Source organism: Micromonospora sp. NPDC023814 (genome assembly GCF_040639595.1).
Taxonomy (GTDB): Bacteria; Actinomycetota; Actinomycetes; order Mycobacteriales; family Micromonosporaceae; genus Micromonospora.
This window is the reverse complement of record NZ_JBFAAF010000059.1, coordinates 1-48,542: the sequence shown is the minus strand read 5'-3', so window position 1 is coordinate 48,542 and position 48,542 is coordinate 1. Positions and strand designations below refer to the sequence as shown.

The following is a 48,542-nucleotide window of genomic DNA, read 5'->3' as shown; positions in this document are numbered from 1 at the left end:
CCGCGCACGGCCGCAACATCATGCACGCCCTCACCGAACTCGCCACCGGCCGTCCCTGGCTACCCGCAACCGGAACGACCACCTGATCAGTCACCCGGACCGTATTGCCGCCGCTGCCGGCCGCACCGGCGCCGTCCAAGCCGCCTGCGCGGGCGTTCAACTCTCCCAGCATCGCGAAGAGGACCACCACCGCACCGGCGAGTATGAGCAGTCCGAACCCGAACAGGTAAGTCATCCAACGATCTCCTTTCTCAGCTAGCTTGGCTGGACGGACGTGCCGGGGGACGAATCAGGTCGACTATCATGCCGCGCCACAGAAGCAAGGCCATGCCCAACACGACGCTTGCGGTCATGACGGCCATCTGGTCGGACCGGCCTGCCACCGAGGAGACGAAGACGAGGGCACCGGAGCCACCGATCGCAACGCCGATGAGCACGTTCCTGGCGCCGAGCGGTCGGCGTTCCGCCCGACCGAAACATCCGCAGGGCAACGTGGTCCGCCGGTGCCAACCGACAACGCCGGCTACGGCGAAGGAGGCACCCAGGGCAACCGCTGCGACCCCGGCCGCGTCTCGACCGGCGGGCAGGAGGAGACCTACCCCGACAGACACCTCGGCCACAGCCACCGCCCGAACCGTCGCGAAAGCGGTGCTGCGGCGCACCCGAAGGAGTTCGGTGAAAAATTGCCGGGCGTGCCTAGGCGAAACGATTTTGCCGAGGCCGGAACAGATGAATACTGCAGAGAGAACGCAGGTAGACGCTGCAACAAGAAACTCCAAGTCCCTCATGCCGGTAGGCTCGCCTGATCGGAGCAGGCATGCAGACGTATCAAAGTACCCCCCCGCGATCGTCGCAATGACGCACACGCACACCTACACGCTTAGAGCTAAGATGCGCGTCGATATCTTGCGGTCGATTCCGCTCGGATTGGCCGCATGAGTCAAGGCCCCGTTACTGTTTGCGCTACTCTCAACTTGACCAGGGCTGTTCCTCGATGAGTTGAAGGACGAGGATTGCGGTGAGTAACGACGTGGCGCGGCAGGGCGGTGTTTGGCTGCGGCGTGTGGACGAGCAGGGGCTCCGCTCGGGTGCGGGGCGACTCCAGAAGGCTCGCTGTCGGGTCTTCGCAGGGTTGGCGTGGTCGGACCTGCGCACGACCGGCCTGCGGCTATATTGCGGGCGTAGTCGACGCAGCCAATCGCTGAACGGCTCGGGGTCGATCACCAGCAATTGCAGCAGTTCATGACCTCGTCCACCTGGAACGGGCCGATTCCCGTCGGCCGGGCGGCTCTCCTCGGCGGGCGGTCGTTGACGGGCGGCGACGGCGACGGCACGAGCCAGGTCAAACTCGGGTCAGTATCGGCCGGCAGGGACACCGTCCCCTAAAACTCCCGGTTGGACAACTACGCCACCCGCAGGACGCCTGGGTGCGGCGGGGTGCCGGCGGCGACGTCCTCCTCGACAGCCCCGCCACCTACTGTCGGCGAATCAACGGCTCGACACACAAAATCCGCATCGACGCGAGCGCCCCCGCCAGGTCCGCGCGCAGGTCCTCCGGGTCCTCCAGGCCGACGGAGACGCGCAGCAGCCCGCCGACCGGCTTGGCCCCCTCCTCGACGGGCCGGTGGGTCAGCGAGGCCGGGTGCTGGATGAGCGTGTCGACCCCACCGAGCGACACGGCGTGGGTGATCAGTCGGCAGCCGTCGGCGACGGCGGCCGCGGCGGGCGCGCCGCCGCGTACCTCGAAGGCGAGGAGGCTGCCGGGGCCGGTCATCTGCCGGCCGACGAGCCCGGCCGGGTCGTGCAGCGACGGGTGGTGCACCCGCGTGACGGCGGGGTGGGCGGCGAGCCAGGCGGCGAGTTTCTCCGCGCCGGCCTGCTGGGCCCGGACCCGCACCGGCAGGGTCTGCAGGCCGCGGTGCAGCAGGTACGCGCCGAGGGGGTGCAGGATCGCACCGGTGAGCGCGCGGACCTGGCGCAGCCGGGCAGCCCAGTCGGCGTCGCAGGCGACGACTCCGGCGAGCACGTCGCCGTGTCCGCCGATGCTCTTGGTGGCGCTGTGCAGTACGAGGGCGGCGCCGTGCCGGGTGGGCTGCTGGAGCACGGGGGTGGCGACGGTGTTGTCCACGAGCAGCGGGACGTCGCCGGCGGCTCGCGCGAGGGCGGCGATGTCGACCAGGTCGAGGGTGGGGTTCGCCGGGGTCTCGGCGATCACCAGGGCGGTGTCGGGGCGGACGGCGGCGGCGACCTCGTCCGCGTGGGCCCAGGTGACGGTGGTGCCGAGCAGGCCGGTGGCGAGCACGTGGTCGGTGCCGCCGTAGAGCGGGCGGACGGCGACGAGGTGGCGCTTCCCGTCCCGGGTGGCGGCGAGCAGCGTGGCGGTGAGGGCGGCCATGCCGCTGGCGAAGGCGACGGCGTCGCCGGTGCCTTCGAGGGCGGCGAGGGCGGTCTCGAAGCGGGCGACGGTGGGGTTCCACAGGCGCTGGTAGACGGCGCTGCCGCCGGCGGGGAGCGTGCCCCCGGTGGCGAGGGTCTCGTACGCGTCGCCGCCGGCGTCGACGGACGGCAGGGGGTTGGTGGTGGAGAGGTCGATGGGCGGCACGTGGACGCCGAGGGCGGCGAGGTCGTCGCGGCCGGCGTGCACGGCTCGGGTGTCCACGGTCGTCATGCCAGAAGGATCGAACATAGAGCCAGTAGTGGACAATAGTTCCGAAGATGATTCGGCTAGATTCCTTTGATTGGCGCGGTGATTCGACGGAGGATGTCTCCATGCCCCTTGCGACGAACGATGTGCGGCGGTTCGCGACCCTGGACGACACCGATCGCGCGATCCTGTCCGAGCTGGCCGCGGACGGCCGGCTGCCGAACAACGCCCTCGCCGAGCGGGTCGGGGTGGCCCCCTCGACGTGCCTGACCCGCACCCGCGCGCTGCGGGAGTGTGGGGCGATCCGCGGGTTCCACGCGGAGGTGGACCCGGCGGCGGTGGGGCTGCCGTTGCAGGCGCTGGTGTCGGTGCGGTTGACCGCGCACGAGCGGGCGGTGGTGGACGCCTTCCGAGCGCGGTCGGTGCGGCTGCCGGGGGTGGTGTCGGTGTTCCACGTGGCGGGCGCGGAGGACTACGTGCTGCACGTGCGGGCCGCCTCGGCGGACGCGCTGCGCGACTTCGTGCTGGACCACCTGGCGGTGGACCCGGCGGTGCTGCACACCCAGACGAGCCTGATCTTCGAACAGGCCCGCGGCCTGGGCTGAGCACCCGGCGCGAGGCACCGCGTGAGCTTGGTTGCCCCGGGGAACAATTCGGGGGCCGGGCGGGTTGGCCAGCCGTGTGATCAACGTACCGCTGTCTGTTCTTGACCTTGCCCCGGTCGCGGCCGGTGCCACGGCCGGCGAGGCCCTGCGGCACACCACCGAGCTGGCCCGCCGCACCGAGGAGCTGGGATACCACCGGTTCTGGGTGGCCGAGCACCACAACATGCCGGGGATCGCGAGTTCCGCCCCGGCCGTGCTGCTCGCGCACCTGGCGGCGCACACGTCGACGATCCGGCTGGGCTCGGGCGGGGTGATGCTGCCCAACCACGCGCCGCTGGTGGTGGCCGAGCAGTTCGGCACCCTCGACGCGCTGCACCCGGGCCGGATCGACCTGGGCATCGGCCGCGCCCCTGGCACCGACCAGGTGACCGCGCTGGCGCTGCGCCGGACGATGGAGGGGCTGTCGGCGGAGGGCTTCCCCCGGGAGCTGGCGGACCTGATGAACCACTTCACCGGCGAGCGGCCGGGGCCGATCACGGCCACCCCCGGTCGCGGGCAGCAGCCGGCGATCTGGCTGCTCGGCTCCAGCGGGTTCAGCGCCCAGCTGGCGGGGATGCTGGGGCTGCCGTTCTCGTTCGCGCACCACTTCAGCTCGCAGCACACGCTGCCCGCCCTGGCGCTGTACCGGCAGAGCTTCCGGCCGTCGACGTGGCTGTCCGAGCCGTACGCGATGGTGGCGGTCAACGCGGTCTGCGCGGACACGGACGAGCGGGCGGAGTGGCTGGCGGGGCCGAGCGCGCTGTCGCTGCTGCGGCTGCGCTCGGGTCGTCCGGGGCCCCTGGCGACGCCGGACGAGGCGGCGGCGTACCCGTACACCGAGGTCGAGCGGGAGTTCGTGCGGCAGCGCCGGGAGGGCCAGGCGATGGGCTCGCCGGAGACCGTGCGGCGGCAGCTCGGCGAGCTGCTGGCGCGTACCGGCGCGGACGAGCTGATGCTGACCACGCTGGTGTACGACGTGGCCGACCGGGTGCGCTCGTACGAGCTGATCGCAACGAAGGTGGCCGGTGGCCTGCGCCGGGACGGCTGAAACACGATCTTCACGTCGCCGTCACCGGGGAGACGCGCGGGCCGCCTAGGTTTGTCCCCGGTGGTGGTACGGCATCCCCGGTCGGGACGGGTCGGGGATGCCGCGGTGTGGGGCACCGGGCCGCGGCTGTGCGGATTCCGCGGCTGCGGCCCGGTGCCTGCCCCACGCCCGGCCTGTCCTGCCGCCACGCCCCCGGCCTGTTCCGCTCCCGCCCCGACGCCGGGCGGGCAAGCGCCGGTAGCGCCGCGTCTCGATACGATCCGCCGTTTCCTTGCCGCCGGCCCGGATTATTGATCAACTCAGGGCGTGGCTGAGCACATGACCCCGGACGAGTTCCGACGCGCCGGGCACGCGGTGGTGGACTGGATCGCCGACTACTGGGCGACGGTGGGGCAGCGCCCGGTGACGTCGCAGGAACCGCCCGGCGCGGTGGCCGCCGGGCTGCCGGCCGGCCCGCCCGAGCACGGCGAGCCCGTGGCGGCCGTCCTCGCCGACCTGGACACGCTGATCGCCCCGCGCCTGACCCACTGGCAGCACCCCGGCTTCTTCGGCTACTTCCCGGCCAACACCTCCGGGCCCAGCGTGCTGGGCGACCTGGTCAGCTCGGGGCTGGGCGTGCAGGGCATGCTCTGGGCCACCGGGCCCGCGTGCACCGAACTGGAGACGGTGATGCTGGACTGGCTCGCCGACCTGCTGGAGCTGCCGAAGCGGTTCCGCGCCGGCTCCGGCGGCGGTGGGGTGATCCAGGACTCCGCGTCCTCGGCGACGCTGGTGGCGACCCTCGTCGCGCTGCACCGGGCCGGCGGCGGCCGGTGGCGCGAGGTCGGCGTCGACCACCGATACCGCGCCTACACGTCCACCCAGGGCCACTCCTCGATCGAGAAGGCCGCGCGGATCGCCGGGCTGGGCGCCGACGGCGTACGGCCGATCGAGGTGGACCCCGAGACGCAGGCGATGTCCCCGGCGGCGCTGCGCGCGGCGATCGAGGCGGACCGGGCCGCCGGCGTGGTGCCCGCCATCGTGGTGGCCACCGTCGGGACCACGTCCACGACCGCGATCGACCCGCTGCCGGAGATCGGCGCGATCTGCGCCGAGTACGGCGTCTTCCTGCACGTCGACGCCGCGTACGCGGGGGCGGCGGCGGTCTGCCCGGAGCTGCGGTTCGGGCACGTCGGCCTGGAGTACGCCGATTCGTACTGTTTCGACCCGCACAAGTGGCTGCTCACCGGCTTCGACTGCGACGCGTTCTGGGTCGCCGACACCGCGGAACTGATCGAGGCGCTGACCGTGCTGCCGGAGTACCTGCGCAACGCCGCCACCGAGTCCGGCGCGGTGATCGACTACCGGGACTGGCAGGTGCCGCTGGGCCGCCGGTTCCGGGCGTTGAAGCTCTGGTTCGTGCTGCGCTGGTACGGCGCCGAGGGGCTGCGGGCGCACATCCGGTCCGGGGTGGCGCTCGCCGCCCGGTTCGCCGAGCGGGTCCGCGCCGACGACCGGTTCGCGCTGGTGGGGGCGCAACCGTACGCGCTGGTCTGCTTCCGGCTGCGCGCCGACGACGAGGTCAACGCGGAACTGCTGGCCCGGGTCAACGCCACGGGTCGGGTGCACCTGACGCACACCCGGGTGAACGGCCGGTACACGCTGCGCCTGGCCGTCGGCTCGCCGCAGACCACCGAGGCCCACGTCGACGAGGCGTGGTCGCTGCTCCGCGACGCCGCGACCGCCCTCCTGCCCCACTGACCCACCACTTCCCCGCTAGCGCGGGTCGGCCGTGCCGGCGGTCGGCACCGGGACCCGGGTGCTCGTGGCGGAGAAGGACGCCGGGGCCGGAACCGGGGTCGCGGCGAGGGCCGCCGCGGCGACGGCCCGCTCCCGGCGGGTCCGCAGCAGCGCCCGGACGGCCAGCGCCAGGGCGGCGACCCAGGCGGCGGCGAGCAGCGCGTAGACCGCCGGCCGGGCGGGGCCGCCGAGGTCGGCCGAGCGCATCAGCGTGCGGGCGTTGGTCAACACGATCACGCCGCCGATCGCCGCGCCGAGCAGTTGGGCGGGGACGATCCGGACCAGCCAGGCGGCGACCGGCGCGGCGATCAAACCACCGACGAGCAGCGCGGCCACCATGGGCAGCAGGAAGCCCTCCGCGCCGAGGCCGATGAGGAAGCCGATGCTGGCGGCGCCGGCGACCACGAACTCGGCCGTGTCCACCGAGCCGATCACCCGGCGGGGCTCCAGCCGGCCGCTGACCAGCAGGGCCGGCGTGGCGACCGGCCCCCACCCGCCGCCGCCCGTGGCGTCGACGAAGCCGGCGACCAGGCCGAGCGGGCCGAGGAAGCGCCCCCGCAGCCGACCGGCCCGCCGGTCGGTGCGCAGCGGCCGGGAGAAGCGCACCAGCAGGCACGCGCCGAGCGTGAACAGGATGCCGGCCATCCACGGGGCCGCCGACTTGGTGGAGATCGTGCTGAGGAAGGTCGCGCCGGCGAACGCGCCGACCGCGCCGGGGACGGCGATCCGGGCCACCACCCGCCAGTCGACGTTGCCGAACCGCCAGTGCGCCACCCCGGCGGCGAGCGTGGTGCCGATCTCGGCCAGGTGCACCGACGCCGACGCGGCGGCCGGGGCGACGCCCACGAGCAGCAGCAGCGTGGAGGAGGTCAGCCCGTACGCCATGCCGAGTGCGCCGTCGACGAGTTGCGCGGCGAGCCCGACCAGTGCGAGGACCAGCAGCTTGCGCACGAGCGCCCCCTGACTTTTCGGCATCTCCTATCGACTTGGTCGACAATGCGGCACGCGGGGTGCCGGGGTCAAGACTCCGACCGGTCAGTGAGACGACAGTGACGCGGGACCGGCGACCGGGATGACAGTGACGCCGGACCGGCGACCGGGACGACGGCGACGCCGGTCCGGGCGGCGGGGCGACGCGTCGACCGCCGGCGCGCGAGCCTCTGCGCCGGCCGGTTCGGCCCGGGTCAGGTCCAGGCGGCGGGATCGGCGGCCAGCTCCGTGACCCGCTCGGGCAGGGTGCCGGCGGCCACGTCGGCGACGGTGACCAGCTCCAGGATCTGGCGTTCGCTGGCCCGCAGGGCGATCCAGACCTCCTGGAGGGACCGGGCGGCGCCGTGGTAGCCGAGTTCTTCGGGCCGCTGCCCGCGTACGTGCGCGAGCGGGCCGTCGATCACCCGGATCACCTCGGCCAGCGAGATCTCCCCGCCCGGCCGCGCCAGCCAGTAGCCGCCCTCGGGGCCGCGCTGGGCGTGCACGATGCCGCCGCGGCGCAGTTGCAGGAGGATGCTCTCCAGGAACTTCGGCGGGATCTCCTGGGCGCGGGCGATCTGCTCGGCGGTCACCGGCCGACCTCGCCCGGCCCCGGCGCCGCCGGTCACCGAGGCGAGCTCGGCGACCGCGCGGAGGGCGTAGTCGACCCGGGCGGAGAGGCGCATGCCGGCAAGATTAACCCGCTGGTCACCCCGGCCGACCGATCACCCCTCGGCCGATCGGCCGACGGCGATGTGCCGCCCGGCTCGGCGTCACTGGCCGACGCGGCGCAGCAGCCCCTCCTGCACGGCACTGGCGATGTGTCGGCCGTCCGTGGTGAACAGGCGACCCGTGGCGAGCCCCCGCGCGCCCGAGGCGGACGGGCTCCAGCAGTCGTAGAGGAACCACTCGTCGGCGCGGAACGGCCGGTGGAACCACAGCGCGTGGTCGAGGCTGGCCCCCACCACCCCGCCGGGGCCCCAGACCTCGCCGTGCACCGACAGCACCGAGTCGAGCAGGGTCAGGTCGGAGGCGTACGTCAGCGCGCAGGCGTGCAGCAGCGGATCGTCGGGCAGCTTGCCGTCGATGCGCATCCAGACCCGCTGGTGCGGGTCGGCCGGCCGGTCGCCGGGGCGCACCCAACCGGGCTCGCCCACGTAGCGCACGTCGATCGGGCGCGGGATCTGTGCCCAGATGCCGAGCCGCTCGGGGTAGCGGGAGAGCCGGTCGGTCATCGTCGGGACCTCGTCCGGCCCCGGCACGTCGGGCGGCGTGGGCGCGTGGTGGTCCAGGCCCTCCTCGGGACGGTGGAACGACGCCGACATGAAGAAGATCGGCTTGCCGTGCTGGAGCGCCACGGAGCGGCGTACCGAGAAGGAGCGACCGTCGCGGATGTTCTCCACCTCGTACGCGATCGGCTCGCTCGGGTCGCCGGCGCGCACGAAGTAGCCGTGCAGGGAGTGCACGAAGCGCGCCGGGTCGACCGTCCGGCCGGCGGCCACCAGGGCCTGGCCGGCGACCTGGCCGCCGTACACCCGCTGGGGGCCGACCGGCGGGCTCATCCCCCGGAAGGTCATCTCGCCGGTGTGCTCCAGGTCGAGCACCTCGAGGAGCTGGTCGACCGCGGCCTGGCCGACCGCGACCTCCCCAGCACTCACTGAAGCGCCCGCGCGGACGCGGCGTCGACCAACGACCCGAGCTGGTGTACGCGCAGCGTGTTGGTCGAGCCGGGGGTGCCGGGCGGGCTGCCGGCGACGATCACCACGTGGTCGCCGGGGTTGGCCCGGTTGAGCCCGAGCAGAGCCTGGTCGACCTGGCGGAACATGTCGTCGGTGTGCTCGACGAACGGCATCAGGAAGGTCTCCACGCCCCAGGAGAGGGCGAGCTGGTTGCGCACCTCGGGCACCGGGGTGAACGCGAGCAGCGGCAGGTCGCAGTGCAGCCGGGACAGCCGCCGCACGGTGTCGCCGGTCTGCGAGAACGCCACCAGGGCCTTCGCGCCGATGGCCCGGGCGATCGAGGACGCGCCGACGGTGAGCGCGCCGCCGTGCGTACGCGGGTCGTGCTGGAGGCGCGGCACCCCGATCGAGCCGGACTCGGTGGTGGTGACGATCTTCGCCATGGTGCTGACGGTGAGCACCGGGTACTTGCCGACGCTGGTCTCGCCGGAGAGCATCACGGCGTCCGCCCCGTCGAGCACGGCGTTGGCCACGTCGGAGGCCTCGGCGCGGGTCGGGCGCGAATTCTCGATCATCGAGTCGAGCATCTGGGTGGCCACGATGACCGGCTTGGCGTTCTCCCGGCAGAGCTGCACGGCGCGCTTCTGCACCAGCGGGACCTGGTCGAGCGGCAGCTCGACGCCGAGGTCGCCGCGGGCGACCATGACCCCGTCGAAGGCCAGCACGATCTGCTCCAGGCAGTCGACCGCCTCGGGCTTCTCCACCTTGGCCAGCACCGGCCGGTGCACCCCGACCTCGGTCATGATGCCGTGCACCAGCTTGATGTCGTCGGCGGAGCGGACGAAGGAGAGCGCGATCAGGTCGACGCCGAGGCCGAGGGCGAAGCGCAGGTCCTCGGCGTCCTTCTCGGACATCGCCGGGACGCTGACCGCCACGTTGGGCAGCGAGACGCCCTTGTTGTTGGAGACCGGGCCGCCCTCGGTGACCAGGCAGCGGATGTCGTTGCCGGTGACGTCGGTGACCTCGACGGCGACCCGGCCGTCGTCGATCAGCAGCCGGTCGCCGGGCTTGACCTCCTGCGGAAGCTTCCGGTAGGTGCAGGAGACCCGGTCCTTGGTGCCGAGGACGTCGTCGCCGGTGATCACGACCGAGTCGCCGGTGCGCCACTCGTGCGGGCCGTCGGCGAACCGGCCGAGCCGGATCTTCGGGCCCTGCAGGTCGGCGAGCACGGCCACCGGGCGTCCGGCCGCCTCCGCGGCCTCGCGGACCAGCCGGTACACCGCCTCGTGGTCGGAGTGGCTGCCGTGGCTGAAGTTGAGTCTGGCCACGTTCATGCCGGCCTCGACGAGCCCCCGGATCCGCTCCGGGGACGAGGTGGCAGGACCAAGAGTGCAGACGATCTTCGCGCGGCGTGTCACGCCCATCAGGCTAGTCTCTCCTCCGGGTCGGACTGCGGGCCGACCCCTCGCGGGCTGCGGAAAATTGTCCAACGACGCGCGTCACGCGCGCAGCCGGCGGGCGGAACCCACGCCGGAACGTTGAGACGGCGGGCAACGGCGACCGCGCGCCGGAATCGTACGCCCCCGGCGCCACCGGGCATCGGGGTGCTCCCGGCCGGCGCGCCCGCCGTCGATGGCCGGTCCACGCCGTGCCGCGCCCCGGTCGCACACCCACCGCGCGGACGCCCGCCCGACCCTACCCGCGCACACCCGCCCCGCCCGACCCCTGGCGGCCTGAACCGCACGCCCGACCCGCTCCCCCGGCCGGTCCGACGGGTTCTGCTGACGGCGCCGGAGGGTGCCGGCGCGATGGTGACGATGCCGTTCCACGGTCGCAGGTGCCCGACCGGGTCGCTCGCGCGCCGGGGCGGACCGCCGCGGGTGGCCGGCGGTGCACGCCGGGACGGCGGCCCGCGCCGCGCCACGGTGCGCCGGGCGTCCGGCGGAACCGCTCAGGTCTGCGTCTTGACCAGTGGGAACTCCAGCGAGCCCGCCGGGCAGAGGAAGGTCATCACGTCCACCCGGTAGAGCCCGGCCTGCACCGCCGGGTCGGCCTCCATCACGCTGCGCACGTCGTCCACGGAACCGGTCCGGGCCAGACCGAAGCCGATCGGCGGGTCCGGCTCGCGGGCCTGGCCGTCCACCGAGCCGGCGACCAGGATGATCCCCCGCCGCTGGAGGGCCTGCATGTGCGCGAGGTGCTCGGCCTGCAACCGCTGCACCGTCTCCGCCGGCAGCGCCCGCCCGGCCGCGCCGGGATACAGCACGATGCACTCGTACGTGTCGAGCGCGAAGTCGACCTGCGGCACTCCCGTCATGGGCGCTCCCTCCCGCGTCGCGCCGCGCGGCGACCCGTGGTCGACGCCGACCGGCACGGGCCCAGCGTCGCACGTGCGGGCGGCCCGCACGGGCGCTCCGGTCAACTCCGTCCACGCCCCGGCCCGGTTGCCGCCCCGCCGCGCCCTTTCCCCACCCGGTCCCCGTCCACGCCAGGGCGGCCTGACGCGGGGCTGGGCGGGGCGGGTGGCGCGCGCCGTCCGCCCCGGCTGGTCCTTACAGGGCGAGGCAGTCCGGGCGGATCGGGGCGTCGCGCAGCGCCTGCCGGACCACGGTGTACGTGGTGCCGTCCAGCACGAGCCCGAGGTGCCCGACGACCCGCAGCGGGCACGCCGCCTGGATCAGCACGTTGGTCGCGCCGTCGGCGAGCGACGCGTTGTCGACCGGCCGGACCAGCTCGTCCTGCCACGTCCGGACCGTGGTCCAGCGGACCGCGCCGGGGGTGTCGTCGCCGCCGTTGAGGTCGGCGAGGAAGTCGGAGCCGATCAACATCTGCTGGCAGGCGACGACTCCGACGCAGCTGCCGAGGCCGACGACCCGCAGGATGTTCGCGACGTACGTGCCCTGCTGGGGGCTGCCGAGGCTGACGTAGCGGCCGACGGCCGACGCGCCGCCGAGGAACTTCACGTACCAGCGGGAGACCAGTCCGCCCTCGGAGTGGCCGACGACGTCCACCCGGGACGCCCCGGTGACGGACCGGACCTGCTCGACGTACGCGGCGAAGGCGCGGGCGGAGTCGCGGATGTCGCCGAAGCCGAGGCCGGGCAACTGGTAGACGAAGACCCGGAAGCCGTCGGCGCGCAGCCGGGCGGCGATCGGCTCGTACGCGATGGATAGGCCGATCAGGCCGCCGACGACGATGACCGGGTTGGCGGTGGCAGTGGCGGTGGCGGCCGTGGGGGTGGCGGGACGGTCCGGGGCGGCCGTCGCGGCGGTGGCCGGGACGAGGAGCGCGGCGATCGCGGTGGCGGTGGCGGTGGCGAGGATCTTTCGGAGCAGCATGGCTGCACCTCCGGCGGGAGGTACCCGGGAAGCCGGGACGGCGGGTGGGGGATCCGATCGATCGTGGGACGATGATGAGGGTCGCAATTCACGCACGTCAATAAGACGTTACGGACCGGTAACCTCTTGTCGCGCCGTACGCACGAACCGGCAATTCGCGCGGCGCGCCGATCGAGCACCCCGCACGGCGGCGACGAGGCCGCCGGGCAGCGACTTCGCCGAGGGGCTGGTCGAGCCGGGGGACGTCGTGGTCGTCAAGCGCACCGTCGGCGCGTTCCACGGCACCGACCTGCACGAGCAACTGCGCCGGCGCGGGGTGGACACCGTGGTGCTGGCCGGGCTGGTGACCACGATGGGCGTCGAGTCGACCGCCCGCGCGGCCAGCGACCACAGCTACGAGCTGGAGTTCGTGGCCGACGCGATGTCCGGCTTCGCCGCCGACGAGCACGAGTTCACCGTCGAGCGGATCTTCCCGCGCTTCGGCGCCGTCCGACGGGCCGACAACTACCGCTGAGGCGGCTAGGCTGCCGGGATGGCGGAGACCATCGAGGACAGTCCGGTCGGCTGGGTGGCCAGCCACGTGGAGCGTTACCTGGCCACCGACGGCGCCGACGGCGGGAAGTACCACGGCTACGACGCCCTGCTGATCACCACCCGGGGGCGCCGGACGGGCACGCTGCGGCGGACGGCGCTCATCTACGGCCGGGACGGCGACCGGTACCTGCTGGTGGCGTCGAACGGCGGTGCGGCGCGGCACCCGGCCTGGTACCTCAACCTGTGCGCCGACCCGGAGGTGCAGGTGCAGGTCGGGGCCGAACGGTTCCGGGGCCGGGCGCGGACCGCCACCGCCGAGGAGCGGCCCCGGTTGTGGCAGGTGATGACCGGCGTCTTCCCGACCTACGCCCGCTACCAGCAGGGCACCGACCGGGAGATCCCCGTCGTCGTGGTCGAGCCGGTGCCGACCGACGTCGCGCCGTAGCGGAACCACCGGTGGAACACCACGGCCGTCTCCGGGCGCCGATGACGTCCACCGTGTTCCACCGGTCCCGAGGGCCGGGCGCCCTGGCGACGGCCGGGCGCGCTGCGCGGCGGAGCGGGGCCGGTCAACGGAGGAGGCGGAACAGCAGCAGATAGGCCACGTAGGCGACCGGCACGGCGACGAAGCAGATCAGGAAACCCAGGTGCACGTAGCGGGGCGGGGTGCCGGCGACCATGGCCGGCCGTCCCCAGCGCCCGAGCACCAGGTAGCCGGCGAAGAACGACAGCGCGGGCAGGCCGGCGCAGATCCAGGCGCCGAGGGTGAAACCGTCGACCAGGCCGACGCCGGAGGCGAGCACCATGACCACCATCAGCACCGCCGCCACGGCCGCGCAGCCGGCGTAGACGGCGAGCGCCCGGGCCACCGGCGACCAGGTCGGCAACAGCGCGGGGCGTTGCGCGAGCACCTCGGCCTGCTGCCCGTGCCGGTCGGACTCGTCGGCGTAGCGCCGGGCCAGCTCCAGCTCGGTGGACGGGTCGGTCTCCGCCGGGCGCGGGCCCGGCACCCCACCCGCCGCCGGGGCCGCCCCCGGCGGCAGCGCGAGCTTCGTCTCCCCCACCCCGACCTGGGGATACGCCCCGACCCCCGGCCGCCCCGGGGCGCCGGCTGCGCCGGCGGGCTCCCCCGCCCCCGGTCCGGCGCCGCCCGACGCCCCGTCGCCGGCCGGCCCGGTGACGGGGCCCGCGGGTGCGGCGGCCGGCGCGGGCGCGGGCGCGGCGGGCACGCCGGAGGCCGGGATGCCGATGGCCTGGCCGAGCTGGTCGAGGCGCTGCCCCTGGGCGGTCAGCCGGTGCTGGAGGTACTCCGCGGCGGCGTGCAGGTTGCGCCGGCGCTCGGCCTCGGCGGCGGCGCCGCGCTCACCGGCCCGGCGCCGCTCGGCGAGCTGGCGGGCCAGCGCCGCGTACTCGGCGTAGTCGGACACCGCCTCAGTCCTCCCCGTCGGGGCCGTGCCCGTCGCGGGCGAACGGCACGATGAGCCGGGTGCGCTGGTCGTGCCGGTCGACCAGGAGCGCCCGGTCGGGCCGGGGCGCGTACGCGAGGTCGTGCACCCCGAGGTGCAGCCCGAGCTCGGGGCCGGGCACGTTCAGCGCCACCAGGCAGGCGACGTCGTCGCGGTTGTGCGCGCCGCCGAGGTCGTCGGCGAGCCGGCGCAGCCCGCGCCACCAGCCGAGCAGGTGCACGCCCCGCCCGGGGCCCTGGCGCAGCAGCGCCCCCAGGTCGTCGTGGCCGGAGCGGAACGTGTCCGGGTCGGTGGCGGCGAGCGCCGCGCTGGCGGCGTCCATCCCGAACACGACGAGGTAGGTGCGGCCGGTGTCCGGCGCGGCACTGCCCTCCGGCCGGGCCGAGGTGGTCGGGCCGGACGGCGTGGTGGGGGCCGACAGCCCGGCGGCGAGGGTGGCGACGTGCCGGCGCAGGCCGGCGGTGTCGAGGCGGTCCACGGCGTGACCGGCGGCGACCAGCGCAGCGGTGGTGTCGTCGGCGGCGGGCTCGGCGGCGGCGACCAGCGGGGCGAGGAGGAACCGGGCGTCGCCCGGGGCGTGCTGGCGGGCGAGGCTCAGGGTGGCCGCCCGCAGCACCTCGGCGCCCGTGGCGGAGGTGCCCACCACGGCCAGGTGCCGGCCGGGGGTGGCGTCCATCATGAACAGCGCGGAGGTGCCGTCCACGTCGACGGTCCGGCCGACCAGGGCGAGCGGGCGGCGCCCGCCCGGGCGCAGCCCGGCGAAGGTCGGGTCGTCCTCGACGCGCGCGGTCTCGTACCCCCTGAACACCGACGGGGGGCGCGCGCCCGCCGGCCGCGCCTGCCACAGCTCGTGCCGCAGCGCGGCCAGCTCGGCCGCGGCGGCGTGGGCGTCGGGGAAGCGGACGACGATGTCGGCGCCGACCGCCCCGGCGGCGGTGTTGAGCACGGCCGAACCGACGGGCAGGGTGTGGGCGGCCTCGTTCAGCGGGTCGAGCACCCCGCCGCCGCCGGGCAGCGCCACCCGGAGCGCGAACTGACCGAAGATCGCCTCGGCCCGCCCGTAGAGCGCCTCGACGCCGGTCATGCTCTGGCTCGCCAGGACCAGGTGCACGCCGTACGAGCGGCCCTTGCGGGCCAGCTCCTCCAGCAGGTCGACCGACTCGCGGGCCAGCGCGTCGTTGCCGGCGAGCAGCACGTGGAACTCGTCGACCACCGCCACGATCCGGGGCACCGGCGTGTCGCGGGGCAGGTCGGCGAGCTTGGTGACGCCGTGCCGCTTGAGCGCGGCGGCCCGCCGCGACAGCTCGCGGCGCAGCTCCCGCAGGACGGCGACACCGTACTCCCGGTCGGACTCGATGCCGACGGCCCGGGCGTGCGGCAGCCAGGACGGGTCGCGGGGGGTGGGGACGAACTCGGTGAAGCTCACCCCCTCCTTGAAGTCGAGCAGGTGGAGCTGCAGCTCGGCGGGCGAGTAGCGGGCGGCGAGCCCGTAGAGGACGTCGAGCAGGAAGACCGTCTTGCCGGCGCCGGTGCGCCCGCCGACGAGCCAGTGCGGGGTGGCGTCGTCGAAGGCGACGGTGACCCGGTCCCGGCCGGCGCGGCCGACCACGGTGCGCAGCCCGTTGCCCGCCGACTCGGCCCACCGCCGCTCGGGCAGCAGCTCGGCGAAGCCCACCGCGTCGCCGTGCCGGGCGGCGGCGCCGAGGTGGGCGGCGAGGGCCGCCACCGACGCGGCCGGCGGGTCGCCGTCGAGCAGCACGGGGGCCGCCAGGCCGGTGCCGTCGACGCTGAACGGGGCGCCGGGCGGGTCGCCGACGTGGGCGTACCGCTCGGTCAGCCGGACCGTGGTGGTGGCGCCGAGCTGCGGCGGCGGGTCGGCGGACGCGGCGGACGGCTGGCCGGCGACCAGGACGCAGACGGCGGCGGCCGGCCCGGCGTGGGTGAGCGCGGCGAGCCGGGCCGCCTCGCGGGGCGGCGGCGTCGACGCGGCGACGACCAGCAGCAGCTCCTGGTCGGGACGGTCGGCGTGCCGGGCGGCGCGGGCGTGCCGCTCGGCGGCGTCGAGCAGGGCGGCCACCTCGGCCTCGCCGGTGGCGGGCGGGTCGAGCACGCCGGCGTCGACCAGCGGGCGCAGCGGCCCGAAGGCGGCGCCCAGCGCGGCGGTGTCGATCCCGGCGACCCGGACCCCGCCGGGCGGCGCCGTGGCGAGCAGCCGCAGCACGAGCGCCCGCAGCAGGCCGGCCACCCGGGGATCGCGGGCGTCCGCGTCGACCGCGAGGTGGTGGCCGCCGCCCAGCGGCACGAGGACGGGGAAGGCACCGTCGGGGGTGGACGCCTCGCCGACGCGCACCGGGACGGGCGCGACGGCGACCGGGGTGGCCCCGGGGGTCGGGGTGGCGAGCGCGCCGCCGAGTTCGGCGAGCCGGGCGACGAGCGCGCCCGCGCCGTTCGGGACGGCCGGGGCGGCGTGCCCGGCGAGCGCCCGACGGGCGGTGTCGAGGTGGGACCGGGCCGCGCGGTGCGCCGCGACCGCCTGCCCGTACGCCGACGCGAGCCTGCCCACCCTCTGCTCCCGTCGCCGTCGCCCCGCCTGGTCCTCAAGGACCCTAACGGACACGGGCGACACCCGGACAGTGGCGAGGCGGGCGCGTCGGCCCGTCCTTACACCGTGAACAGGTGGGGCGGTGGGGTCAGCCGGAGCGGGGGCATTCGGCCGGCTGGTCGAGCGGGCGTGCCGTGCCGGTCAGGCGGGAGCGGCGGCGGCCACGGCGCGGCGCGCAGGCGGCGCACTCGTGCGCCTCCCGGCCCGCCCGGGGTCGACCGACGGCCGGCCGGGGCAGCACGGGGCGGCCGGCCGGGACGTCGCTTCCCGCCGGTCGGACGATCCGTGCGACGGCCCGGACGGGCCGGACGGACCGCACCGCGCTCGACGCCGGTCGGACGACGCGGGCCGCCGTCGAGGCGACCCGGCGCACCGGACGCCGTACCGCCGGCACGGCCAGCGCCAGGGCGACCCGCCGGCGCAGCGGGCGCCCGCGCAGTCGGTCGAGCCCGATCCCCGCCACCACGGTGGCGATCGCCGTCACCGTCCCGGCCACCACGAGGGTCTGCCGGGGGCCCGCGTGCTCGGAGAGCCAGCCGAGCAGCGGCGCGCCGACCGCGGCGGAGACGGAGCCGGTGACCGCCAGCGCGGCCAGCACCCGGCCCCGCATCGCGTAGTCGGTGTCGAGCTGGGCCCGGGCGCCGACGGTGGTGTCGATGACCACGGCCGCGGCGGCGACCGGCAGGATCACCGCCGCGAAGCTCAGGGTACCCGGGGCCAGGCCGGCGACGATCTGCAGCACGCTGGCCAGCAGGCCGGCAGTGAGCAGGATCCCGTAGCCCAGCTCGCGCCGCCGGGCCGCGACGAGGGCGCCGAGCACCGTGCCGATCGCGAAGACGGTGGAGAGGAACCCGTAGCCGGAGACACCGCCGCCCAGCGGTCCGTCGCTCATGGCCGCCATGGTCACCTGGTAGTTGCGGCCGAGGCTGCCGAGCACGAACGACAGGGCGAGCGCGACGAGCACCACCGGCTGGCGCAGCAGATAGCGGAAGCCGGCGACGATGCCGCGGTCCGCCGGCTCCGCGTCGGCCGGCGCCGGCTCCCCCGCGTGCAGCTCCCGCTCGCGTACGGCGAACAGGGCCACCACCACCGCGACGAAGCTGGCGGCGTTGACCGCGAAGAGCAGCGCGGGGCCGACGGCGGCGACCAGCACGGCGCCGGCGCTCATGCCGAGGATACGACCGGCGGAGTTGGTCAGCGAGCCGAGCGCCAGGGCGTTGCCGAGGCTCTCCCGGTCCACCAGGGTCGAGCACCAGCGGCCCATCACCGGGCCCTCGATGGCCGAGACCGCGCCGGTCACCAGCGAGATCGCGTAGATCGCCGGGAGGCCGCCCACGCCGGTGACGGCGACCAGCGCCAGCCCGGCCGCCAGGGCCGCGTGGAGCGCCTGGGCGACGATCAGCAGCGGCTTCGCCCGCAGCCGGTCGGCCAGCGCCCCGCCCCAGACGCTGAGCAGCAGCGTGGGAAGGGCCTGGAGCAGGACGGTGAAGCCCATCGACGTCGCCGAGCCGGTCTCGGCGAGCACGTACCAGTTCACGCCCAGGACCTGCATCCAGGTCCCGACGACGGACACGAACCCGGCGGCGGCCCAGATCCGGTAGTTCCGGTGGCGCAGCGCGGCGAACACGACTGATTCCCCCGTGGGACGGCGACATGACGGTGCCGAACCCGGGTGGCGGTGCGCGGCAGCCGCCAAGTCTGGCGGCAATTAAACCGATTTGCCGTCTTTCGTGAGGCGGCTCACGCGACGTGGCCCCGGCCTGGCACGCGCAGGCCGGGACCACGTCGGGTCCGAACGGGTGGTCAGTGGGCCGCGAGCGGCTGCCGGGCCGGGTCCACCGGGGCCGGGAGCGTTCCGACCCCGCCGAGGTACGCGTGGATCGCGGCGGCCGCCGCCCGCCCCTCGGCGATCGCCCAGACGATCAGCGAGGCGCCCCGGTGCATGTCACCGGCGACGAAGACGCCGTCGGCGTCGGTCTGCCAGTCCGGCCGGGCGTCGACCGCCCCGCGCGCGTTGCGGACGACCCCGAACTGGTCGAGCAACGGCTGCTCCTCGGTGCCCTCGAAACCGATGGCCAGCAGCACCAGGTCGGCCGGCAGCTCCCGCTCCGAGCCGGGCAGCGGGGTGACGATCCGCCGCCCGTCCCGCTTCTCCACGCTCACCTCGGCGATCCGCACCGCCCGCACCTGCCCGGTGCCGTCGTCGACGAACTCCTGCACCGCGACGGCGAAGACCCGCTCGCCGCCCTCCTCGTGCGCCGGGTAGCTGCGCAGGAGCCACGGCCAGGTCGGCCACGGGTCCCGGGCCTCGTCGCGGGCCTGCGGCGGCTGCGGGTAGAGGTCGAGCTGGTGTACGCCGGCCGTGCCCTGCCGGTGCGCCACGCCGAGGCAGTCCGCCGCCGTGTCGCCGCCACCGATGATCACCACGTGCTTCCCGGCCGCGTCGATGGGCGTGCCGTCGGGCAGCACGGCGGTGTCGGGCCGGCCGCCGGCCGCCGCGGCGACCACCCGGTTGGCCGCGACGAGGTGCTCCATCGCCTGGTGCACGCCGCGCAGGTGCCGGCCCGGGGTCTCCGGGGTGTCCCGGCCCTGCAACGCGCCGCAGGCGAGCAGCACCGCGTCGTGCTCGGCGCGCACCTGCTCGGCGGTGACGTCGACGCCGACGTTCACCCCGGTGCGGAAGCGCACGCCCTCGGCGGCGAGCTGGGCCAGCCGCCGGTCGATGTGGGCCTTCTCCAGCTTGAAGTCGGGGATGCCGTACCGGAGCAGGCCGCCGATCGCGTCGTCGCGCTCGTACACCGTCACGGCGTGACCGGCGCGGGCGAGCTGCTGCGCGGCGGCGAGGCCGGCGGGCCCGGAGCCGACCACGGCGACCGACCGGCCGGTCGGCGCGGGCACCGGGCGTGGCAGCAGGCCGCCCCGCACGACGGCCGCGTCGGCGATCTCCACCTCGACCTGCTTGATGGTGACCGGCTGGCCGCCGCCGATGCCGAGCACGCAGGCCGCCTCGCAGGGCGCCGGGCAGAGCCGGCCGGTGAACTCCGGGAAGTTGTTGGTGGCGTGCAGCGACTCCACCGCCGCGTCCCAGCCGCCCGTGCGGACCAGGTCGTTCCAGTCCGGGATGCGGTTGCCCAGCGGGCAGCCGTCGTGGCAGAACGGGATGCCGCAGTCCATGCAGCGGGTGGCCTGCTCGCGGATCAGCTCCTCGCCGGCCGGCGGGTAGACCTCCCGCCAGTCGCTGATCCGCACCGGCACCGGGCGGCGCGCCGGCAGCCGCCGGTCGTAGCGCAGGAAACCGTTCGGGTCAGGCACGAGCCACCTCCTGGACCGCCGCCCGCGGGGCGGGCGTGGTCGGCACGGACTTCGCGGCGGGCGCGGAGAGCGCGCTCATCACCGCGTCGTCGACGTCGCGGCCGGCGGCTTCGGCGGCCCGCATGATCTCCAGTACCCGGCGGTAGTCCCGGGGCACCACCGCGGTGAACTCCGCCACCGCCTCCGGCCAGCGCTTGAGCAGCTCCTCGGCGACCGCCGAGTCGGTCTCGGCGAAGTGCCGCTGCACCAGCTCGTGCAGCACGGCCTGCTCCTCCTCGGACAGCGGGGCCAGGTCGACCAGGTCCGCGTTGACCCGGCGGCGGTCCAGCCGGTACACGAACGCGGTCCCGCCGGACATGCCGGCGGCGAAGTTGCGCCCGGTCGGCCCCAGCACCACCACGGTCCCGCCCGTCATGTACTCGCAGCCGTGGTCGCCGACGCCCTCGACGACGGCCACCGCGCCGGAGTTGCGCACCGCGAACCGCTCCCCCACCCGCCCGCGCAGGAAGAGTTCGCCCGCCGTGGCGCCGTAGAGGATGGTGTTGCCGGCGATGGTCTGGTCCTCGGCCCGCTCCCCCGGTGCGGCGTCGCCGTCGACGAAGGGGGCGGCGGCGTCCGGCCGCACGATGAGCCGGCCGCCGGAGAGGCCCTTGCCGACGTAGTCGTTGGCGTCGCCGTGCAGGCGCAGGGTGACCCCGCACGGCAGGAACGCGCCGAACGACTGCCCGGCGGTGCCGCGCAGCGTGAACTCGACCGTGTCGGCGGGCAGGCCGGCCCCGCCGAAGCGGCGGGTCACCTCGCCGCCCAGCATCGCGCCGACGCTGCGGTGCTCGTTGCGCACCGCCACCTCGACCCGTACGGGCGTGCCGTCGCGCAGCGCCGGCCCGGCGAGGGCGATCAGCTCGTTGTCCAGCGCCAGGTCCAGTCCGTGGTCCTGGGCGCGGACGCCCCGGCGGGCGGCGCCGGCCGGCAGCTCCGGCAGGTGCAGCACGGGGGTCAGGTCGAGCCCGCCGGCCTTCCAGTGCGCGATCGCCGGGGCGACGTCGAGCAGCTCGGCGTGCCCGATGGCCTCCTCGATCGAGCGGAAGCCCAGCTCGGCCAGGTAGCCGCGGACCTCCTCGGCGAGGAAGAGGAAGAAGTTCTCCACGAACTCCGGCCGGCCGGTGAAGCGTTCCCGCAGCACCGGGTTCTGGGTGGCGATGCCGACCGGGCAGGTGTCCAGGTGGCACACCCGCATCATCACGCAGCCCTCGACGATCAGCGGGGCGGTGGCGAAGCCGAACTCCTCGGCGCCGAGCAGCGCCGCGACCAGCACGTCCCGGCCGGTCTTGAGCTGGCCGTCGACCTGCACGGTGACCCGGTCGCGCAGCTTGTTGAGCAGCAGCGTCTGCTGCGCCTCGGCCAGCCCCAGCTCCCACGGGGTGCCGGCGTGCTTGAGCGAGTTCAGCGGGGACGCGCCGGTGCCGCCGTCGTGGCCGGAGATCAGGATGACGTCGGCCTTGAGCTTCGCCACGCCCGCCGCCACGGTGCCGACGCCGACCTCGCTGACGAGCTTGACGTGCACCCGCGCGGACGGGTTGACGCACTTCAGGTCGTGGACGAGCTGGGCGAGGTCCTCGATGGAGTAGATGTCGTGGTGCGGCGGCGGAGAGATCAGGCCGACGCCCGGCGTGGCGTGCCGGGTGCGGGCGATCCACGGCCAGACCTTGTTGCCGGGCAGCTGCCCGCCCTCGCCGGGCTTGGCGCCCTGGGCCATCTTGATCTGGAGGTCGTCGGCGTTGACCAGGTATTCGCTGGTCACCCCGAACCGGCCGCTCGCGATCTGCTTCACGGCGGAGCGGCGGGCCGGGTCGTGCAGCCGCTCGACGTCCTCGCCGCCCTCGCCGGTGTTGGACTTGCCGCCGAGGCGGTTCATGGCGATGGCGAGGGTCTCGTGCGCCTCCGCCGAGATCGACCCGTACGACATGGCGCCGGTGGCGAACCGCTTGACGATCTCGGTGGCCGGCTCGACCTCGTCGAGGGGCACCGCCGGCCGCACGCCGGTCCGCAGGGTGAACAGCCCGCGCAGCGAGCCTGCCTTCGCGGCCAGCTCGTCGACCTTCGCCGTGTACTGGCGGAAGACGTCGTACTGGCGGCTGCGGGTGGCGTGCTGGAGCAGGAAGACCGTCTCCGGGTTGAACAGGTGCAGCTCACCCTCGCGGCGCCACTGGTACTCGCCGCCCACCGCCAGCCGCCCGGAGGACTCGGCGCCCGGCTCCGGCCAGGCCACGACGTGCCGGGCGGCCACCTCGGCGTGGATGCCGTCCAGCCCGATCCCGCCGATCTTGCTCGGGGTGCCGCGGAAGTAGCGCTCGACCAGCCGGGAGTCCAGCCCGACGGCCTCGAAGACCTGCGCCCCGCAGTACGACGACACCGTCGAGATGCCCATCTTGGACATGATCTTCAGGACGCCCTTGCCGAGGCCCTTGACGTAGTTGCGGACCGCCTTCACCGGGTCGACGCCGACGAGCGCGCCGGTGCAGATCATGTCCTCCACCGACTCGAAGGCCAGGTACGGGTTGACCGCCGCCGCGCCGTAGCCGATCAGCACGGCCGCGTGGTGCACCTCGCGGCAGTCGCCGGACTCGACGACCAGCGCCACCTGGGTGCGGGTCTGCTCGCGGACCAGGTGCTGGTGCACGGCGGCGGTGAGCAGCAGCGACGGGATCGGGGCGAGGTCGGCGTTGGAGTCCCGGTCCGACAGCACCAGGATGCGTACGCCGTCCTCGATCGCCTCGGAGACGTGCCGGCAGATCTCGGTCAGCCGGGCCTTGATCCCGGCGCCGCCCTCCCGGACGCGGTAGAGCCCGGAGACCCGGACGGCCTTGAAGCCCGGCAGGTCGCCGTCCTCGTCGATGGAGAGGATCTTGGCCAGCTCGTCGTTGTCGATCACCGGGTACGGCAGCACGATCTGCCGGCAGCTCGCCGGGCCCGGGTCGAGCAGGTTGCCCTCCGGGCCGATCGTCGACGCCAGGCTGGTCACCAGCTCCTCGCGGATGGCGTCCAGCGGCGGGTTGGTGACCTGCGCGAAGAGCTGGTGGAAGTAGTCGTAGAGCAGCCGCGGCCGGGTGGACAGCGGGGCGATCGGGGTGTCGGTGCCCATCGAGCCGAGCGGCTCGGCGCCCGTCCGCGCCATCGGCGCGAGCAGGATCTTCAGCTCCTCCTCGGTGTAGCCGAAGGTCTGCTGCCGGCGGCGCACCGAGTCGTGGGTGTAGACGATGTGCTCGCGCGGGGGGAGGTCGGTCAGCTCGATCAGGCCGGCGTGCAGCCACTCGGCGTACGGCTGCGCGGCGGCCAGCTCCGCCTTGATCTCGTCGTCGTGCACGATCCGCCCGGCGACGGTGTCGACCAGGAACATCTTCCCCGGCTGGAGGCGGCCCTTGGCGACCACCCGGGCGGGGTCGAGGTCGAGCACGCCGGCCTCGCTGCCGAGCACCACCAGGCCGTCGTCCGTCCGCCACCAGCGGCCCGGGCGCAGCCCGTTGCGGTCGAGCACGGCGCCGACGATCTCGCCGTCGGTGAAGGCGACCGAGGCCGGCCCGTCCCACGGCTCCATGAGGCTCGCGTGGAAGCGGTAGAAGGCCCGCTTGTCGGGGGCCATGTCCGGGTCGTTCTCCCACGCCTCCGGGATCATCATCAGCACCGCGTGCGGCAGGCTCCGCCCGGCCAGGTGCAGCAGTTCGAGGACCTCGTCGAAGTTCGCCGAGTCGGAGGCCGCCGGGGTGCACACCGGGAAGACCCGGCGGATGTTGCCGGGCAGGTTCGGGCTCCGGAGCAGTGCCTCGCGGGCCTGCATCCAGTTCCGGTTGCCCCGGATGGTGTTGATCTCGCCGTTGTGCGCGATGAGCCGGTACGGGTGCGCCAGCGGCCAGGACGGGAACGTGTTCGTGGAGAACCGGGAGTGCACCAGCGCGATCGCGCTCTCCACCCGCTCGTCGGTCAGCTCGGGGAAGAACGCGGGAAGCTGGTCGGGGGTGAGCATGCCCTTCCAGACCATGGTCCGCGCGGACAGCGACGGGAAGTACGCCGGCACGCCCCGCTCGGCGCTCTCCCGCTCGGCCTGCTTGCGGACGCAGAACGCCACCCGCTCCAGCTCGATGCCGCCCAGCGGCGACCCGGCCGGCCCGGCGGGTAAGTCGGTGAGCCGGTGCGCGGCGAGGAACAGCTGCCGGACCCGGGGCATCGCCGCGAGGGCGGTCTCGCCGAGGCCGCTCGGGTCGACCGGCACGTCCCGCCAGCCGAGCAGGTCCGCCCCCTCTACCAGCGCGTACTTCTCCACCACGCGGCGGGCACGGGCCTCGGCCGCGTCGTCGTCGGGGAGGAACACCAGGCCGGTGGCGTACGCTCCGGCGGGCGGCAGCGGGAAGTCGACGACCGCCCGCAGGAACGCGTCCGGCACCTGGATCATGATCCCCGCGCCGTCGCCGGTGTTCGGTTCCGCGCCACGGGCTCCCCGGTGGTCCAGCCGGCAGAGCGCGTCGAGGCCGTTGACCACGACCGCGTGCGAGCGCCGTCCGTGCAGGTCCGCCACGAAGGCCACACCGCAGGCGTCGTGCTCCTGGGCGGGGTCGTAGAGCCCGGCCGCGGGCGCTCCCGGGCCGAGGTGCGGGGCCTGCTGGGGGCTGCGATGAGGGTACGGAAAGGCCACCGGGCCTCCTGTCGTCACTCAGGGTGGATCTCGATCGGGACGACGTCGGCCCTCAAGGGTCTATTGAGTCTACGTTAGGGTCCGGCGCGCAAGGCCAGTGCAGATTGATCACACCTTCCAGACTCTGGGACATGTAGTCTCGCCCGGTGGATCGCCTGCCGAAGGACCTGTTCGACCGGTTGGAACGCTTCTACGACGCGGTGCCCCGGGACGCTGCCCGGACGGAGGAGCACGGCGCGCTCGTGCTGTTCGTCCGGAACGGGGCCGGCTGGCCGTTCTACGCGCGGCCCCGGCTCGACGCCACCGAGCCGCCGTCGCTGGCCGACGTCGCGGCGGTGCGCGAGCGGCAGCGCGAACTCGGCCTGCCCGAGGCCCTCGAGTGGGTGCACGAGACGACCCCGGACCTGCTCGCGGTGGCCCGCTCGGCGGGCCTGTCCGTGCTGGAGGCGCCGCTGATGGTGCTCGACCCGGCCGCCCTGCCCGACCCGGCCACCCTCACTGACGTACCGGTGCGGCTGCTCGACCCGACGGCACCCGGCTTCGCGGCGGACGTGGCCGCGCAGCGGGCGGTCGCCGCCGTCGGGTTCGCCGCGCCCGGCACCGACCGCGGCGAGGCCGGCCCGGCGCAGCGGGACGCCGCCGTGGCCGGGTTGGACGAGGCGGCGCTGGACGAGGAGCGGGCCCGGACCGCCGACGGCCGGCGACTGTCGGCGCTGGCCGGCACGCCCGCCGACGGCGCCCTGGCCAGCGGGATGGCGATGCGGGTCGGCGACGTGGCCGAGATCGCCGGGATCGCCACCCTGCCGGCCGCCCGCCGCCGCGGCCTGGGCGCGGCGGTCACGGCCGCGCTGGCCCGCGCGCTGCTCGCCGCCGGCACCGACCTGGTCTTCCTCTCCGCCGGCAGCGAGGACATCGCCCGGGTCTACCTCCGCGTCGGCTTCCGCCGCGTCGGCACCGCCTGCATCGCCGAGCCCGCCCCCGTCACCCCCTGACGCCCGCCCCGGCGGAGTGGGGTGGGGCGGGTCAGGTCGGGGGGCGCCACTGGGCGGCCGTGGTGGCGGCCGTGGAGAGCAGACGGGGCGTGATCGTGCCGAGGGCGGCGTCGCGGGCGCGCAGCGCCAGCGGGCCCCGGGCCTTCAGCACCGCCGACATCCGGCGGGTCTGCCGGACCACCGTCGCCGCGCGGGGCCGGCGCACCCGGTCGTACGCAACCACGGCGTCGGGCAGCCGGGACTCGCGCAGCAGCGAGGCGAGGGTCGCCGCGTCCTCGAAGGCGAGGCAGGCGCCCTGGCCGAGGTGCGGCGGCATGGCGTGCGCGGCGTCGCCGAGCAGCACCACCCCGCCCGGGCCGGCCGGGAAGCCGTACGACCTGGGCAGCGGTCGCAGCTCGCGGATCTCCTGCTGCACCAGGTCCGCCGGGTCGGTGGCGTCGAGCAGCTCGGCGATCGGCGCGGGCCAGCCCGCGTACCAGCGGCGCAGCAGGGCCAGCTGGGTCTCCGGCGGTTCCGGGCGGGGCGCCCCGGCGGCCGTGGCCACCCAGTAGATGCCGCCCCGGCTGGAGGCGCCGGAGGATCCGCGCTCACCCAGCGAGGCGGACACGAACCGGTACCCGGCGCCGAGCACCTCGCCGCCGACGGGCCGGTCGGCGGGCAGCTTCGGGGCGCGGTACCAGGGGATCACCGCCCGCCACGCGGCGCAGCCCGAGCTGACCACCCCGGACTCCGGGGCGAGCTGCCGGCGGATCTCGCTGTCGGTGCCGTCCGCGGCGACCACCAGGTCCGCCTCGACGGTGTGCCGGCCGTCGCCGACCGACGGGCGTTGGCCGGGCTCGGCGCGGACCGTCCGCACCGTCACCCCGGTGCGCAGCTCGACCTCGTCGCCCAGCCCGGCGATCAGCGCGTCGTGCAGGTCCTCCCGGTGCACCACCACCGGCATCCGGTCGGCGGGGGTCGGCCGGGGCTGCACCAACCAGTGCCCGTCCGGGCGGCGTACCCCGGCGTCGGGCAGCGGCGTGGCGATCGCCTCCAGGCCGGCGCCGAGACCGAGGGCGCGCAGCGCGCGTACGCCGTTGGGCCAGAGCGCCACGGCGGTCGGCTCGGGGCGGACCCGGTCGGCGCGCTCCAGCAGGGTGACCCGCCACCCGGAGCGCGCCAGCGCGCCGGCGACCGCGAGGCCGCCGATGCCGGCCCCCACCACCACCGCGCTACGCATGTGGTGCTCCCCCTCAGCTGTCGCGGTCGGCGGGCCGGGAGCCGGCAGCCCCCGCCCGGTCCTCCGAGCTCTCCTCGTCGCCGTCCGGCTCGGCGGACCCGTCGCCAGCGCTCGCGGCGTCCTTCCCGGTCGCCGTCTCCTCGCCGGTCGTGGCGGGCAACTCGCCGGTCTCCCGCCAGCGCCGGTACTGCTCCTCGCCGACCACCCGGTAGCCCTCCGGCGCGGCGGGCTTCGCCCCCGCCTCGGCGGCGGAGAGGTCGACCTGCGAGACGTCGGAGTCGGCGGGCACGGGCGGCGTCGCGGCGGCGCCGACCGGAACGAGGTACTCGCGGGGCCCGCGCACCCGCAGGAAGTAGACCAGGGCGCCGAGGAACACCAGGCCGGCGGTCCAGACGTTCAGGCGTACGCCGAGGATGGTGTTCGCCTCGTCGGTGCGCATCAGCTCGATCCAGAACCGCCCGGCGGTGTAGCCCATCACGTAGAGGGCGAACGCCCGCCCCCGGCCGAGGCGCAGCTTGCGGTCGAGGACGAAGACCAGCGCGGCGACGCCGATGTTCCACAGCAGTTCGTACGCGAACGTCGGGTGGTAGAGCCCCGGCTCGAGGATCGGCCGGCTGGCGTCGTCCCGCAGCGCCTGGCCGGGGTTGTCCGGATCCATCCGGTGGATCTCCAGGCCCCACGGCAGGGTGGTCCGGCCGCCGTACAGCTCGTTGTTGAACCAGTTGCCGAGCCGGCCGATCGCCTGGGCCAGCGGCAGGCCGGGGGCCAGCGCGTCGGCGACCACCGCGAACGGGATGCCGAGCTGACGGGCGGCGATCCAGGCGCCGACCGCGCCGCCGGCCACCGCGCCCCAGATGCCGAGACCGCCCTCCCAGATGGCGAACGCCTTCAGCGGGTCGCCGCCGGTGCCGAAGTACTTTTCCGGCGAGGTGATCACGTGGTAGATCCGGGCGCCGATGATGCCGGCCGGCACCGCCCAGACCGCGATGTCGAGGACCGCGCCGGGGGCCACGCCGCGCTGGCGCAGCCGCCGTTCGGTGACCCAGCAGGCCACCACGATGCCGACGATGATGCACAGCGCGTACGCCCGGACCGGCACCGGTCCGAGCTGCCACACGGCGGTGCTGGGGCTGGGAAGGGCCGCCTGGGGGGACAGCGAGGCGAGAGTCACGGATGCACACGCTACCGCCGTGGGCCCCTCCGGCGGCACCCCGGTCCACCGTCGCCCGATCCCGGTGACTTCTGGTTTGCGCCCCCGTAGGCTCTTTGTCCATGAGCGCTCTCACCTGGGCGGTCGCGGCGGTCGTCACCGACGACGCCGGCCGGGTGCTGCTCTGCCGCCAGGGCCGGGGCGAGCGACGCTACGGGCTCCCGGGCGGCCGGCTACGTCCGGCGGAGAGCCCGATGCACGCCGCGATGCGCGACATCCGGGCCGAGACGGGCTGGGAGGTCGAGGTCGTGGACCTGGTCGGCCTCTACCACCTGGCCGGCGCGTGCGCCCCGGCGCCGACGAGCCCCGCCGCTCCGGCCTCGTCGGCGGGCCGGGTCGCGTCGTCGGCCGGTCGCGCCGGGCCGCTGCCCGACGTCCTGGTGCACGTCTTCCGGGCGCGCGTCCGGGGGCCGGGGCCGACCGGCGAACCGATGGGCGGCTGCCGGTCGTCCTGGCACGACCCCACGGCTCTGCCGGAGGCGCTCACGCCGACCACCCGGGCCGCGCTCGCCGACGCGCTGGCGGGCCGCTCCGGCGTCCTGCACACCGCCACGCCGTCCACCCCCGCACCACCCACCTGCACACCACCCACCCCCGCGCCGACCGACTCCGTGCCGACCGATCCCGCGCAGTCCGCCCCCGCACCAAACAGCCTCGCACCGGATACTGCGGCTGAAACGGACACCACTCCGAGCACGATCGCACCCCCGGCCGGACACCCGCCGGGCCAGCGGGCCAATCCACCCACGCCCACCCGCCACTAACCAACTCCCCGCGCGCCCCCTACGCGTCCCCGCCCCCGGCCCTCGCCCGCGATCTTGCACTTTCCGCCCGGACAAAGGGGGCAGTCCGCGCATTACGCGGGCACAAAGTGCAAGATCGCGGGCGACGGACGGCGGGCGGGAGGAAGGGCGAGGGAGGGAGGGAGGGAGGGAGGGAGTGGGTCAGGGGGTGGGGGTGCGGACGCCCTGGGCGAGTTCGGCGCTGAGGGTGCGGAGGGCGGCCAGGCCGGACGCCTCGTCCGGGGCGTCGAGCAGGCAGCGGATCAGGGCGCTGCCGACGATGACGCCGTCGGCGTACCCGGCGACCGTGCCGGCCTGTGCGCCCGTGCCGACGCCCAGCCCGACGCCGACCGGCAGGTCGGTGACCTCCCGCACCCGGGAGACCAGGACCGGCGCCGCGTCGGAGATCTTCGCCCGGGCGCCGGTGACGCCCATGATCGCGGTGGCGTAGACGAAGCCCCGGCAGTGCGCCACGGTCATCGCCAGCCGCGCGTCGGTCGAGGAGGGCGACACCAGGAAGGTGCGGTCCAGTCCGTACGCGTCCGAGGCGGCGAGCCACTCGCCGGCCTCCTCCGGGATCAGGTCCGGGGTGACCAGGCCGGTGCCCCCGGCCGAGGCGAGGTCCCGGGCGAAGGCGTCCACGCCGTAGCGCTCGACCGGGTTCCAGTAGGTCATGGTGACCACGGGCGCCCCGGTGGCCGCGACCGCCTCGATGATGCGCAGCGTGTCGGCAGTGCGTACGCCGCCGGCGAGGGCGATGTCGCTGGCCTTCTGGATCACCGGGCCGTCCATCACCGGGTCGGAGTACGGGATCTCCACCTCGATCACGTCGACGCCGGCCTCGACCATCGCGGTCATCGCGGCGATGCTGCCCTCGACGGTCGGAAACCCGGCCGGCATGCAGCCGACCAGCACCGCCCGCCCGTCGGCGCGCGCCTTGTCGAACGCCACCCCGATCCGGCTCACGTTCTCACTGCTCCTTGTCGAGGATGCCGAAGTAGTTGCCGGCCGTGTGGACGTCCTTGTCGCCCCGGCCGGACAGGTTGACCACGACGGTGGGCTCCCGGCCCAGCTCGGCGGCGAGCTTCGGGGCGATCTTGAGGGTGCCGGCGAGCGCGTGCGCGCTCTCGATCGCCGGGATGATGCCCTCCGTCCGGCAGAGCAGCTCGAACGCGGCCATCGCCTCGTCGTCGGTGACGGGCACGTAGCTGGCCCGGCCGGTGTCGTGCAGCCAGGCGTGCTCCGGCCCGACGCCGGGGTAGTCCAGCCCGGCGGAGATCGAGTGCGACTCGCAGGTCTGGCCGTCGGCGTCCTGGAGGACGTACGTGCGGGTGCCGTGCAGCACGCCGGCGGAGCCACCGGTGATGCTGGCCGCGTGCCGCCCGGTCTCCACCCCGTCGCCGCCGGCCTCGAAGCCGTAGAGCCGCACGTCGGGGTCGCCGACGAAGGCGTGGAAGATGCCCAGCGCGTTGGAGCCGCCGCCGACGCAGGCGGTGACCGCGTCCGGCAGGGCACCGGTCAGGTCGAGGCACTGCTGGCGCGCCTCGTCGCCGATGCCCCGGACGAAGTCGCGGACCATCGCCGGGAACGGGTGCGGCCCGGCAGCCGTACCGATCAGGTAGTGGGTCTCGTCGACGTTGGCGACCCAGTCCCGCATCGCCTCGTTCATCGCGTCCTTGAGGGTGCGCGAGCCGTTGGTGACCGGGACGACGGTGGCGCCGAGCATGCGCATCCGCGCCACGTTGAGCGCCTGCCGCTCGGTGTCGACCTGGCCCATGTAGACCACGCAGTCGAGGTCGAACAGGGCGGCGGCGGTGGCCGTGGCCACGCCGTGCTGGCCGGCGCCGGTCTCCGCGATCACCCGGGTCTTGCCCATCCGCTTGGTCAGCAGCGCCTGGCCGAGCACGTTGCGCACCTTGTGCGCCCCGGTGTGGTTGAGGTCCTCCCGCTTGAGCAGCACCCGCGCGCCGGCCTTGGCGGAGAACCGCTGGGCCGCGTAGAGCAGCGAGGGCGTGCCGGCGTAGTCGCGCAGCAGGGCGCCGAACTCCGCTCGGAACGACTCGTCGGCCATCGCCGTGCGGTGCGCGGCGTCCAGCTCGTCGAGCGCCGCGACCAGTGCCTCCGGTACGAAGCGGCCCCCGAACCGGCCGAAGTGACCGGCGGAGTCGGGCTGCGGACCGGCCGGGGCGGCCAGCGCGTCGGCGCTCATGGATTCTCCTCTCGGTGCTGGCGAACCGGCGCGGGATCAGCGCACCGGGCGGGGCGTGGCCGGGTGGTTGCCGGCGTTGACCAGCTCGGCCACCGCCTCGCGGGGGCTCTTCTGGGTGACCAGTCCCTCGCCGACCAGGACCGCGTCGGCGCCCGCCGAGGCGTACCGGATGAGGTCGTGCGGACCACGCACCCCCGACTCGGCGATCTTGACGACGCTGCTGGGCAGGCCGGGCGCGATCCGCTCGAACACCGAGCGGTCGACCTCAAGGGTACGCAGGTTGCGAGCGTTGACCCCGATGACCTGGGCGCCGGCCTCCAGCGCCCGGTCGGCCTCCTCCTCGTCGTGCACCTCGACGAGCGCGGTCATGCCGAGCGACTCGATCCGCTCCAGCAGGCCGACGAGGGCGTTCTGCTCCAGGGCGGCGACGATCAGCAGCACCAGGTCGGCGCCGTGCGCCCGGGCCTCGTGCACCTGGTAGCTGGAGACCACGAAGTCCTTGCGCAGCACCGGGATGTTGACGGCGGCGCGGACGGCGGCCAGGTCGTCGAGCGAGCCGCCGAACCAGCGTCCCTCGGTGAGCACGCTGATCGCCCGCGCGCCGCCGGCGGCGTAGTCACCGGCCAGGTCGGCCGGGTCGGCGATCTCCGCCAGCCGCCCCTTGGACGGCGAGGAGCGCTTCACCTCGGCGATCACCGCGACGCCCGGCTTGCGCAGGGCCGCGTACGCGTCCAGCGGCGGCGGCGCGGCGGCGGCCAGTTCGCGGATCCGCTCCAGCGGAACCTGCTCCTGTCGCCGGGCGACGTCCTCACGCACGCCGGCCAGGATCTCGTCGAGCACGCCTAGGGACGCCGCCGGACCGGCCTCGTCCCCCTCCGCGTGCGCATGCTCAGCAGTCACCAACGGACTCCCCTCTCCGGGTGTCATGGGCCGATGCTAGGGGGCGCCACCTGGCGACGGGTGCCGGGGGTATGGCGTGCCTCACGAGATGGGCTGCGGCATAATGGCCGACTTCCGGTGAACGGGACGTCACTCAGGGCGACCGCACTCATCGACGATCGCCACCCCCGCCTCGTCGCCCCACCGCGCGAGACATCGGCCCGATCCTATCCGCTCCCGCGCCCGGCCGCCCGGCGCGGCCACCGCGGGACGCCGGCCCCCTGTGACCTAGCTCAAGGGCGAACGGCCCTTTCCCTGGTCGCGGGCCGGACGGAGAGTTGACGTGTCGGTCACCACGGCGAAACGTGAGCCAGCCAGCATCTCTCTCGGGCAGACTCGATGTCGCGCCTGCCCCACCGACACCAACGATCTCCGTGCGGGGTGATCATGAGCACTGTCGAGCCCAACCAGACCATCGGACTGACGACCATCTCGCGTACCGTCGCGTCGCTCGCCGTCGGCGTGGTCCACACCGTGGAGCGCGCGGTGGTCGGCGAGGCCCGGATGCGGACCGCGCGCGGCAACGCCTGGGAGGCCGTCTGCGCCGACCGGGCCCGCGCGGACCAGCGGGCCGAGCTGGACCGCCTGGTGGCGGAGCTGACGGCCGCCCGGGCCGCCGCCCGCGACCGCCAGCCCGTCAGCTGACCGTCGGATCCTCGCCGCGGTCCAGCGCGTCCCACGCCTCCGTCGTGCGCCGGCCGGTGACGCGGCCGTCCTCGCCCCGGGCGGCCGGCGCGCCGCCGCCCCGGGCCGGCCGCTCGTAGCGGGCGCCCATCGCCGGCCACCGCCGGCCCCGCAGCGCCGTCAGCAACCCGCCCGCCGCGGCGAGCACCCCGCCGACCAGGCAGAGCGCCGGCCAGTGCCGGCTGACCTCACCGTCGAACCCGGCGACCAGGCCGTAGCCGCCGCCGGCCGCCACCGCCGCGCCGAGCCCGCACAGCAGCGCGCCCAGCAGCCGCCGCAGCCGGCCCCGGGTGGCGAGCACCGCACCGCCCCCGGCCAGCCCCACCAGGGCCAGCGCCGGCAGCCACGGCAGCAGGCCCGCGCCCGTGCGCGCGTCGCGTACCGGCGGCAGCGGGGTGGGCCGGGCGGTCAGTTCGACCGCCCAGGTACGGGTCGACGCCCAGAACGCGAGTCCCGCGCCGGCCACGCAGAGCAGCACCGCGTACGTCAGCTCCCGCCGGCCCGCGACCGCCCGCGCGCGTTCCTCGGCCTCGGCCGGCGCGGCGGTCCCCGGCTCGTGGCCGCGCGGCTGCGCCGCCGTCATCGGGCGGGCCGGAGGGTCTCGGCGGCGGCGATCGCGGCGAGCACCGCCGCGGCCTTGTTCCGGGTCTCCTGGTCCTCGGCGGCCGGGTCCGAGTCGGCCACCACCCCCGCCCCGGCCTGCACGTACGCCCGGCCGTCGCGCATCAGCGCGGTGCGGATGGCGATCGCCATGTCCAGGTCCCCACCGAAGCCGAAGTAGCCGACGGTGCCGCCGTAGAGGCCGCGGCGGACGGGCTCCAGCTCCTCGATGATCTCCATCGCCCGCACCTTCGGCGCGCCGGAGAGCGTGCCGGCGGGGAAGGTCGCGGCGAGCGCGTCGAAGGCCGTGCGGTCGTCCCGCAGCGTGCCGACGACGGTCGAGACGATGTGCATGACGTGGCTGTAGCGCTCGATGGTGGCGAACTCCGGCACCTCCACGGTGCCCGGACGGCACACCCGGCCCAGGTCGTTGCGGCCCAGGTCGACCAGCATCACGTGCTCGGCCCGCTCCTTGGGGTCGGTGAGCAGCTCCGCGGCGAGCCGGGCGTCGGCCTCCGGGGTGGCGCCGCGCGGCCGGGTGCCGGCGATCGGGTGCAGCAGCGCCCGCCGCTGCCCCTCCGCGTCGGCGGTCACCTTCAGGTGCGCCTCCGGGGAGGAGCCGACGATGTCGAAGCCGTCGAAGCGCAGCAGGTACATGTACGGGCTGGGGTTCGTCGTGCGCAGCACCCGGTAGACGTCCAGCGGGTCGGCGTGCGTCTGCCGCTCGAACCGCTGCGCCAGCACGATCTGGAAGCACTCGCCGGCCCGGATCGCCTCCTTAGCCGCCTCCACCGCCTTCGGGTAACCACCCTCGGGCGTGCGGCTGCGCACCTCCCCGGCGGGCGGCCGGTCGACGGTGGACACCATCGGCGGGATGGGCCGGGACAGGGCGGTGGTCATCGCGTCGAGCCGGCCGACCGCGTGGTGGTACGCGGCCGCGACCCGGGCCTCGCGGTCCGGCTCGTCCAGCGGCGGCAGGATCGCGTTGGCGACCAGGATCGCCGAGCCGTCGTAGTGGTCCAGCACCACCAGGTCGGCGGCGAGCATCATGCCCAGCTCGGGCAGGCCCAGGTCGTCCTCGGCCAGCTCGGGCAGCCGCTCGAACCGGCGGATCAGCTCGTAGCCGAGGTAGCCGACCATGCCCCCGGTCAGCGGCGGCATGCCGCTGGCCGCGTCCCAGGCCGGGCCGGCGAGCGCGTCGACGGTCTCGCGCAGCACCCGGACCGGGTCGCCGGAGGTGGGCACGCCGGCCGGGGGCTGCCCCGTCCACGTCGCCACGCCGTCCCGCTCGGTCAGCGTGGCGCTGCTGCGTACGCCGATGAACGAGTACCGCGACCAGGCCAGCCCGGCCGAGCCGACGCCCTGCTCGGCGGACTCCAGCAGGAACGTTCCCGGACCGCCGGCCAGCTTGCGGTAGACGCCGACCGGCGTCTCCGCGTCGGCGAGCAGCCGCCGGGTGACCGGGACGACGCGCCAGCGGGCGGCCAGCTCGGTGAAGGAGGCCACGTCCGGGCTGACCGCACCGTCGGTCCGGGACCCGCCGCCGGGGGTCTCCCGCCGCGCCGTCATCGGGCCCCCGCCTCTTCCCCGCTGACCGGCAGCTCCGTGAAGAAGCAGGTGCGGTGCCCGGTGTGGCAGGCCGCGCCGACCTGGTCGACGTCGACCAGCAGCGCGTCGCCGTCGCAGTCCAGGGCGACCGAGCGGACGTACTGGTGGTGCCCGGAGGTGGCGCCCTTCACCCAGTACTCCTGGCGGCTGCGCGACCAGTAGGTGGCCCGCCCGGTGGTCAGGGTGCGGTGCAGCGCCTCGTCGTCCATCCAGGCGACCATCAGCACCTCGCCGGAGTCGTGCTGGCGGACCACCGCGGCCACCAGGCCGTCGGGGGTGCGGCGCAGCCGGGCGGCGATGGCCGGGTCGAGCCGGGACGCACGGGCCGGGCCGCCGGCCGCGGGCTCCTGCGGGCTGGGGTGGGCGCCGGTCACCGGCGCGTCAGGTACGGGCACAGTGACCCATTGTCCCGCACGCGGGGCGGGCACCGGCGAGGGCTCCCGCCGGGGGCGCGGCGGCCGGCCGGCGGGCCGGGTCAGCTGGTCGACGTAGCGGTCCAGCCGGCCGTCGACCAGGGCGTCGGCCAGGTCCGCGCCGGCGACCTCGGCGATCTCGGCGGCGTACGGGCGGATCAGCGGCAGGGCGCCGGCGACCAGGCGGGCCGCGGCGGCACAGACCTGCCCGACCGAGCCGGGGCGCAGCCCGAGGCAGAGCAGCATGTCCTCCCGGTAGTTCGGCGGCGCCACCGGCAGGTCGAGGGCGGCGGCGAAGGCCGCCCGGCGGGACGCCACCCGGACCGTCGGGTTGGCCGGCCGCAGCACGGACGGACAGAGCCGGGCCAGGTCGGCGGCGGCCAGCCGGACGCCGAGGTGGTCGTCGGCGTCCCGCGCGCCGGCCACCTTGCCGAGGGTGGCGATCAGCTCCTCCAACTGCGGCTCGCCGGCCGGCTGGCAGAGCACCGGCAGGTCGATCCGGACCCGCCAGTGCGGATCCGCCCAGAGCAGCCGGGCCGGCGCCGTCACCGGCAGCCCGAACGCCCAGTCGGCCGGCTCGCCGAGCCGGCTCAGCCAGGAGCGCACGTCGCGGGCGGCCACGGAGACGTGGGTCAGCCGCCCGGCGTGCTCCGCCAGGTACGCCCGGCGGGCAGCGTACGGGGCGCCCCCGAGCAGCACGTCGACGTCGACGTCGCTGTGCGCGGTGGCGGCCCGCCGGGCGTGGCTGCCGCGCAGCATGATGCCGACGACGGGCTGCTCGGCGCCGGCCCGCAACCGGGCGGCCCATTCGCGGAGGAACCCCTCGTCCGGTGACGGAGCGTGACCCACGGCGCCATCGTGCCGTACGCCCGATCGGTGCGCAATGCCCGATGGCGGACCCGGTGTCCGGTCCGAAGGCTAATGCCCGACGAACCTCATCGACGCCTCGGGGTACCGTTCGCCGGCCACCGCGCCCGGCGGCACCGCCTCGCCCAGCCGGGACCGCTGCGTCGGAGTGAGCCGGATGTCGGCCGCCGCCGCGTTCTCCTCCAGCCGGTGCGCCCGTCGCGTGCCCGGGATCGGGAAGACGTCCTCGCCCTGGGCGAGCAGCCAGGCCAGGGCGGCCTGGGCCGGGGTGCAGCCGACCTCGTCGGCCACCGCCCGCACCTCGTCGACCAGCCTGAGGTTGGCGTCGAGGTTGCCCTCGGCGAAGCGCGGCGCCGCCGTGCGCCAGTCGTCGGCGGCGAGCTGCTCCCGGCTGGTGATCGTCCCGGTCAGCAGCCCCCGCCCCACCGGCGAGTACGCGACCAGCGCCACTCCCAGCTCCCGGCAGGTGGCCAGCATCTCGCCCTCGACGTCCCGGCTGAACAGCGAGTACTCCATCTGCACCGCGGCCACCGGGTGCACCGCGTGCGCCGCGCGCAGGGTCGCCGGGCTGACCTCGGACAGGCCGATGAGCCGCACCTTGCCGGCGGCGACCTGCTCGGCCATCGCGCCGACCGTGTCCTCGATCGGGGTGGCCGGGTCACGCCGGTGCAGGTACCACAGGTCGATGGCGTCCACCCCGAGCCGGCGCAGGGAGGCGTCGCACGCCGCGCGCGCCCAGGCCGGGCTGCTGTCCACGTACGCCCCGGGGCTGGCGGTCCCGCCGGAGGCGTCGCCGCGCACCCGGTTGCCGAACTTGGTGGCCAGGAAGACCTCGTCGCGGCGCGCCCGCACCACCGGCGAGAGCAGCTCCTCGTTGCGGCCCTGGCCGTACATGTCGGCGGTGTCCAGGTGGTTCACGCCCAGGTCGAGCGCCCGGTGCAGGGTGCGGGTCGACTCGGCGTCGTCGGCCCCGCCGTAGGCGAAGCTCATCCCCATGCAGCCCAGCCCGATCGCGGAGACCTCCGGCCCGGCCGCGCCCAGTCGCCGGCGGATCACGAGCACCGCTCCGCGCGGCGGTAGTGGTCGATCTTGTAGTCGAGCACCTTCAGGTCCTCCTCCAACTCGGCCATCCGATTCAGCACGCGGGCGCGGTGCGCCTCGAAGAGCGCCCGCCGGGCCGCCAGGGTGGCGTCGCCCTGCCGGGCCAGCTCGGCGTAGCGGCGCATGTCCCGCACCGGCATGCCGGTGCGGCGCAGCCGGGTGAGCAGGAACAGCCAGTCGACGTCCCGTTCGGTGTAGCGGCGGCGTCCGGCCGAGTCCCGCCCGACCGGGGCGACCAGCCCCTCCTGCTCGTACCAGCGCAGCGTGTAGGTGGTCAGGCCGACCCGCTCGGCCGCCTCGCCGACGGTGAGGGTCGTTTCCCGCGTGCTGATGTCCACGCCCCCAGGCTTCCAGTTCGAGTGCACGCGAAGTCAACCGTTGCGCCCCGGGAGACATCTCAACTAGCGTCGAGTTCAACAGTCGTTGAGTTTCCGGGGGTGGTGGGCGATGGACGAGGCGATCGCCGTCCGTGACCTGGTCGTCGACCGGGGCGGGCGGCGGGTGCTGCACGGCATCAGCGCGTCCGTGGCGCGCGGCCGGGTCACCGGGCTGCTCGGGCCGAGCGGCAGCGGCAAGACGACGCTGATGCGCACGGTCGTCGGGGTGCAGGTGGTCGGCGCCGGCTCCGTCACCGTGCTCGGGCGCCCCGCCGGAACGCCGGAGCTGCGCCGCCGGGTCGGCTACCTCACCCAGGCGCCCAGCGTCTACGCCGACCTCACCGTCCGGGAGAACGCGCGCTACTTCGCCGCCCTGCACGGCCGGGGCCGGGCCGACGCCGACCGGGCGGTCGCCGACGTCGGGCTCGCCGGGGCGGCCGGCCAACTCGTCGGCAGCCTCTCCGGCGGGCAGCGCAGCCGCGCGTCCCTGGCCTGCGCGCTGGTCGGGGAGCCGGAGCTGGTCGTCCTCGACGAGCCGACGGTCGGCCAGGACCCGGTCCTGCGGGCCGACCTCTGGGCCCGGTTCCACGCCATGGCCGCCGCCGGCACCAGCCTGCTGGTCTCCAGCCACGTGATGGACGAGGCGGCCCGCTGCGACCGGCTGCTGCTGATCCGCGAGGGGCGGCTGATCGCCGACGACACCCCGGACGCGATTCGCGCCGCCGCCGGCGTCGACGACCTGGACGAGGCGTTCCTTCGGCTGATCAGGGCGGGCGAGGCGGGCCCGGCGGGCGCCGCCGGACGGGAGGCGTCGTGAACCCGCGGATCCTGGCCGCCACCACCGGCCGCATCCTGCGCCAGCTGCGGCACGACCGGCGCACCGTGGCGCTGCTCGTGGTGGTGCCGTCGGCGCTGCTCGCCCTGGTCTACTTCATGTACGTCGACCAGCCCGCCCCGCCGGGGCAGCCGTCGACGTTCGACCGGGTCGCCCTGGTGATGCTCGGCTTCTTCCCCTTCGTGATCATGTTCCTGGTGACCAGCATCGCGATGCTGCGCGAGCGCACCACCGGCACCCTGGAGCGGCTGCTCACCACCCCGCTGGGCAAGCTCGACCTGCTCTTCGGCTACGGCATCGCGTTCGGGCTGGCCGCGGTCGTCCAGGCCGTCATCGCGTCCGCCGTCGCGTACGGGGTCTTCGACCTGGACACCGCCGGCAGCAGCGGCCTGGTGATCATGATCGCCGCGCTGAACGCGGTGCTCGCGGTCGCGCTCGGGCTCCTCTGCAGCGCCTTCGCCCGCACCGAGTTCCAGGCCGTACAGTTCATGCCGGTCGTGGTGGTGCCCCAGTTGCTGCTCTGCGGGCTGTTCGTGCCCCGGGGCGAGATGGCCGGCTGGTTGCAGGCGGTCAGTGACGTGCTGCCGCTGTCCTACGCCGTCGAGGCGCTGCAGGAGGTGGGCGCGAACGCCGAGCCGACCGGCACCATGTGGCGGGACATGGCGGTCGTCGCCGGCGCGGCGGCGCTGGCGCTGGTGCTCGCCGCGGCCACCCTGCGGCGGCGCAGCGGCTGACGCCACCGGGCACCCGCCCCGGTGGGACCGGCGGTGGACGACGAGAGCGAAGGGCGGCGATGGCGCGGCGGACCGGACGGCGACCCGGCAACCCGGACACCCGGGAGGGAATCCTCGGGGCCGCCCGCGCCGCCTTCGCCGAGCGGGGGTTCGACGGGGCCTCGATCCGGGCCATCGCCGCCGCCGCGCAGGTGGACCCGGCGCTGGTGCACCACTACTTCGGCAGCAAGGACCAGCTCTTCCTGGCCGCGATGCACGCGCCGGTCGACCCGGGCGAGCTGCTGCCGAAGGTGCTCGCCGGGGACCGGGAGGGCCTCGGGGAGCGGCTGGTCCGCACGTTCCTCGGCGTCTGGGACTCCCCGGCCGGCATCGCCGGGGTGGCCCTGCTGCGCTCGGCGGTGAGCAACGAGTGGACCGCCCGCCTGCTGCGGGAGTTCCTGGTCAGCCAGGTGCTCCGCAAGGTCCTCGACCAGCTCGACGCCGACCCGGCCGAGCTGCCGCTGCGGGGCTCGCTGGTGGCCAGCCAGATGATCGGGCTGGCCATGATGCGGCACGTGGTCCGGCTGGAGCCGGTCGCCTCGGCCGCCCCGGAGACGCTCGTCGCGGCGGTCGGCCCGACGGTGCAGCGCTACCTGACCGGCGACCTCGCCGAGGTCTTCGCCGCCTGACCCGCGCCGGCACCCCTGACCGGCCGAGCGGCACCCGGCGGCGGGCCAGCCGCGGCCGGCGGGACCGCGGCGACGCGGCGGGCTCGGGTCTGGTCGCCGGGACCCGGTGACGCGGCGGGCTCAGGTCTGGTCGGCGTGCCGGGAGGCGGCGTGGCGGCAGAGCATCGGGTGCAGGAGGCGGGCCAGCTCCTCCTCGCCGTCGAGCGGGCGCGGGAACGCCAGGCGGGCCCGCCGGCGGGCGCCGGGCCGGCCGTGGTCCGCCAGCAGGCCGTACCGGTCGATCCGGACCACCCGGGGCGGGGCGTCCGGGCCGCTGTCGGCCAGGCCGAGCTGCCGCCGCAGGTAGGCGGCCACCTCGACCGCGTGGTGCTCGGCGAGGTCGGCCAGCAGCCCGGCCTCGACCGCGTGCAGGGGGTCCGGCTCCGCCTCGGCGTACGCCGTGGGGTCGATCCGGCGCACGGCGTCGGCGCGTTCCCAGCGGGCCTCGACCACCTCGAAGCGGTGCAGCCGGAACCGGGTGCCGACGTCGAGCAGGTCGCCGGTCGGCTCGACCGCCGCGAAGTCCAGCGCGGCCCGGCGTTCCTCCGCGCCCTCCAGACGGGTCGCCCACCCGGAGACCCAGGCCCGGCCGAGGCTCGGCGCGCCCGCGGCGGGCGGCAGGTCGAGCACGTCCAGCACCAACGCCACGTCGGACTCGCCGTCGGCGGGCCGCAGTGCGGCGGCGAGGTCGCTGACCACCGGCACCAGCAGCAGCACCCGCCCGTCCGGGTCGGTCACGTGCCGGACCTGGTGCGGGCCGGGCCGGTGCGCGACATGGGCGATGTCCGGGCAACCGGCCCGCGACGAGGGTACGGACGATCTCCGCCGGGCTGGGCCGCATGACACGACCTCCTTTAGGTTAGGCTTACCTAACCCGGAGACTAGAGCACCGGATCGGAGACGTCCAGCGGGACCGGGTCAGCGGGTCTGCTCCAGCCACGAGGCGTAGAGCAGGCCGTAGACCGACTCCGGGTCGCGGACCAGTTCGTCGTGCGGGCCGCGCTGCACGATCCGGCCCCGGTCCACCACGATCACCTCGTCCGCGGACTGCGCCGTGGAGAGCCGGTGCGCGATGGCGAGCGTCGTCCGCCCCCGCGTCACCGCGTCCAGGGTGCGTTGCAGCCGCACCTCGGTGGCCGGGTCCACCGCGCTGGTCGCCTCGTCCAGGACCAGCAGGTCCGGGTCGGCCACGTACGCGCGGGCCAGCGCGACCAGCTGCCGCTCCCCCACGCTCAGCGCCTCGCCCCGCTCCCCCACCGGGGTGCGCAGGCCCGCCGGCAGCCCCTCCAGCCAGTCAGCCAGACCCAACTCCGTGAAGGCCGCGGCGAGCTGCTCGTCGGTCAGCTCGGGGCGGGCGAAGCGGACGTTCTCCGCCACCGTGGCGTCGAAGAGGAAGCCGTCCTGCGGCACCATCACCACCCGCGACCGCAGCGAGGCGAACCGGACCTGCTCCAGCGGCACCCCGGAGAGCAGCACCCGGCCGGCGGTCGGGTCCATGAGCCGGGTCAGCAGCTTGGCGAACGTGGTCTTGCCGCTGCCGGTCTCGCCGACCACCGCCACCCGGCTCTTCGCCGGGATCTCCACGTCGATCCCGTGCAGCACGGGCGGGCCGTCCGGGTAGGCGAAGCCCACCCCCGCGAAGCGGATGTCCAGCGGGCCGGGCGGCAGCTCGCGCCCCTGCTCGCCGGGGTCGGCGACGTCCGGCGCGACGTCCAGCACGTCCAGCACCCGGCGCCAGCCGGCGATGGCGTTCTGCGCCTCGTTGAGCACCTCCGTGGCGATCTGCACCGGCTGGATGAAGAGGGTGACCAGGAAGAGGAAGGCGGTCACCTCGCCGACGCTCAGGGTGCGGTCGGCGCCCAGGGTCACCCCGAGCACCACCACGCCCGCGAGGGCCAGCCCGGCGGCCAGCTCACCGACGGAGCTACCCATGATGCTGATCCTGATCGCCCCCTGCTGCGCCCGCCGCTGGCCGTCGATCGCCTCGTCGAGCCGGCGCGCGGTGCGCCCGGCGATCCCGTACGCCCGGATGACCGGCGCGCCGACCACGCTCTCCCCGATCGCGCCGAGCAGCGCCCCCGTGCGCTGCCGGACCACCCCGTACGCCCCGGCGAGGCGGCGCTGGAGCACCCGGATCACGAGCACGGCGGGCAGGAAGGCGGCGTAGACGACCAGGGTCAGCTGCCAGGAGTACGCCAGCATCACCAGCGTGGTGACCACCAGTTGGCCGAGGTTGATCACCAGGATCACGCCGCCCCACTGGAGGAACTGGGTGATCTGGTCGACGTCGCTGGTCACCCGCGACACCAGCGAACCGCGCCGCTCGGACTGCTGGTGCAGCATGGACAGGTCGTGCACGTGCCGGAACGCCCGCACCCGCACGTTGGCCAGCGCGGTCTCGCTGACCGTGAACAGCCGGCGCATCATCAGGTAGCCGCAGACCGTGGTCACCACCAGCACGGCGGCGGTGGCAGCGACCACCGTCCAGACCACGGTCAGGTCGAGACCGCCGACGATGCCGTTGTCGATGCCCTGCTGCACGGCCACCGGCACGGCCGCCCGGCCGACCATGTAGGCCAGGGCCAGGCCGAGCGTGCCGGCGAGGCCGACCCGCAGCTCCGGGGAGAGCGCCAGGCCCCGCCGCAGCGTCTGCCAGGTCGTCTCGGTCACCTCGGCCCCGTCGGCCTCGGTCGCCCCCTGCGCCTTACCACTCACCGGGCCCGCCTTTCGTTCGCGACTGCGGGGCTCCGCTCCGCTGCACTCCTCGCACTCACCGGTCCACCTCGATCTCCAGGCCCGAGCTCAGCGGGGCGACCTCGTCGTGCGTCTCGTCCTTGGCGTGGTCGACCTCGGCCTGCTCGTAGGCGGTGACCAGGTCGGCGTAGCCGGGCACGGTGGCGAGCAGCTCGGCGTGCGTGCCACGGGCGGCCACCCGGCCCTGCTCCAGGTAGACCACCTCGTCGGCCAGCGCAATGGTGGCCCGCCGGTAGGCGACCACCAGGATCGACGCGGCCGGCGCGCCGGGCTCCCCGGTGGAGGACCGCAGCCCGGCCAGGATGGCCGCCTCCACGCGGGGGTCGACGGCGCTGGTCGCGTCGTCGAGGACGAGCAGGCGTGGCCGGCCGGCCACCGCGCGGGCCAGGGTGAGCCGCTGCCGCTGGCCGCCGGAGAGCGAGGTGCCCCGCTCGCCGACCTTCGTGTCGAGGCCGTCGGGCAGTGCGGCGACGAAGCCGTCCGCCTCGGCAAGCCGCAACGCGGCCCAGACGTCGTCGTCGCCGATGCCCGGCCGGTCCAGGGTGATGTTGGCCCGCACCGTGTCGTCGAAGACGAACGGCACCTGGGCGACCAGCGCGGCGGTGCGGGCCAGCGAGGCGGCGGTGAGCCGGCGCACGTCCACCCCGTCCAGGGCGACCGTGCCGGCCCGGGGGTCGACCAGCCGCACGGCCAGCGAGGCGATCGTGGACTTGCCGGCGCCGGTCGGCCCGACCAGGGCGACGGTCTTCCCCGCGGGCACGGTGAAGGAGACCTCGCCGAGCACCTCCGTGCCGGGCAGGTGCGCCTCGGCGGGCTCGTAGCCGAACCGGACGCCGGCGAAGGTGAGGGTGGCGGGGCGGGGGTCGGCCGGGTCGAGCGTCGTGTCGCCGTACGGCATCTCGCCGGTGGCGTCGAGAACCCGGCGGACCCGGTCCCAGCCGGCGACGCTGCGCGGCAGCTCGGCCAGCACCCAGCCGATGGCCCGGACGGGGAAGGCCAGCACGGTGAAGAGGAAGGCGACGCTGACCAGCTCGGTGACGCTGATCGCGCCCTGCCGGAGCCGGAACGTGCCGACCACCAGCACCGCGAGGGTGCCGAGGCTGGGCAGGGTCTCCAGCACGGGGTCGAAGACGCCGCGCAGCCGCCCCACCGACACCAGCGCGTCGCGCAGCTCGCCCGCGCGGGCGGCGAACCGGTCCGTCTCCTGGGCCTCCCGGCCCATCGTCTTGACCACCAGGGCGCCGTCGAAGCTCTCGTGGGCGATGCCGCTGACCTCGGCGCGCAGCCGCTGCGCCCGCGCCTGGCGGGGGGCCATCCGGCGGGAGTAGGCGACGTTGAGCGCGAAGAGCGCCGGGAAGACCGCCAGGCCGACCAGGGCCAGCGCCCAGTCGGTGGCGAAGAGCGAGGCCACCGCGCCGACCAGCATCACCAGGGTGCCGACCGCGAACGGCAGCGGGGCGATCGGGTGCCAGGCGGCCTCGACGTCGGAGTTGGCGTTGGACAGCAGGGTGCCGGTGGCGTTGCGGTGGTGCCAGGACAGCGGCAGCTCCAGGTAGCGCCGGGTGACCCGGCGCCGGTAGGCGGCCTGGAGGCGGTACTGCATGTAACCCGCGCCGAGCCGGCGGCCGAAGATGCCGGCCACCCGCAGCACGCTGATGCCGAACAGCGCGACGGCCGCCAGGGCGAGCGCCCCGACCCCGACCGAGCCGCGCTCGATCGCCGGGACCACCACGTCGCCGACCACCGCGCCCACCACGTACGCGCTGGCCACCGTCATGGCGCCGAAGAGCACGCTGCCGGTCACCGCGACCGCGAAGATCCGCGGCTGCTCCCGGATGGCCACCCCGAGGACGACCAACCCCCGACCGAGCACGTCCCGACTTGTCCTGCTCGCCACGCTCTCCCCCGCCGTAAGCCGCAATTATCTCCCTCATCCTTACCGGTCGGGGCCCGCTCCGCCGCCCCGGGCCGCTATGTCCGCCGTCACGGCCGACCCGCCGCGCCGGCGCGCCGACCCGGGCGTCCGCGCCTACGATCGATGCCATGCCGCGGTACGCCCGATCGGAGCGCGAGGCGCTCGCCGACCTGATGCTCACGCTGGGACCGGACGCCCCGACGGTCAACGAGGGATGGACGACCCGCGACCTCGCCGCCCACCTGGTGCTGCGCGAGCGCCGCCCGGACGCCGCCGGCGGCATCCTGCTGCGGCCCCTGCGCGGGTACGCCGAGCGGGTGCGCCGGCGCATCGCGGCGCGCCCCTGGCCCCGCCTGGTCGAGCAGGTGCGCCGGCCACCGGTGTGGAGCCCGGTCAGCAACCCGGTGACCGACGAGCTGGCCAACACGATGGAGTTCTTCATCCACCACGAGGACGTGCGCCGCGCCCGCCCGGGCTGGCTTCCGCGCGACCTGGCGGCCCGGCTCCAGGCGGCACTGTGGACGCGCGCCGCCGGGCTGGCCCGGCTGGCACTGCGTCGGTTCCCGGCCGACGTCTTCGTGCAGGCGCCGGGCTACGGCGCGCTCTCCGTCGGCCGGGGCGGCGAGCCCGTCCGCGTGGTCGGGGCGCCCGGCGAGCTGGTCCTGTTCCTCTCCGGCCGGCAGCGGGTGGCCCGGGTGCAGGTCGACGGGCCGACGGCGTTGGCCGACCGGCTGCGCAACGCCCACCTGGGCATGTGACGGACTGTACAGAAGCGGTCACCACCTCGCCGGCAGGTTGCCTCTCCCCAACGACCGCCGCCGATCCCCTCTCCCGTACGCTGTCCCGCGCCGTCCCGCCCGGGGGCGGCGCGACAGGGGGCGCCATGCGGACCTTCGCGCTCTCGGCGCTGCGGGAACCCCCTTTTCCCGCGCGCCGGCACGACGCCACCGATCAGGTGGCACAGGAGAGCACCGAGTGGGTGCTCGGCCACGGCCTGATCGCTAACGGGCACCGACTGCACCGGCTGCGCCGGGCCGACGCCGCCGGCCTCGCCGGTCGGGCCTGCCCGGAGGGGCCGGTCGACCGGCTGCGCCTGCTCGCCGACCTGGTCTCCTGGCTGTTCGTGATGGACGACGCCTGCGACGAGGACGGCCTCGGCGACGGCCCCACCCGGCTGGCGCCGACCGTCGCCGCCCTGCTGGACGTGCTGGACCGGCACGGCGACCCGGTGGCGCCCGCCGGCGCCACCGGCCCGCTGGGCGACGCGCTGGCCGACCTGTGCCGGCGCGTGCGCGCCGCCGGGACGCCGGCAGTGCTGCTGCGCTTCACCAGCCAGGTGCGGGAGTACCTGCTGGCGCTGCTCTGGGAGGCCGCGAACCGCGAGCACGGCCGGGTGCCGGAGCTGGCGGAGTACGTCCAGATGCGCCGGCACACCGGCGCGGTCCACCCCAGCTTCACCCTCACCGAACTGGCCGCCGGCGGTCGGCCGGGGGCGGCCGCCCGCGCCGAGCCCACGCTGGTCACGCTCGACCTGCTCGCCGCGGACCTGGTCTGCTGGTGCAACGACGTCTTCTCGTACGGCAAGGAGAACCTCGCCCAGCCGGACGGCCACAACCTGGTGACCGTGATCGCCGCCGGGCGGACCGGCGGCGACGAGCCGTCGGCCCTGCGGGCGGCGGCCGACCGGTTCAACGAGTCCCTGGCGACCTACCTGGCGACGGAGTCGGCGCTGCTGGCCGCCGGCGACGAGGGCCTGCGACCGGCGGTGCTCGCCCGCCGCAACTGGATCCGGGCCACCTACGACTGGTCGCTGCGGGCCGCCCGGTACGCCTGAGGGTGTTCCAGGTCCCGGGACGTGGCCCAGCCGTGATCGACCGGGGCTGGCCGACGCCCGGGGTGCAGGCAATACTCTTCGGTAACGAATACCGACGTGACGACCGTCACGCCTCCACCCCGAAGGCGGCTACAGCGATGGCTCTCGATGTACCGTACCGCTCCATCCCGGACATGTTCCTCAAGCGCGTGGCGGCGTCCCCCGACCGCGACGCCTTTGCCCACCCGGCCTCCGACGACTCGGGGCCGGTCTGGTTGACCTGGGCGCAGGTGGCCCGCCGCGCCAAGGCGGTCGCCGCCGGCCTGCACGGGCTCGGCGTCGGCCAGGAGGATCCGGTGGCGATTCTGGCCAACACCCGGCTCGAATGGGTGCTCGCCGACCTCGGCATCATGTGTGCCGGGGGCGCGACCACCACCGTCTACCCCACCACCGAGCCGGAGGACGCGACCTACATCATCGCCGACTCGGGCTCCCGGGTGCTGTTCGCCGAGAACCCGGCCCAGGCCGCCAAGATCGCCGGAGCCGACCTGCCGGCCCTGACCCACGTGGTGCTCTTCGACGGCGCGGCCGACCCGTCCGCCGCCGTCCCGCAGCTCACCCTCGCCGAGCTGGAGGAGCAGGGCGCCCGGGCGCTGGCCGCCGAGCCCGACCTGATCGAGATGCTGGTCGCCGGGATCGGCCCCGACCACCTGGCCACCCTGATCTACACCTCCGGCACCACCGGGCGCCCGAAGGGCGTCGAGCTGCTGCACGGCGGCTGGTGCTGGGAGGGCGTGGCGCAGGCCGAGCTGGGGCTGCTCCGCGAAAACGACCTGCAGTACCTCTGGCTCCCGCTGTCCCACTCGTTCGGCAAGACGCTGCTCTGCGGGGTGATCCACGTGGGCCTGCCGACGTACGTCGACGGGCGGGTGGACAAGCTGGTCGAGCTGCTCGCGGTGGTGAAGCCGACGCTGATGTGCGGCGCGCCGCGGGTCTTCGAGAAGGTCTACAACAAGGCGGTCACCACGGCCCAGGACGCCGGCGGCGCGAAGGCGAAGATCTTCGCCTGGGGCGTGCGGGTCGGCAAGGAGAGGGTCGCCCTGGAGCAGGCCGGCAGGCCGGTCCCGACGGGGCTGAGGCTGAAGTACGCGGTGGCCGAGAAGCTGGTGTTCAGCAAGCTCCAGGCCCGCCTCGGCGGCCGGATCCGGGTGCTCGTCTCGGGCGCCGCCCCGCTCAGCGCGGAGATCGCCACCTTCTTCGCCGCCGCCAACCTGCCGATCTCCGAGGGCTACGGCCTCACCGAGACCAGCGCCGGCAACTTCGTCAACCCGCCGGACGGGCTGCGGATCGGCACCGTCGGCAAGGCGTTGGGCGACCTGGAGTGCCGGATCGACACCGACGGCGAGATCCTCGTCCGCGGCCGGCCGGTCATGCGCGGCTACCACAACCTGCCCGAGGAGACCGCCGCCGCGTTCACCGAGGACGGCTACTTCCGCACCGGTGACATCGGCACGCTGGACGCCGAGGGCTACCTGAAGATCACCGACCGGAAGAAGGACCTGGTCAAGACCTCGGGCGGCAAGTACATCGCGCCCTCGCACATCGAGGGGATGTTCAAGGCGACCTGCCCGTACACCTCCCAGGCGGTGGTAATCGGCCAGGCCCGCAACTACTGCACGATGCTGGTCACGCTGGACCCGGACGCGATCAGGGGCTGGGCCGCCGGCACCCCGCTGGAGGGCCGCGACTACGCCGAGATCGTCGCCTCGCCCGAGGCGCAGGCCATGGTCGAGGGTTACGTCGCGGAGCTCAACGCCAAGCTCAACCGCTGGGAGACGATCAAGAAGGTCGCCATCCTGCCGCGCGACCTGACCATCGAGGACGGCGAGATCACCCCGTCGCTCAAGATCAAGCGCAGTGGGGTGGAGAGCAACTTCGCCGCCGAGATCGAGAAGATGTACGCCGGCACGCTCGCCGAACTCTGAGCACGCCGCGTCGGCGGCCCGCGCCCGGCCGGGTGCTCAGGCTCAGGTCCAGCAGGGACTTGCGCCACTGCTGGACGCGCGCCGGCGAGCCGTCGG

The 48,542-nt window shown here is 75.1% G+C and carries 40 protein-coding genes and 3 pseudogenes; 15 read left to right on the top strand and 28 right to left on the bottom strand.

Features of this window, described 5'->3' with window-relative positions:
- Together AB0G14_RS26220 and AB0G14_RS26215 are read right to left on the bottom strand one after the other, a co-directional pair.
- Nucleotides 1-235 (bottom strand): hypothetical protein (locus AB0G14_RS26220; protein WP_357701702.1); only part of this gene is annotated, 235 nt, incomplete at its 3' end.
- A gap of 16 nt (nt 236-251) precedes the next feature.
- Nucleotides 252-788 (bottom strand): MauE/DoxX family redox-associated membrane protein, encoded by a 537-nt coding sequence (locus AB0G14_RS26215; protein ID WP_357701700.1) that lies wholly within the window; start codon nt 786-788, stop codon nt 252-254.
- A 275-nt stretch (nt 789-1,063) separates the two neighbouring features.
- Between AB0G14_RS26215 and AB0G14_RS26210 the strand changes: the two are divergent.
- A pseudogene (locus AB0G14_RS26210) lies at nt 1,064-1,263 on the top strand (IS701 family transposase); the annotation flags it as partial.
- Nucleotides 1,264-1,474: 211 nt separating this feature from the next.
- Here AB0G14_RS26210 and AB0G14_RS26205 read toward each other — a convergent pair.
- Entirely contained in the window at nt 1,475-2,686 is a 1,212-nt protein-coding gene (locus tag AB0G14_RS26205) for a PLP-dependent transferase (protein ID WP_357701698.1), read from the bottom strand.
- 83 nt (nt 2,687-2,769) lie between these two features.
- Here AB0G14_RS26205 and AB0G14_RS26200 point away from each other — a divergent pair, with 83 nt between their 5' ends.
- The 3 genes from AB0G14_RS26200 (at nt 2,770) to AB0G14_RS26190 (ending at nt 6,076) form a co-directional block, all read left to right on the top strand.
- Nucleotides 2,770-3,249: an Lrp/AsnC family transcriptional regulator gene (locus AB0G14_RS26200; protein WP_350682462.1), complete on the top strand. Its 480-nt coding sequence runs from the start codon at nt 2,770-2,772 to the stop codon at nt 3,247-3,249.
- A 76-nt stretch (nt 3,250-3,325) separates the two neighbouring features.
- Complete coding sequence (locus AB0G14_RS26195) at nt 3,326-4,336, top strand: LLM class flavin-dependent oxidoreductase (RefSeq protein ID WP_357701695.1); 1,011 nt, start codon at nt 3,326-3,328, stop codon at nt 4,334-4,336.
- Nucleotides 4,337-4,642: 306 nt separating this feature from the next.
- The gene (locus tag AB0G14_RS26190) at nt 4,643-6,076 is read left to right on the top strand and encodes a pyridoxal-dependent decarboxylase (RefSeq protein WP_357701693.1); all 1,434 of its coding nucleotides are present in this window, start codon (nt 4,643-4,645) and stop codon (nt 6,074-6,076) included.
- A gap of 15 nt (nt 6,077-6,091) precedes the next feature.
- Here AB0G14_RS26190 and AB0G14_RS26185 read toward each other — a convergent pair whose 3' ends face one another.
- The 6 genes from AB0G14_RS26185 to AB0G14_RS26160 form a co-directional block, all read right to left on the bottom strand.
- On the bottom strand, nt 6,092-7,066 hold the full coding sequence (locus AB0G14_RS26185; protein WP_357701709.1) for a sulfite exporter TauE/SafE family protein: 975 nt from the start codon (nt 7,064-7,066) through the stop codon (nt 6,092-6,094).
- A 233-nt stretch (nt 7,067-7,299) separates the two neighbouring features.
- Entirely contained in the window at nt 7,300-7,770 is a 471-nt protein-coding gene (locus AB0G14_RS26180) for an Rrf2 family transcriptional regulator (RefSeq protein WP_357701691.1), read from the bottom strand.
- An 87-nt stretch (nt 7,771-7,857) separates the two neighbouring features.
- On the bottom strand, nt 7,858-8,742 hold the full coding sequence (locus AB0G14_RS26175) for an acyl-CoA thioesterase II (protein ID WP_357701689.1): 885 nt from the start codon (nt 8,740-8,742) through the stop codon (nt 7,858-7,860).
- The gene (gene pyk, locus AB0G14_RS26170) at nt 8,739-10,187 is read right to left on the bottom strand and encodes a pyruvate kinase (RefSeq protein WP_357701687.1); all 1,449 of its coding nucleotides are present in this window, start codon (nt 10,185-10,187) and stop codon (nt 8,739-8,741) included. Before pyk ends, AB0G14_RS26175 begins: the two co-directional genes overlap by 4 nt.
- Before the next feature lie 527 nt (nt 10,188-10,714).
- A complete protein-coding gene (locus AB0G14_RS26165) occupies nt 10,715-11,080 on the bottom strand; it encodes a YciI family protein (RefSeq protein WP_357701685.1) in 366 nt (121 codons plus the stop codon).
- A gap of 235 nt (nt 11,081-11,315) precedes the next feature.
- A complete protein-coding gene (locus AB0G14_RS26160; RefSeq protein ID WP_357701683.1) occupies nt 11,316-12,101 on the bottom strand; it encodes an alpha/beta fold hydrolase in 786 nt (261 codons plus the stop codon).
- On the opposite strand from AB0G14_RS26160, the gene AB0G14_RS26155 reads away from it, so the two are divergent.
- Nucleotides 12,100-12,615, top strand: a complete 516-nt coding sequence (locus tag AB0G14_RS26155; protein WP_357701681.1) for an isochorismatase family protein — start codon at nt 12,100-12,102, stop codon at nt 12,613-12,615. The two genes, AB0G14_RS26160 and AB0G14_RS26155, sit on opposite strands and share 2 nt — an antisense overlap.
- Before the next feature lie 18 nt (nt 12,616-12,633).
- Nucleotides 12,634-13,080, top strand: a complete 447-nt coding sequence (locus tag AB0G14_RS26150; protein ID WP_357701679.1) for a nitroreductase family deazaflavin-dependent oxidoreductase — start codon at nt 12,634-12,636, stop codon at nt 13,078-13,080.
- 124 nt (nt 13,081-13,204) lie between these two features.
- On the opposite strand, the gene AB0G14_RS26145 is transcribed toward AB0G14_RS26150, so the two are convergent.
- The 5 genes from AB0G14_RS26145 to gltB all read right to left on the bottom strand — a co-directional run bounded on the left by AB0G14_RS26145 (nt 13,205) and on the right by gltB (nt 24,702).
- Complete coding sequence (locus AB0G14_RS26145) at nt 13,205-14,062, bottom strand: hypothetical protein (RefSeq protein ID WP_357701677.1); 858 nt, start codon at nt 14,060-14,062, stop codon at nt 13,205-13,207.
- Between the two features lie 4 nt (nt 14,063-14,066).
- Entirely contained in the window at nt 14,067-16,664 is a 2,598-nt protein-coding gene (locus tag AB0G14_RS26140; protein WP_357701675.1) for an FtsK/SpoIIIE domain-containing protein, read from the bottom strand.
- 127 nt (nt 16,665-16,791) lie between these two features.
- On the bottom strand, nt 16,792-18,330 hold the full coding sequence (locus tag AB0G14_RS26135) for an MFS transporter (RefSeq protein WP_357701673.1): 1,539 nt from the start codon (nt 18,328-18,330) through the stop codon (nt 16,792-16,794).
- A 176-nt stretch (nt 18,331-18,506) separates the two neighbouring features.
- A complete protein-coding gene (locus AB0G14_RS26130) occupies nt 18,507-20,015 on the bottom strand; it encodes a glutamate synthase subunit beta (protein WP_357701671.1) in 1,509 nt (502 codons plus the stop codon).
- Nucleotides 20,008-24,702: a glutamate synthase large subunit gene (gene gltB / locus AB0G14_RS26125; RefSeq protein ID WP_357701669.1), complete on the bottom strand. Its 4,695-nt coding sequence runs from the start codon at nt 24,700-24,702 to the stop codon at nt 20,008-20,010. The genes AB0G14_RS26130 and gltB overlap by 8 nt, the downstream gene beginning before the upstream one ends.
- A 155-nt stretch (nt 24,703-24,857) precedes the next feature.
- Here gltB and AB0G14_RS26120 point away from each other — a divergent pair, with 155 nt between their 5' ends.
- Nucleotides 24,858-25,694 (top strand): GNAT family N-acetyltransferase, encoded by an 837-nt coding sequence (locus AB0G14_RS26120; protein ID WP_357701707.1) that lies wholly within the window; start codon nt 24,858-24,860, stop codon nt 25,692-25,694.
- A 31-nt stretch (nt 25,695-25,725) separates the two neighbouring features.
- Here AB0G14_RS26120 and AB0G14_RS26115 read toward each other — a convergent pair whose 3' ends face one another.
- Both AB0G14_RS26115 and lgt read right to left on the bottom strand, forming a co-directional pair.
- On the bottom strand, nt 25,726-26,913 hold the full coding sequence (locus AB0G14_RS26115) for an NAD(P)/FAD-dependent oxidoreductase (RefSeq protein ID WP_357701667.1): 1,188 nt from the start codon (nt 26,911-26,913) through the stop codon (nt 25,726-25,728).
- A gap of 13 nt (nt 26,914-26,926) precedes the next feature.
- The gene (gene lgt / locus AB0G14_RS26110; protein ID WP_357701666.1) at nt 26,927-28,084 is read right to left on the bottom strand and encodes a prolipoprotein diacylglyceryl transferase; all 1,158 of its coding nucleotides are present in this window, start codon (nt 28,082-28,084) and stop codon (nt 26,927-26,929) included.
- Between the two features lie 101 nt (nt 28,085-28,185).
- Between lgt and AB0G14_RS26105 the strand changes: the two genes are divergently transcribed.
- On the top strand, nt 28,186-28,887 hold the full coding sequence (locus tag AB0G14_RS26105; protein ID WP_357701664.1) for an NUDIX domain-containing protein: 702 nt from the start codon (nt 28,186-28,188) through the stop codon (nt 28,885-28,887).
- A 180-nt stretch (nt 28,888-29,067) separates the two neighbouring features.
- Here AB0G14_RS26105 and trpA read toward each other — a convergent pair whose 3' ends face one another.
- Genes trpA through trpC form a run of 3 tightly spaced genes read right to left on the bottom strand, consistent with a single transcriptional unit; the run spans nt 29,068 to nt 31,954 of the window.
- Nucleotides 29,068-29,871 carry a tryptophan synthase subunit alpha gene (gene trpA / locus AB0G14_RS26100; protein ID WP_357701662.1) on the bottom strand — a complete coding sequence of 268 codons (804 nt, stop codon included), beginning with the start codon at nt 29,869-29,871 and terminating at the stop codon, nt 29,068-29,070.
- 4 nt (nt 29,872-29,875) lie between these two features.
- Nucleotides 29,876-31,114: a tryptophan synthase subunit beta gene (gene trpB / locus AB0G14_RS26095; RefSeq protein WP_357701660.1), complete on the bottom strand. Its 1,239-nt coding sequence runs from the start codon at nt 31,112-31,114 to the stop codon at nt 29,876-29,878.
- A 36-nt stretch (nt 31,115-31,150) separates the two neighbouring features.
- Nucleotides 31,151-31,954, bottom strand: a complete 804-nt coding sequence (gene trpC / locus AB0G14_RS26090) for an indole-3-glycerol phosphate synthase TrpC (RefSeq protein WP_350681602.1) — start codon at nt 31,952-31,954, stop codon at nt 31,151-31,153.
- A gap of 486 nt (nt 31,955-32,440) precedes the next feature.
- Here trpC and AB0G14_RS26085 point away from each other — a divergent pair, with 486 nt between their 5' ends.
- Entirely contained in the window at nt 32,441-32,698 is a 258-nt protein-coding gene (locus AB0G14_RS26085) for a hypothetical protein (protein ID WP_357701658.1), read from the top strand.
- Here AB0G14_RS26085 and AB0G14_RS26080 read toward each other — a convergent pair.
- The 6 genes and pseudogenes from AB0G14_RS26080 to AB0G14_RS26055 all read right to left on the bottom strand — a co-directional run bounded on the left by AB0G14_RS26080 (nt 32,691) and on the right by AB0G14_RS26055 (nt 37,664).
- Nucleotides 32,691-33,320: a Trp biosynthesis-associated membrane protein gene (locus AB0G14_RS26080; protein WP_357701656.1), complete on the bottom strand. Its 630-nt coding sequence runs from the start codon at nt 33,318-33,320 to the stop codon at nt 32,691-32,693. The two genes, AB0G14_RS26085 and AB0G14_RS26080, sit on opposite strands and share 8 nt — an antisense overlap.
- On the bottom strand, nt 33,317-34,906 hold the full coding sequence (locus tag AB0G14_RS26075; protein WP_357701654.1) for an anthranilate synthase component I: 1,590 nt from the start codon (nt 34,904-34,906) through the stop codon (nt 33,317-33,319). The genes AB0G14_RS26080 and AB0G14_RS26075 overlap by 4 nt, the downstream gene beginning before the upstream one ends.
- Nucleotides 34,903-35,340 (bottom strand): phosphoribosyl-AMP cyclohydrolase, encoded by a 438-nt coding sequence (gene hisI, locus AB0G14_RS26070; protein ID WP_357456838.1) that lies wholly within the window; start codon nt 35,338-35,340, stop codon nt 34,903-34,905. The genes AB0G14_RS26075 and hisI overlap by 4 nt, the downstream gene beginning before the upstream one ends.
- Nucleotides 35,341-35,520: 180 nt before the next feature.
- Nucleotides 35,521-36,117: pseudogene (locus AB0G14_RS26065) on the bottom strand (phosphoribosyl-AMP cyclohydrolase); the annotation flags it as partial.
- Nucleotides 36,118-36,276: 159 nt separating this feature from the next.
- Nucleotides 36,277-37,281 (bottom strand): aldo/keto reductase, encoded by a 1,005-nt coding sequence (locus AB0G14_RS26060; protein WP_357701652.1) that lies wholly within the window; start codon nt 37,279-37,281, stop codon nt 36,277-36,279.
- Entirely contained in the window at nt 37,278-37,664 is a 387-nt protein-coding gene (locus AB0G14_RS26055) for a MerR family transcriptional regulator (RefSeq protein WP_357701650.1), read from the bottom strand. The genes AB0G14_RS26060 and AB0G14_RS26055 overlap by 4 nt, the downstream gene beginning before the upstream one ends.
- A gap of 109 nt (nt 37,665-37,773) precedes the next feature.
- Here AB0G14_RS26055 and AB0G14_RS26050 point away from each other — a divergent pair, with 109 nt between their 5' ends.
- The 3 genes from AB0G14_RS26050 to AB0G14_RS26040 are packed head-to-tail and all read left to right on the top strand — an operon-like array spanning nt 37,774 to nt 39,940.
- Nucleotides 37,774-38,520, top strand: coding sequence for an ABC transporter ATP-binding protein (locus AB0G14_RS26050; RefSeq protein ID WP_357701648.1), 747 nt, complete (start codon nt 37,774-37,776; stop codon nt 38,518-38,520).
- Complete coding sequence (locus AB0G14_RS26045) at nt 38,517-39,272, top strand: ABC transporter permease (RefSeq protein ID WP_357701646.1); 756 nt, start codon at nt 38,517-38,519, stop codon at nt 39,270-39,272. The genes AB0G14_RS26050 and AB0G14_RS26045 overlap by 4 nt, the downstream gene beginning before the upstream one ends.
- A 59-nt stretch (nt 39,273-39,331) precedes the next feature.
- Entirely contained in the window at nt 39,332-39,940 is a 609-nt protein-coding gene (locus tag AB0G14_RS26040; RefSeq protein WP_357701644.1) for a TetR family transcriptional regulator, read from the top strand.
- A gap of 120 nt (nt 39,941-40,060) precedes the next feature.
- Here the strand turns inward: AB0G14_RS26040 and AB0G14_RS26035 are convergent.
- The 3 genes and pseudogenes from AB0G14_RS26035 to AB0G14_RS26025 form a co-directional block, all read right to left on the bottom strand.
- Nucleotides 40,061-40,820, bottom strand: a pseudogene (locus AB0G14_RS26035) (DUF2470 domain-containing protein).
- A gap of 77 nt (nt 40,821-40,897) precedes the next feature.
- Nucleotides 40,898-42,649: an ABC transporter ATP-binding protein gene (locus AB0G14_RS26030; RefSeq protein ID WP_357701704.1), complete on the bottom strand. Its 1,752-nt coding sequence runs from the start codon at nt 42,647-42,649 to the stop codon at nt 40,898-40,900.
- A gap of 100 nt (nt 42,650-42,749) precedes the next feature.
- Nucleotides 42,750-44,630 (bottom strand): ABC transporter ATP-binding protein, encoded by a 1,881-nt coding sequence (locus AB0G14_RS26025; protein WP_357701642.1) that lies wholly within the window; start codon nt 44,628-44,630, stop codon nt 42,750-42,752.
- 146 nt (nt 44,631-44,776) lie between these two features.
- On the opposite strand from AB0G14_RS26025, the gene AB0G14_RS26020 reads away from it, so the two are divergent.
- From AB0G14_RS26020 to AB0G14_RS26010, 3 genes are all read left to right on the top strand, one after another.
- Nucleotides 44,777-45,406, top strand: a complete 630-nt coding sequence (locus AB0G14_RS26020) for a TIGR03085 family metal-binding protein (RefSeq protein ID WP_357701640.1) — start codon at nt 44,777-44,779, stop codon at nt 45,404-45,406.
- A 125-nt stretch (nt 45,407-45,531) separates the two neighbouring features.
- Nucleotides 45,532-46,482, top strand: a complete 951-nt coding sequence (locus tag AB0G14_RS26015) for a terpene synthase (RefSeq protein ID WP_357701638.1) — start codon at nt 45,532-45,534, stop codon at nt 46,480-46,482.
- 137 nt (nt 46,483-46,619) lie between these two features.
- On the top strand, nt 46,620-48,446 hold the full coding sequence (locus AB0G14_RS26010; RefSeq protein ID WP_357701636.1) for a long-chain fatty acid--CoA ligase: 1,827 nt from the start codon (nt 46,620-46,622) through the stop codon (nt 48,444-48,446).
- Nucleotides 48,447-48,542: the final 96 nt, after the last annotated feature.

Bases quoted from the DNA above. Each gene is read 5' to 3' on its own strand.
- AB0G14_RS26215 (WP_357701700.1), bottom strand. From the start codon at position 788: ATGAGGGACTTGGAGTTTCTTGTTGCAGCGTCTACCTGCGTTCTCTCT.
- AB0G14_RS26205 (WP_357701698.1), bottom strand. From the start codon at position 2,686: ATGTTCGATCCTTCTGGCATGACGACCGTGGACACCCGAGCCGTGCAC.
- AB0G14_RS26200 (WP_350682462.1), top strand. From the start codon at position 2,770: ATGCCCCTTGCGACGAACGATGTGCGGCGGTTCGCGACCCTGGACGAC.
- AB0G14_RS26180 (WP_357701691.1), bottom strand. From the start codon at position 7,770: ATGCGCCTCTCCGCCCGGGTCGACTACGCCCTCCGCGCGGTCGCCGAG.
- pyk (WP_357701687.1), bottom strand. From the start codon at position 10,187: ATGGGCGTGACACGCCGCGCGAAGATCGTCTGCACTCTTGGTCCTGCC.
- AB0G14_RS26165 (WP_357701685.1), bottom strand. From the start codon at position 11,080: ATGACGGGAGTGCCGCAGGTCGACTTCGCGCTCGACACGTACGAGTGC.
- AB0G14_RS26155 (WP_357701681.1), top strand. From the start codon at position 12,100: ATGGCTGCACCTCCGGCGGGAGGTACCCGGGAAGCCGGGACGGCGGGT.
- AB0G14_RS26160 (WP_357701683.1), bottom strand. From the start codon at position 12,101: ATGCTGCTCCGAAAGATCCTCGCCACCGCCACCGCCACCGCGATCGCC.
- AB0G14_RS26150 (WP_357701679.1), top strand. From the start codon at position 12,634: ATGGCGGAGACCATCGAGGACAGTCCGGTCGGCTGGGTGGCCAGCCAC.
- AB0G14_RS26115 (WP_357701667.1), bottom strand. From the start codon at position 26,913: ATGCGTAGCGCGGTGGTGGTGGGGGCCGGCATCGGCGGCCTCGCGGTC.
- AB0G14_RS26105 (WP_357701664.1), top strand. From the start codon at position 28,186: ATGAGCGCTCTCACCTGGGCGGTCGCGGCGGTCGTCACCGACGACGCC.
- trpB (WP_357701660.1), bottom strand. From the start codon at position 31,114: ATGAGCGCCGACGCGCTGGCCGCCCCGGCCGGTCCGCAGCCCGACTCC.
- AB0G14_RS26085 (WP_357701658.1), top strand. From the start codon at position 32,441: ATGAGCACTGTCGAGCCCAACCAGACCATCGGACTGACGACCATCTCG.
- AB0G14_RS26080 (WP_357701656.1), bottom strand. From the start codon at position 33,320: ATGACGGCGGCGCAGCCGCGCGGCCACGAGCCGGGGACCGCCGCGCCG.
- AB0G14_RS26075 (WP_357701654.1), bottom strand. From the start codon at position 34,906: ATGACGGCGCGGCGGGAGACCCCCGGCGGCGGGTCCCGGACCGACGGT.
- AB0G14_RS26050 (WP_357701648.1), top strand. From the start codon at position 37,774: ATGGACGAGGCGATCGCCGTCCGTGACCTGGTCGTCGACCGGGGCGGG.
- AB0G14_RS26040 (WP_357701644.1), top strand. From the start codon at position 39,332: ATGGCGCGGCGGACCGGACGGCGACCCGGCAACCCGGACACCCGGGAG.
- AB0G14_RS26020 (WP_357701640.1), top strand. From the start codon at position 44,777: ATGCCGCGGTACGCCCGATCGGAGCGCGAGGCGCTCGCCGACCTGATG.
- AB0G14_RS26015 (WP_357701638.1), top strand. From the start codon at position 45,532: ATGCGGACCTTCGCGCTCTCGGCGCTGCGGGAACCCCCTTTTCCCGCG.
- AB0G14_RS26010 (WP_357701636.1), top strand. From the start codon at position 46,620: ATGGCTCTCGATGTACCGTACCGCTCCATCCCGGACATGTTCCTCAAG.